The following is a 56033-nucleotide window of genomic DNA, read 5'->3' as shown; positions in this document are numbered from 1 at the left end:
GCCGACCCCGCCAAGAAGGAAATCGTGTTCGGCGCCACCGCCGGCCCCTACAGCGACCAGATCAAGCTGGGCATCAAGCCCATCCTGGAAAAACAGGGCTACACCGTGCGCATCGTCGAATTCAACGACTACGTGCAGCCCAATTTCGCGCTGGCCCAGGGCGCGCTGGACGCCAACGCGTTCCAGCACATCGTGTACCTGAAGAACTTCGCGTCCAAGAACAAGCTGGAACTGTCCGAGCTGGTCAAGGTGCCCACCGCGCCCATCGCCATCTACAGCCGCAAATACAAGAGCGTGGACGCGGCCCCAGAAGGCGTGAGCGTGGCCGTGCCCAACGATCCCACCAACCAGGCGCGGGCGCTGGTGGTGCTGCAGGAACTGGGCTGGATCAAGCTGCGCGAAGGCTACGACCCCTTGCAGGTGTCCGAGAAGGACGTGGCCGTGAACAGCAAGAAGATCAAGCTGATTCCACTGGAAGCCGCGCAACTGCCGCGTTCGCTGGAAGACACCGACTATTCCTTCGTGAACGGCAATTTCGCGCTGGCCTCGGGCCTGAAGCTGACCGAAGCGCTGGCGCTGGAAAAGACCACGCCCACCTACCAGAACCTGGTGGCCGTGCGCACGGCCGACCTGGACAAGCCGTATGTCAAAGACATCGCCGCGGCCTATGCCTCGCCCGAGTTCCTGGCCGTGACCGAAAAGTCGTTCGCCGGCTTCGTCAAGACCGACTACCAACAGAAGCTCGCCGCGACCCGCTAGGGCGCAGCGCACGCCACGGGAGGCTGCGGCCATGTTCATCAACCCCAACGAGTTCGAGCTGCTGCAGCACCTGGACGTGCCGGGGCGGATCGAGCCGGATGCCGTGCTGGACGACGAACCCGCCACCCGTCCCGCGCTGCGCGTGACCCTGCGCAAGCTGGCCAAGCGCTATGGCGAACGCGTGGTGCTCAACGGCCTGGACCTGGAATTCGCGCCCGGCGAATTCGTGGCAGTGGTGGGGCAAAGCGGCTGCGGCAAGAGCACGCTGCTGCGCCTGTTGGCGGGGCTGGAAACCGCGAGCGGCGAGCAGGGCGGCTTGCCCACCCGTTCGCCCGTGCTGTTCGACAATTTTCCGCAGTGGTCGGCCGATAGCCGGGTGCGCATGATGTTCCAGGACGCACGCCTGCTGCCCTGGAAGAGCGTGCTGCAGAACGTGGCGCTGGGCCTGCCGGGCCAGGCCCAGGCGCAGGCCGCCGCCGTGTTGCGCCAGGTGGGCCTGGGCGACCGCGGCGGCGACTGGCCGGCGCAGTTGTCGGGCGGCCAGCGCCAGCGCGTGGCGCTGGCCCGCGCACTGGTGCATCGGCCCGGCCTGTTGCTGCTGGACGAGCCGTTGGGCGCGCTGGACGCGTTGACGCGCATCGGCATGCAACAACTGATCGAAGACATCTGGCGGCGCGACGGCTTTACCGCGGTGCTGGTCACGCACGATGTCGGCGAGGCCGTGGCGCTGGCCGACCGCATCCTGGTCATCGAGGACGGCCGGGTGGCGCTGGACGAGCGCGTGGAACTCGCCCGGCCCCGCGCGCGCGGCTCGGCCGCGTTCGCGGCGCTGGAGGCGCGCGTGCTGCGCGTCGTGATGAAACAGGAGACACCGGAAGAAGGGGACAGGCCCCTCGCACCAGTCATACAGATCCGGCACCTGCGGCTGGCGGTATAGCGCCGTCCAGCCCGGGCCGCCACCGCGGTTCCACGCGCCGGCGCCGGTAAAGCGCAGGCGCCTGTCACCGGTTTTTTCCATTACTCCATTACTTAGGAGCAGGACCATGAGCATTCAATCCATCAACGCCCGCAACCAGTTCCGCGGCAAGATCAAGGAAATCATCCTGGGCCCGGTGGTCTCGGAAGTCGACGTGGACACGCCCGCCGGCATCGTCACGTCGGTCATCACCACCCGCTCGGTCAAGGAACTGGACCTGCAGGTGGGCACCGAGGTGCTGGCCTTCGTCAAGGCCACCGAAGTGTCGGTCGCCAAGCTGTAACGCCGGGCCTGTCGTGCCCGGGCGTTGATGCCTGACCCCGAAATTGGCGCTTGCCCGGCGCCGGTTTCGGGATATATTGTCTTCGCGGTATCCGGCGGTTCCACCCTGTTTGTAGCAGTTGCGTTGCGATCATGGAGAACGGGAAATGCGTCGACTGCAAGCGTGGTTCATCGGCTGCCTGTGCCTGGGTTTCGCCGTCTGCCTGCCCGCCATGGCGCAGGCCAAGCTCGACAAGGGGCAGCTTGACCAGCTGCTGGCGCCGGTGGCGCTGTATCCCGATGCCCTTTTATCGCAAGTGCTGATGGGGGCCACCTACCCCGACGACATCGCCGCGGCCGCGCAATGGTCCGCCGCGCACACCAATCTGTCGGGCGACGCAGCCGCCAAGGCCGTCGAACCCGAATCCTGGGACCCCAGCGTCAAGTCGCTGGTCGCCTTTCCCTCTGTGATGGACCTGATGGGCCGCCAGCCGGCCTGGGTGAAATCGGTGGGCGATGCCTTCCTGGCGCAGCCCGACGACGTCATGGATTCCGTGCAGCGGCTGCGCGCCCAGGCCCGCCAGGCCGGCAACCTCAAGAGCACGCCGCAGCAGAAGGTCACCTCCAGCGATACGGGCGGCAAGACCGTGGTGGTGATCGAGCCGGCCGATCCGCAAGTGGTCTACGTGCCCAGTTACAACCCGACCGTGGTCTACGGCACCTGGCCTTACCCGGCCTATCCCCCCGCCTACTACCCGCCGCCGCCAGGGTCCGTGTTCGCCACGTCGCTGGTGGCCGGCATCGGCTTCGGGCTGGGCGTGGCGGCGGTGGATTCGATGTGGGGCGGCTTCAACTGGGGCCATAACGACGTCGACATCAACGTCAACCGGTACAACAACATCAACGTGAACCAGCGCATCAACACGGCGAATGGCAACCGCGCGAATTGGCAGCACAACCCGGACCACCGCGGCAATGTGCCTTACGCGGATTCGGGCAGCCGCCAGCGGTTTGACAGCCAGCGCCAGGCCGGTTTGCAGAATCGGGCCCCGGGCAGCACGGCCCAGGGGCGTGCGGCGCCCGCACCCGGCTCGCGCGAAGCCGCCCGCGACCGCGCCGCGCAATCATTCCAGGGCCGCACCGGCCAGTCCATTGCCGGCCACGCCGAACCGCGTGGCGGTGACCGCCTGGGGCAGGGCGGCGCCGGCACCCGTACGCCGGGTGCCGCCCGCGACCCGGGAGCGGACCGCCGGACGCCTTCCGCTGATCGTCGTACGTCCTCGGTCGATCGGCAGGCCTCTTCGGCCGACCGCCAGGCGGCGGCCCAGCGTCAACGGACGGATGCCGCGGCGGCGCGTGACCGTTCCCGCGCCAACAACGGCAGCAACGCGCTGCGCGATGCCGGCAACGGCGACCGCATGCGCCAGCAGGCCCAGCGTACCGACCGCGCCCAGGCTGCGCCTCGGGGCGGCGAGGGCGTGCGTGCCGGCGGGGGCGGTCGCGCTGGCGGCGCAGGCGGCGGGCATCTCGGCGGTGGCGGTGGCGGCGGTCATTTCGGCGGCCGGAGGTAGGCACCATGAACAGCGGAGTCTCCATGATGAATGCGCTTGCCCGTCACACCCGCCGCAGCATCCGCCAGGCCGGCGCCGCCGCGCTGCTGGCCCTGGCTGCCTTGGCCACGCCCGCCGTGGCCCAGCAGGCGTATCCCACGCCGCAGGCGGCGGCCGACGCGTTTGGCGAGGCCCTGGCCACCAGCGACCGCGAGGCCATGGCCAAGGTGCTGGGGCCGGATTACCGGCAGATCGTGCCGGGAGGGGTGGCGCAGGACGATATCTACCGTTTCCTGGCCGCCTGGGCCCGCAAGCACGAGGTGATCCCCGATGGCGATCGGCGTGCCTGGGTGGGCGTGGGCGATTCGGGCTGGACCATGGCGGTGCCGATCGTGCGCGTGGCGCAGGGCTGGCGCTTCGATCCCGTGGCCGGCAAGGCCGAAATCCGGCGTCGCACCGTCGGCCGCAATGAACTGAGCACCATCGACACCCTGCAGGCGCTGCAAGCCGCCCAGGCCCGCTACCGCGATGGCGTGGGCCAGGGTCGCTATGCCGACCGGCTGGTCAGCCGGCCCGGCACCACCGACGGCCTGTATTGGCCGGAACTGCCCGGCTACCCGCCGCAGGCCTTCGGCCCGGACGCGCTGGCGATGGGTCCGGACGTGCCGGCGGCCGACGCCTATGATGGCTATCGCTACAAGGTGCTGCCGGCGCGCGGCGGCGACGGCTACTGGATCATCGCTTGGCCCGCCCGCTACGGCCAGACCGGCATCGGCAGCTTCGTCATCGGCGCCCAGGGCGGGGTGCGCGAGGCCGACCTGGGGGCCAACACCGGCAGTCGCGCGCCGCGGCTTCAGGGCAGCGATGTGTCGTTCGGAAACTGGATTGACGCCAGCCCGCAACCCGTTGGCGCCAAATGATTTTTCCGATTGTTGCAGGCTGGGCGGGGCCGCCGTTGTTGCGGGGTCGCAACACGGCTCGGCCTTTGCCCGGAGCGCGCCGGATTGCGTTTTGGCTTACGGTTTTTTGACAGGCGGCTATGCCAAAATGGCGGGCATTGGGATCGGCTCCCGATCCCCTCTTGTCGGACCTGGAAATTGAATCCCTTGCATTTTGTCCGCTGCGCCATTTTCGGCGCAGGGATGGCGCTCAGCGCCGCGGCGGTGTCTGCCCCCATCTTTGTCCTGAACTCCCTGGACGCCAACGTCAGCATCGTCGATCCCGCCACCTACACGGAAGTGCGGCGCGTGCCCACGGGCAAGGAACCGCATCACCTGTATCTCACGCCTGACAAGAAGTCGCTGATGGTGGCCAACGCCACCGGCGACTCGATCACGCTGATGGACCCGAACACCGGCGAGGTGCAGCGCACCCTGACTGGCATCGTCGACCCCTACCAGTTGCAGTTCTCGCCGGACATGAAGTGGTTCGTCACGGCCGCCAACCGCCTGGACCACATCGACATCTACGCCTGGAAGCCGCTGGAAAAAGGCTTTGACCTGAAGCTGGTCAAGCGCATCCCCGCGGGCAAGACGCCCAGCCACATCATGATCGACGCCAAGAGCACCACGGCGTACGTCACGCTGCAAGACAGCGACCAGCTCATCGCCATCGACCTGGCCACGCAGACGCCCAAATGGACCGTCTCCACCGGCAAGACGCCGGCCGACGTGTTCCTCACGCCCGACCAGAAGACGCTGCTGGTGGCCCTGACCGGCGACTCCTACGTCGAGGCCTACGACGTCAGCAACGGCCCGGCCAAGCTGATTTCCCGCATCAAGACCGCCGCCGGCGCGCACGCTTTCCGCGCGCAGGGCGACAAGCGCCACCTGTTCGTCAGCAACCGCACCGCCAACTCCATCAGCCGCATCGACCTGCAGACGCTGGCCGTGGTCGACACCTTCCCGGTGCCGGGCGGCCCGGACTGCATGGACGTGCTGGCCGACGGCAAGACGCTGCTGGTCACTTCGCGCTGGGCGCGCAAGCTCACCGTCGTCGACCTGGACCAGAAAAAGGTCGTCAAGCAGGTCAACGTGGGCAAGTCGCCGCACGGGGTCTGGACGCTGAACCATGCGCCAACCCGCTAAACGCCTCGCCGCCGCCGTCTGCCTGGCCATGACGGCCTCGGCCGCCACGGCGGCCCCGGCGGTGTGCGAAAAGCCCGTCTACCTGACCTTCGACACTGGCCACATGGGCGTGGCCCCGCTGATCGCCGACGTGCTGGCGCGCCACCACGTCAAGGTCACGTTCTTCCTGGCCAACGAGCGCACGCTGACCGACGGCAGCAGCCTGGACGACCAGTGGGCGCCCTGGTGGAAGGCGCGCGCTGCCGAAGGCCATGTGTTCGGCTCGCACACCTACGACCACGTCTACTGGCAGGGCGACCTGCCGGACGGCAAGTTCCGCGTCAAACCCAGCGCCGGCCCCGACACGGGCAAGCGCCAGACCTGGACGGCCGAGCAATACTGCGCCGAAATCACCCGGTCGGCCGCTCGTTTCAAACAGATGACGGGCAAGACCATGCTGCCGCTGTACCGCGCCCCGGGCGGCAAGACCTCGCCGGCCCTGCTGCGCGCCGCCAAGGCCTGCGGCTACGAGCACGTGGGCTGGGCCCCGGCGGGCTTCCTGGGCGACGAACTCCCCAGCGACAAGTACCCCAACGCCAAGCTGCTGGACCAGGCGCAGCGCACCATCAAGCCTGGCGACATCCTGCTGGCGCACCTGGGCATCTGGTCGCGCCAGGATCCCTGGGCCCCCGCCGTGCTCGAGCCGCTGATTGAAGGCCTGCAGCGCAAAGGCTATTGTTTTGCTACTTTGGATACGCATCCCGCTTACCGCGACTGGATCGCTACGCATCACTGATCATGGATACGCTTAGTCAATGGTTCGGGAACTGCCAGCAATGGCTGTTCGAAACCCTGGTGCAGCCGGCGCTGTTCCACCTGGGCCTGAGCAATTTCATCGAAGACGGCTACGACGCCACCATGTGGCTGCTGGTCGGCCTGGTGCAGGTGGCCGTGCTGCTGCTGATCTTCGGCCCGCTGCAACGCCTGCGCCCGGTCGAAGCGGTCACCGACCGCCAGCAGATCGGCATCGACGTGCTCTACACGCTGATCCACCGCCTGGGCGTGTTCCGCCTGGCGCTGTTCTTCACCATCGACCCGTTCTGGGACAGCATCTTCGGGCAGCTGCACATCTGGGGCTTTGCGCCGTTCCAGCTGGACCAGTATTGGCCCGGCGTCACCGATAACGCCTGGGTCAGCCTGGTCATCTACCTGCTGCTGTTCGACCTGGTCGATTACCTGTATCACCGCGCGCAACACCGCTACAGCTGGCTTTGGGCGCTGCACGCCGTGCACCACAGCCAACGCCAGATGACCATGTGGAGCGACGACCGCAACCACCTGCTCGACGACATGCTGCGCGACGTGCTGGTGGTGTTCGTGTCGCAACTGGTGGGCGTGCCGCCCGCGCAGTTCGTGGCGATCGTGGCCATCACCCAGCTGGCGCAGAGCTTCTCGCACGCCAACCTGCGCATGCACTTCGGCGCCATCGGCGAGCGCCTGCTGGTCAGCCCGCGCTTTCACCGCCACCATCATTCCATCGCCTACGACGCGTCCACGCCGGGGCCGGCGGGTGGCTACAACTTCGCCGCGCTGTTTCCCATCTGGGACGTGCTGTTCCGCTCGGCGCGCTTTGGCGTGGGCTACGGCCCCACGGGCATCCACGACCAGCAACCCGAACTTGGCGGCCGCGACTACGGCCGCGGCTTCTGGGCGCAGCAGTGGTTGGGGTTGAAACGCATGGTGGGCCGCGACCGCGAGCCGGCTGTCACTGCCCCACCGCGGCCGCCGGGGGCGACCGAGGGCGCGTAAGGCGCCGTCGGCACCAGGCGGGTCGTGGCAGATGTCATGACACGAAAAAACCGGGCAAAGGCCCGGTTTATTCATGGGGGGGCAGGTGGCTCCTGGCGCAGGCGTTACCGCAACAAGGCGGTGCAACCCGGCCCGCCGCGCGATGCGCGGGCCTGGCCTCAGCCCGTGGTCTCGCGCTTGATCTCGTCGTGGCGCCGTTCCATTTCCTGGCGCAGTTCGCGGCGCAGGCGGGCGGCCTCGAAGCGCTGCTTTTCTTCCAGGTTGCGCGGCGCCAGCGGCGGCACCGCCGTCGGCGCGCCCGCATCGTCCACCGCCACCATCGTGAAATAACAGCTGTTGGTGTGGCGCACCAGCTTCTTGCGGATGTCTTCGGTGACCACCTTGATGCCGATTTCCATCGAGGTGCGGCCGGTGTAGTTCACTGCCGCCAGAAAGGTCACCAGCTCGCCGACGTGGATCGGTTCGCGGAACACGACCTGGTCGACCGACAGCGTCACGACGTACTGGCCGGCGTAGCGGCTGGCACAGGCGTAGGCCACCTGGTCCAGGTATTTGAGAATGGTGCCGCCGTGCACATTGCCTGAGAAATTCGCCATGTCAGGCGTCATCAGGATGGTCATCGACAGTTGGTGGCTAAAGGCGTCGTCCATGGCGGGCGTTCTACTCGGCGATAAAACGCCTATGGTAGTGGCGAAAGCCTGTCATATCGCCGTCTTCACGGCATTTGCTAGGGTTTCTTCACGGCGGCGGGTGTCTTCCCGGCGGCCGGCGTCTTCCCGGAGGCGGGGGGCGCCGCAGGTGCCGCCGAGGCCGCGGGTGCCGGCGCGGCGGCGGGCGTCGCCGGAGCCGGTTCCGTTTCCACCAGGGGTTCCGGCAAGGGTTCGTCGCGTACGGCCGCAGGCGACGCCCACAGTCCGTCCAGCAGCGCCGGCCCGGGGGCATAGGCCCGCAGCAGCACGGTCACCGGCCCGGTGGCCGCCACCGGCAGCCAGTTGGCCTGCACGCCCGGCTCGGGCGCGGCGTGGCTAATGACCACATCCAGCGAGCCATCGGCGTTGTATTGCAGCGGATCGCGGTCGCTCAGCGCGTAGCGGTCCAGCGGATTGGCGACCGGCATGCCCTGACCGTCGTACGCTGCCAGTGACCACAGCGCGCCAGCGGGCGGCAACTGTCCGCTGGCGAAATGCAGGGTGTAGCGGTGCGCGCCTTCCAGCGGCCGACCCTGGCTGTCGGCAGCCAGCAGCAGCACGGCCAGGTCTTCGGGCAGGCCTGCGCCCGGCTGCGCCTGGGCCGACAGGGCACGCCGCAGATAGGCGTTGCCGTAGACGCCCGCGCTGGCGGTTTCGCGCTGCCAGCCGTTGACGCCGCCCAGCGTGACGCCCGCGGCCGCCTGCATGCGGTCGCGCGCGGCGCGCAGGCCGCGGCGCAGGCCCTGCTTGACCGGGTGGTCCTGCTTGTCGAAATCGAACGGCCGGCCGGGTATCAAGCCGACCCGGCGCAGCTTGGCCAGCACCGGCTGGTCGGTGGCGTGCGGCGGGTTCTTGCGCAGCAGCTCGGCGGCGTAAGTGAAGAAGGCATCGGTCGGCATCGACTCGACCTGCTCGCGCACCGGAATCTTCAGATCCAGGGACGGGTCCGCCTTGACGCGCTGCGACTGCGGCGGCAGGTTCCACTGGGCCAGCGGCGTCACGGTGAAGGCGTCCTGCAAGGCGTTGACGGCCGGATAGTCGGCGGGGCCATCGGTCTGGATCAGGTTCTTGGCCCACACATAGGCCGTGGGCGCATCGATGCGCGGCATGCCGGACGGCAGCGTGCCGGTCCAGCCCGGCGGCACGAGGGCGGTGTTACTGCGCGCCGTGCCGGTGCTGCGCTTGCCCAGCGTGGCAAAGGCCTCGTTCCACGTGTCCAGCAGGGTCAGGGTGTAGAGCCGGCCATGTGTGTCGGGGGCGGACAGCACCACGGGGCCGGCCGTCAGGTCCAGCCAGGCGGTGCTGCGCAGCATGTCCGGGTTGGCCCATGGCGTGGCGGCGCCCGGCCGGGGCAGGGCGCGCTGGTGCAGGAAGGCGTTGGCGGGCGCGCCCTGGGCGCCCTGCGACGGATGGGTGAACTGGCGCCGCGTCAGGTCCATGGTGACCAGCGGATAGAAGTACAGATAGCCTTCCATCGCCGCGTCGTGGGCGGCCTCGGTGGCGGCAGCGGCCGGCGACAGCGTGGGCGCGGCCAGGACGGGGGCGGCGCCCAGGCCCAGGGTCGTCAGGGAAAGGGCGGCGTGGAGCAGGGCCGTCCGGGGCAACGCCATGCGGGACAGCGCCGACAGCGACAGGGTCAGGGGGGCAAAGCGGCGCATCGGCGCTCCAACAGGCGTGCGGGAATCAGGCGGAAAAGGCGGGCCGGAACCCGCCGCCGGCAATGGTAGCAGCCCCGCGATCATCCAAAATCTGCGAAAACCCCCGGTTTGGCCGCCAAATCCACCGGGAAAGCCCGTCCCCGTGACCGATGGCGTCCGGCGCGTGCTGCGCCTATACTTGCTTGCATATCCTTGGAACTTGTAGGGCTTTTCTTCGGATCGGTCCGAGAGTTCCCCCTTTCACCCGGAGAGGAGTGTTTCATGGTCAACATGAACCGCCGCCAGTTCTTCAAGGTGACCGGTACGACGCTGGCGGGCTCGAGCCTGGCCTTGCTGGGGGTAGCCCCCGGCACGGCAATGGCTGAAGTCCGCCAGTACAAGCTTGCGCGCATGACGGAAACGCGCAACACCTGTCCCTACTGTTCGGTCGCCTGTGGTCTCTTGATGTATGGCCTTGGCGATGGCGCCAAGAATGCCCGCGCCAGCATCATGCACATCGAAGGCGACCCCGACCACCCCGTGAACCGCGGGACGCTCTGTCCCAAGGGCGCGGCCCTGATCGACTTCATCCACAGCCCCAACCGCCTGAAATTCCCGGAATACCGGGCGCCCGGTTCGGACAAGTGGGTGCGGATGTCGTGGGACGACGCCCTGACGCGCATCACCAAGCTCATGAAGGCCGACCGCGACGCGAACTTCGTCGAGAAGACCGCGGATGGCAAGACAGTCAACCGGTGGCTGACCACCGGCATGCTGGCCGCCTCGGCAAGCAGCAACGAGGTGGGCTACATCACGCACAAGACCGTGCGCAGCATGGGGATGTTGGCGTTCGACAATCAAGCCCGTGTCTGACATGGCCCGACGGTGGCAGGTCTTGCCCCGACGTTTGGCCGTGGAGCGATGACGAACCATTGGGTCGACATCAAGAACGCGGACGTAGTACTGATCATGGGCGGCAATGCCGCCGAGGCCCACCCGTGCGGGTTCAAATGGGTCACGGAAGCGAAAGCCCATAACAAGGCCAAGCTGATCGTCGTGGATCCGCGCTTCACGCGCTCGGCATCCGTGGCGGACTTCTACGCGCCCATACGCACCGGCACCGACATCATCTTCCTGGGCGGTGTCATCAAGTACCTGTTGGATCACGACAAGATCCAGCACGAGTACGTGCGCAACTACACCGACTTTTCGTACATCGTGCGCGAGGACTTCACGTTCGACGCGGGCCTGTACTCGGGCTACAACGCCGACAAGCGCAGCTACGACAAGGCCAGCTGGGACTACGAGCGCGGCGACGACGGCTTCGTCAAGACGGACCCGTCGCTGCAGCATCCGCGCACGGTCTACCAGCTCTTGAAGAAGCACTATTCGCGCTACACCGAAGAGATGGTCGAACGCGTCTGCGGCACGCCCAAGGACAAGTTCCTGAAGGTGTGCGACATGCTGGCGTCCACCGCCACCACCGACCGCGCCGCCACCATCCTGTACGCGCTGGGCTGGACGCAGCATTCGATCGGTTCGCAGATCATCCGCACCGGCGCCATGGTGCAGCTCTTGCTGGGCAACATCGGCATTGCCGGCGGCGGCATGAATGCGCTGCGCGGGCACTCGAACATCCAGGGCCTGACCGACCTGGGCCTGATGTCGAACCTGCTGCCCGGCTACATGACCCTGCCCAACGAGCCTGAACAGGACTACGGCAAGTACATCGAGTCGCGCGCGCTCAAGCCCCTGCGGCCCAACCAGCTCAGCTACTGGCAGAACTACAGCAAGTTCCACGTGAGCCTGATGAAGGCCTGGTGGGGCAAGGCTGCCACGGCCGAGAACAACTGGGCGTTCGACTACCTGCCCAAGCTGGACAAGCTCTACGACATGCTGCAAGTCTATGAGCTGATGGTGCAGGGCAAGATGAACGGCTACCTGGCGCAGGGCTTCAACCCGCTGGCGGCCGCGCCCAACAAGGCCAAGCTGAACGCGGGTTTCGCCAAGCTGAAGTTCCTGGTCATCATGGACCCGCTGGTCACCGAGACCTCGGAGTTCTGGCGCAACGCGGGCGAGGCCAACGACGTCGATCCCTCGCAGATCCAGACCGAAGTGTTCCGCCTGCCCACCACCTGTTTCGCCGAAGAAGACGGCGCGCTGGTCAATTCCGGGCGCTGGCTGCAATGGCACTGGAAGGGCGCCGAGCCTCCGGGCGAGGCCAAGAGCGACATCGAGATCATGTCGCTGATCTTCACGCGCCTGCGCAAGATGTACCAGGACGAGGGCGGCAAGTATCCCGACCCCATCGTCAACCTGTCGTGGCCGTATTCCAACCCGCAAAGTCCCACCGCGGAAGAGCTGGCCAAGGAATACTCGGGCAAGGCGCTGGTGGACCTCGCCGACCCCAAGGACGCGACCAAGATCACCCGCAAGGGCGGCGAGCAGCTGGCCGGTTTCGCCGAGCTGCGCGACGATGGATCGACGGCCAGCGGCTGTTGGATCTTTGCCGGCGCCTGGGGCCCCGGCGGCAACCTGATGGCGCGCCGCGACAACAGCGACCCCACCGGCATCGGCCAGACCCTGAACTGGGCCTGGGCGTGGCCGGCCAACCGCCGCATCCTGTACAACCGGGCCTCGTGCGACGTGTCCGGCAAGCCGTTCAACCCGCGCCGCAACCTGATTTCCTGGAATGGCAAGGCGTGGGTCGGGGCCGACATTCCCGACTTCAAGGGCGACGAGAACCCCGACGGCGGCATGGGTCCGTTCATCATGAACCCCGAGGGCGTGGCGCGCTTTTTCGCGCGGGCAGGCATGGCCGAAGGGCCGTTCCCCGAACATTACGAGCCGTTCGAGAACCCGCTGGGCTACAACCCGCTGCATCCGAAGGCCAAGGGCGTCACCAGCAATCCGGCGGCGCGCGTGTTCAAGGACGACCTGGCGGCAATGGGCACGGTGGACAAGTTCCCGTACGTGGCCACCACCTACCGCCTGACCGAGCACTTCCACTACTGGACCAAGAACGTCCGCATCAACGCGATCCTGCAGCCCGAGCAGTTCGTCGAGATCGGCGAAGTCATGGCCAAGGAACTGGGCATCGCCAACGGTTCGCGCGTCAAGGTGTCATCCAACCGCGGCTACATCAAGGCGGTGGCGCTGGTCACCAAGCGCCTGCGGCCGCTGACCATCGAAGGCAAGACCGTGCACCACGTGGGCATCCCGATCCATTGGGGCTTCGTGGGCCTGGCCAAGCCGGGCTTCCTCACCAACACCCTGACGCCATTCGTGGGCGACGGCAATTCCCAGACTCCGGAATTCAAGTCGTTCCTGGTGCAGGTCGAGAAAGCTTAGGAGACCGACATGTCCATGCAATCCCTAGACATCAAGCGGCGCTCCGCCACCACCACGCCGCCGCCGGGCATCCGCGAGCCCATCACGGGCTCGGTGGCCAAGCTGATCGACGTGTCCAAGTGCATCGGCTGCAAGGCGTGCCAAAGCGCCTGCATGGAATGGAACGACCTGCGCGACGAGATCGGCACCAACGTCGGCGTGTACGACAATCCAGCCGACCTGACCGAGCATTCCTGGACCGTCATGCGCTTCTCGGAATACGAGAATCCGCAGGGCGACCTGGAATGGCTGATCCGCAAGGACGGCTGCATGCACTGCGAGGACCCGGGCTGCCTGAAGGCCTGTCCGTCGCCGGGCGCCATCATCCAGTACAACAACGGCATCGTCGATTTCCACGAAGAGAACTGCATCGGTTGCGGCTACTGCATCACCGGCTGTCCGTTCAACGTGCCGCGCATCTCCAAGAAGGACCACAAGGCATACAAGTGCACCCTGTGTTCCGACCGCGTGGCCGTCGGTCAGGAACCGGCCTGCGTCAAGGCCTGTCCCACCGGCGCCATCGTGTTCGGCACCAAGGACGACATGAAGCAGCACGCGGCCGAGCGCATCGAAGACCTGAAGTCGCGGGGCTTCGACCAAGCCGGCCTGTACGACCCGCAAGGGGTGGGCGGCACCCACGTCATGTACGTGCTGCATCACGCCGACCAGCCCGGGCTGTACCACGGGCTGCCGAAGGACCCGCACATCAGCCCGATGGTGTCGCTGTGGAAGGGCATCACCAAACCGCTCGGCGTGGCCGTCATGGCGCTGACGGCGCTGGCGGGCTTCTTCCACTACGCCCGCGTTGGCCGCAACGAGGTCAGCGAGGAAGACGAACGCCGCGCCGAAGAGGAGGTGCGCCATGAGTGAAGACCACCGTCACCGCCGCATCAAGCGTTACTCGCCGGGCGAGCGCACCAACCACTGGATCATCGCCCTGACGTTCATCATGCTGGCGCTGTCCGGGCTGGCGCTGTTTCACCCGTCGATGTTCTGGCTGACCAATCTGTTCGGCGGCGGCCCCTGGACGCGCATCCTGCATCCGTTCATCGGTTTGGTGATGTTCGTCTGCTTCGTCGTGTTCGCCGGCCACATGTGGCGCTACAACCTCATGACGAAGGCCGACCGCCAGTGGCTGCGGCAGCTGGACGACGTGCTGGACAACCGCGAAGAAAAGCTGCCCGAGGTCGGCAAGTACAACGCCGGCCAGAAGCTGCTGTTCTACGTGCTGATCCTGTGCATGCTGGGGCTGTTCGTCAGCGGCATCGTCATCTGGCGCGAATTCTTCGCCTTCTATTTCCCGATCTGGGTCGTCCGCGCCGCCTCGGTGCTGCATGCCGTTTGTGCATTGGTGCTGATTTGCGCGATCATTGTGCATATTTATGCGGCGATCTGGGTCAAGGGTTCCCTGACGGCAATGCTGCGGGGCTATGTGACCGCGGGCTGGGCGTGGAAGCACCATCGCGCCTGGTTCCGGGAACAAGTGGGCAAGAGCAAGTAATCCGCCCGGCCGATTTCACGGGTCTGACCGCACGGCTGCCTCCCCTTTGTCGGGGCGGCAGCCGTGTTTGTTTATCTGGAGACGCGAATTGCAGCGAATTCTTCCGCGCGGCGAGATCGAAGCGCTAGACCACAACACCATTCCCCGCGTCCAGTTGCCGGCGCGCGAGTCGGTTTTCGCGACCCGTGCGGCCCGCTTGCGGCAACTGGCCGCGGACAGTCCGGTGGCCGACTATCTGCTGTTGATGGCCCGGTTGGTCGACGCCCAGCATCGTGCGCTGAAGGGCTGCGCCGCGCCGCCCGCCTCGCAAGAGCGCATCGAACTGGCCCAGACCCACGGCATGCCGCCGCTGCAAGCCGTGGGCTGGCCGCGCGACCCGCTGTGGCGGGACATCCTGCGCCAGCTGGTCGACGATGTCGCCGCCGGCCCCGACGTGCCGGCCGAGGCTGTCGAGGTCTGTGCGTCGCTGCGCCGTGCGCTGGACGAAGACACCGAATCGCTCGAAGACCTGGCCGAGGCCTTGCTGTCTGAACAGCACCACGGCGTGGACGGCGCTGCCGCCCCGTTCGTGATGGCCGCGCTGCAGGTCTACTGGACCGATCTGGCCAGCCGCTTCGACGAAAAGCAGTTGCCGGTGGCCTCGCCCTTCGGCGTCTGCCCGGTGTGCGCCAGCCTGCCGGTGGCCAGCGTGGTGCGGGTCGGCGGCCAGTTCGAGGGCTACCGTTACCTTTGCTGCAGCCTTTGCGCGACTCAATGGCACATGGTGCGCGTGAAATGCACGCACTGCGAAGACGTGGAATCCGTGGCCTACCAGGCCATCGACGGCCGTTCGCCCGCCATCAAGGCCGAAACCTGCGACCGTTGCCACGCCTATCGCAAGATCTTCTATCAAGACAAGGACCTGCACGTCGAACCGGTGGCCGACGACCTGGCCAGCCTGATGCTGGACGTGCTGGTGGGCGAGGCCGGCTATTCGCGGGCCAGCGGCAATCCGCTGCTGTGGCACGGCGCCGACGAGGAATAGCCATGGCTGATCTTGCCGCCGCCGCCGACATTCCGGCGCTGGACCGCCTGCTGAACGCGCCCGGCCTGGCCGTCGCGTTGGAAACCCACGGCCGCACGCAGGTCGTGGCGGCGTTGCGCCGCCACCTGGACGCGCTGCGCCAGCGGGCGCTGGCAGGCGCGCTGCCGCGCGCGGACCTGGCCGAGGCCACGGTTGCGTCGGCAGTGTCGGCCGCGCTGGCGGCTGCCGCCGCGCCGCGCCTGCGGGCCGTGTACAACCTGACGGGCACGGTGCTGCACACCAACCTGGGGCGGGCGCTGCTGCCCGACGCGGCCGTCGATTCGGTGCTGCGCGCGCTGCGTTCGCCGGCCAACCTGGAATTCGACCTGGACACGGGCGGGCGCGGCGACCGTGATGACCTGATCGACGAGCTGCTGTGCGAACTGACCGGGGCCGAAGCCGCCACGGTGGTCAACAACAACGCGGCCGCGGTGTTGCTGATGCTGAACGCGCTGGCCGACCGCCGCGAGGTCGTCGTGTCGCGCGGCGAACTGGTCGAGATCGGCGGCGCCTTCCGCATTCCGGACATCATGAAGCGGGCCGGCGCCAAGCTGGTCGAGGTAGGCACCACCAACCGCACTCATGCGGCGGACTACGAGACCCCCATCGGCCCGCGCACCGCGATGTTGATGAAGGTGCATTGCAGCAACTACGCGGTCACTGGTTTCACCAAGAGCGTCAGCGTGGCCGAGGTGGCGGCGCTGGCGCATGCCCGTGGGCTGCCCGCCACGGTGGACCTGGGCAGCGGCACGCTGGTGGACTTGACGCAATTCGGCCTGCCGCGCGAGGACACGGTGCACGAGACCATCGCGGCGGGGGCCGACCTGGTGACGTTCAGCGGCGACAAGCTCCTGGGCGGACCGCAGGCGGGCCTGCTGGTGGGCCGTGCGGACCTGATCCGCAAGATCAAGAAGAATCCGCTCAAGCGCGCGCTGCGCGTGGGCAAGCTGACGCTGGCCGCGCTGGAACCGGTGCTGGCCCTGTACCGCGCGCCGGAATTCCTGGCGCAGCGCCTGACCACGTTGCGGCTGTTCACGCGCCCGCAGCGCGAGATCCAGCCGCAGGCCGAGCGGCTGCGCGGCACGCTGGCCCATGCCGTGGGCGCGGGCTACGAGGTGCAGGCGGTGCCGATGTTCAGCCAGATCGGCAGCGGCGCCTTGCCGGTGGACCAGTTGCCCAGCTTCGGGCTGGCGGTGCGCCATACCGGCAGCGGACGTCCCGGGCGCCATCTGGACCGCCTGGAAGCGCTGCTGCGGGGCCTGCCGGTGCCCGTGATCGGACGTATCGCGGACGACGCGCTGTGGCTCGATCTGCGCTGCCTGGAGGCCCGCGACGAAGCCGACTTTGCCGCGCAGCTGGCGGAGCCCCTGGCATGATCGTCGGCACGGCCGGCCATATCGACCATGGCAAGACCACCTTGGTGCGGGCGCTGACGGGGGTGGACACCGACCGCCTGAAGGAAGAGAAGGCGCGCGGCATTTCCATTGAACTGGGCTACGCCTATACGCCGCTGGCCAATGGCGACGTGCTGGGCTTCATCGACGTGCCAGGCCACGAAAAGCTGGTGCACACGATGGCCGCGGGCGCCAGCGGCATCGACTTCGGCCTGCTGGTGGTGGCGGCCGACGACGGCGTCATGCCGCAGACGCGCGAGCACCTGGCGATTCTGACGCTGCTGGGCGTGGCGCGCGGGGCGGTGGCGCTGACCAAGGCGGATCGCGCCGATGCGGCCCGGCTGGCAGCGGTGCGCGCCGAGATCGCGGCCCTGGCGGCGGATACTTTTTTGCAGGGCGCGCCGGTGTTCGAGGTTTGCGCAGCACGGCCGGATGACGGCGGCACGGCCGACCTGAAGCGCCACCTGGACGAGACCGCGCAGGCGCTGGGCGCACGCGGCCACCAGGGCCTGTTCCGATTGGCGGTGGACCGGGTGTTCACGTTGGCGGGCCACGGCACGGTGGTGACGGGCACGGCGCACGGCGGCCAGGCGCGGGCGGGCGATGACGACGCCGATCTGCGGCTGATGCCGGCGGGCACGCGGGTGCGGGTGCGCAGCATCCACGCGCAGAACCAGTCCAGCGCAACGGGCTCGGCGGGGCAACGCTGCGCCTTGAACCTGGCGGGCATCGACAAGCAGGCAATCGCGCGCGGCGACTGGATCGCGGATGCACGCTGTTTCCTGCCGTCGCGCCACGTGGATGTGGCGCTGACGTTGCTGGATTCTGCCGATGCGGCGCTGCGGGCCTGGACGCCGCTGCATGTGCATATCGGCGCCGCGCGCCATGTGGCGCATGCGGTGCCGCTGTCGGCGGAATCGCTGGCGCCGGGGCAGTCCGGCTGGGTGCAGCTGGTGTTCGACGAGCCGGTGTGCGCGATGCCCGGCGACCGCTACATCGTGCGCAATGCGCAGGCGACGCGCACGGTGGGCGGGGGCCGGGTGCTGGACCCGAACGCGCCGGATCGCAAGCGCCGCGCAGCATCGCGGCTGCAATGGTTGGGCGCGGTGGCCGAGATGCTGGATGGCGGCGGACTGCACCCGTTGCTGGAACAGGCGACGCTGGGGCTGGACGAAGCGGCGTTGCAGCGCCTGACGGGCCAACCAGTCAGCGAACTGGCCGCGCCGCATGGGGCCAGCTGGATTGCGCCGCGCACGCCGCAAGGGACGCGTACGCTGATCCTGTCGTCGCACTGGGAGGCATTGCGCGATCGGGTGGAAGCGGCGCTGTCGGCCTTTCACCAGGGGGCGCCGGATGAGCCGGGGCCGGACAGTTCACGGCTGCGCCGGATGGCATTGCCGACAGCGCCTGAACCGCTGTGGCAGGGGCTGCTGGATCATCTGCAGCAGCATGGCCGCGTGGTGCGCAATGGGCCGTGGTTGCATCTGCCGAATCATGTGGCGGTGCTGGCTGAAGGCGAGGCGCAATTGGCGCAGCGGCTGCTGCCGCTGCTGGCAGCGGGGGCCTACGATCCGCCATGGGTGCGGGATATGGCGCGGCTGCTGGCCGAGCCGGAAGAGCGGGTGCGGCAGGTGCTGCGCAAGCTGCTCAGGCGCGGTGAGGTGGCGCAGGTGGTGAAGGATCTTTTCTATGACCGCGAGCAGGTGGCGCAATTGGAGGCGCTGGCGATCGAACTGGCGGGCAAGCCTGCGGGGTTGAATGCGGCGGCGTTCCGGGATGCGACGGGGTTGGGGCGCAAGCGGGCGATCCAGATTCTGGAGTTTTTTGATCGGACGGGGGTGACGCGGCGGGTGCGGGATGCGCATGTGCTGCGGGTATCATAGGCGGGTCACTGCGGAAGGCATCCGTGTCCGGTGGCACGGCCGGGCTTCAAACCCGGTTGGGGGCGTCAGACGTTCCCAGGTAGGTTCGACTCCTGCTGCCTTCCGCCAATTCTTTTTGCGGTCGTTGATTGGGGTTGTTGCTGGCGATGGGCGGTGTTCTTCTGCCGCCGTGGCGTTGCGGGGCGTGTGACAGTGGGCCTCCGATTGCGGTCCGGAGCCTTCGCTCCGGACTGCCCCGTTGTCATCCTCGTCCTCGCCTTCGGCGACTCCTTCGGATTCCCTCGGGCGCAATCTAAACGGCCCACTGTCACACGCCCCGCAACGCCACGGCTCACGTTGGATTGGGTTGTCGCGTTGCTGAACCTTGATCGAACGGTTTGCTTGTTGTGGGGGTTGGCGGAAGGGGTTTTATTTTGGCGGGGGCGGCGCTTTGCGCCGCCTTTTGTTTGGGCGGGCGGTTTGGAATGATGGGGGGTTATTTGCTAGGCGCGCAGCATCTTGGTGACGACGCTGGTGACGTTTTCTGCTTTCCAGTCCAGGGCGCCCAGGTGCCAGTAGCGGGCGGTGCCGCCGCGGTCGATCAGGTAGTTGGCGGGGAGGCCGGCGGCGTCCCATTTTTTTGAGGCGGTGCTGTTGCGGTCGTGCAGGACGGTGCCGGCGACGGGCCATTTGGCCAGGAAGGTGGTGATCTTGCCCAGGGCTTCGCCCACGTTGACGGCGACCAGGCGCAGGCCTTCTTCGCGGTGGCGGCGGGCCATGGCGGACATGAGGGGGATTTCGTCGCGGCAGGGGTCGCACCAGGTGGCCCAGAAGCTGACGATGACGACGTTGCCGCGCCAGGCGGAGAGTTTCTGTTCGCGGCCGGAGAGGTCGGGCAGGATCAATGGGGGAGTGGGGGTGGTCCAGGGGGCCCAGTCGGGGCCGGTGGCGGCCTTCAGGGCGCTGTCGCTGGCGGCGCGGGCCCAGGGGGGCAGGGCGGCTAGCGACAGGCCGGATTGCAGGAGCTGGCGGCGGCTGATCATGGCGCGCGGGGTCAGGTGGACAGGGGCTTGGCGGTGAGCTTGTAGCTGAAGCTGTCGGGGTCCAGGCTGTCCAGGCGGCCGTCGGCGGTTTCGCCGTTGGGGTACATGAGGAACGGGACGGGGCCGTGGGCGGTGCCGGGCAGCGCGACGTCGTGGCCGTGGTTGTAGGCGACCCAGTTCATTTCCCAGGCGCCGAACAGCATGACGCGCGCGGCGCGCACCTTGGCGTCGGTCAGGGGCAGGTCGCCTGGGGGCTCTTCGAGCATGACTTTGCGCACGTCGGCGGGGTCGACGGGGATCCAGCCGTAGCCGTCGGCGTAGAACTCGGCGCGGCAGTGCTGCGCCTTGGTGACGTCGCCGGCCTTGCCCAGGCTTTTGTAGCCGAGCTGCGAGTCGGCCACGCGCAGGCCGTAGGCGTCGCGGGCCGGAATGCCGGATGCGCGGGCCAGGGCGACAAAGAGCGCGTTGATGTCGGCGCATTTGCCGTTCAGGTCGTTGGCGGTGAGCATGTAGCGCACGTCGCCGACGCCGCAGCCGCGGGTTGCTGCGGTGCGGCAGGTGTTTTCGACGACCCAGTCGTAAATGGCGCGGGCGCGGGCCAGGGTGCCCTGGTGGCCGCGGGTGATCTGGTCGGCGGTCGTCTTGACGATGCCGTCGGTGGGCAAGAGCGCGGTGGGCTTGAGGAATTCGCGCAGGGTGGCGGCGCTTTCGCGCGGGGTGCCGGCCGGCGGCGGCTGGGTCAGGTCGACGCGGCGGTTGCGGGTCTGGAAGCGGCTGGTGACGGTAACTTGCCGTGGCGTCTGGGCGTCGGGCCATTGCACGGCCAGCATCTGCACGTCGTAACCGGGGGCCTGGACCAATTGCGCAGTGCCGCCGCCGCTGACCTGCCAGGTGCTTTGTGCGCCGCGCTGGTAGGCGGTGTCGGTGGCGTAGGGCACCGGAATCCAGAGGCGGGTCTGGGCGCCGGGGTCTTTCACGGTGATGCTGCTGGTCAGTTCGTAGGCGCGCCAGCCGGCGGTGACGGGGGCCTGCTGCGCGCGGGCCGTCAACGGCAGGGCGGCCTGGGTGGCGCACACGGCGCCCGAGAAACGGAGGAAGTGTCGGCGATCCATAAAGCCCTCACGCACGGTGAAGTTTGGCTGTCGGTGCGCCCGGTGGCGGGCGGGCCGTCCGTTGCTGCGTGCTGCAGCAATGATGATAGGGCCATTCCGGGGGGCGATGCTATCCTTTTCCGAGACCCCTTACGGAGAGACTGACATGACCCAGGATGCTGCATCGGCGGCGGTGCCGCGCTTGACTTCGCTGTCCCATGGCGGCGGCTGTGGCTGCAAGATCGCGCCCGGCGTGCTGTCGGAATTGCTGGCGCGTTTCGGCCCCGCGGCCAGTTATCCGGACCTGCTGGTGGGCACCGAGACGGCCGATGATGCGGCGGTGTATCGGCTCAACGACGAGCAGGCGTTGATCGCCACGACCGACTTCTTCATGCCGATCGTGGACGACCCGTTCGATTTCGGCCGCATCGCGGCGACCAATGCGCTGTCGGATGTGTACGCCATGGGCGGCACGCCGATCATGGCGCTGGCGATCGTGGGCATGCCGATCAATGTGCTGCCGCACAGCGTCATCGCAGACATCCTGCGCGGCGGCGAATCGGTCTGCGCGGATGCCGGCATTCCTGTCGCGGGCGGCCACAGCATCGATTCGGTGGAGCCCATCTACGGCCTGGCGGCAATGGGCCTGGTGCATCCGGGCCGCATCAAGCGCAATGCCGATGCGCGCGCGGGCGACGTGCTGATCCTGGGCAAGGGCCTGGGCGTGGGCATCCTGTCGGCGGCGCTGAAGAAGAACCGGCTGGATGCGGCCGGTTATCGCGTGATGATCGATACGACGACCCGGCTGAACCGGCCCGGTGCCGCGCTGGCCGCGCTGGACGGTGTGCATGCCATTACCGATGTGACCGGCTTCGGGCTGTTGGGTCATGCGTTGGAAATGGCGCGCGGCGCCAGGCTGACGGCGCAGTTGCGCCGCGATGCGTTGCCGTGGCTGCCTGGCGTGCAGGCCTTTGCGGCCGATGGCGTGGTGACGGGCGCGTCGGGGCGCAATTGGGCCTCGTATGGCGAGTCCGTGCGCCTGGGGGCTGACGTGACGGATGTCGAGCGCGCCCTGTTGACCGATCCGCAGACCTCGGGCGGCCTGCTGGTGGCCTGCACACCGCAGACAGCGCAGGCGGTGCTGGACCTGTTCCATCACCAGGGCTTCGAGGACGCCGCGGTGGTCGGTGAAATGGTGCCGGGCGACGCGCTGGTGCGGGTGGACTGAAGCGGGTGCGGCCGGCCCGAGCGGCGCGGCCGTCGCTCGGGCCTAGGGCCGGTCCCGCCGCGCCGGCGTCTGGTTCTGCACCTGGTAGTTGATCTGCCATTTCAGCAGCGGCCCGTAGGCTTGCAACCGGGCTTCTTCGGTGCGCTGGGCGGGCGAGGCGTCCTGTTCGGGCGCCAGCGCCACGCCGGCATCGCCGGCCCAGGGCATGATGCGTCCCGGGCGGTCCTTGCGGTAGGCGCCATCGCGGGTGATGAGCAGGCGCGGATTGTTGTAGCCAAAGCACCATTGCGGGTCGGGCCGGGCGGCCAGCAGGTCGCAGCCGCTGCGGAAGTACGGCGTGTCGGGCAGGCTCAGGTGGTACAGCGTGGGCAGGATGTCCTTGTGGCTGCCGGGGCGTGACGGGTCGTAGGTCGACTGCCCGCGGTAAGCCTGCGGCACGTACAGGTAGAAAGGCACGGCGCGTGCCAGCACGGCGTCGGTGTCGGCCTGGTAGTCCACGCCCAGGATGTTGTGGTCGCCGGTGACGGCAACGATGGTGTTGGCGCCGTTGGCCGAGGCCTTCAGGCCGCTGAGGAAACGGCCCAGCTGGTCGTTGGCGTAGCGCAGCGTATCGAAGGCGTCGTCCAGGCCGGTCCACGAATCGTAGTACGGCAGGTTTTCCACATCGTCCAGATTGATGCCGCCCCGCTTGCCGCCCGCGGGCACCAGGAACGGTGGATGATGGGTGGTCGACAGGGCCACGATGAACAGGGGCTGGCCGTCACGGTCGGCCTGCGCCAGCCGCTCGGCGATGTAGCGGAACATGTATTCATCGGGCACGCCCCAGGCGCCGGCCTCGGCCTCGGGATAACGCTGTTTCAGTGCCAGTTGGTCGATGAATTCGCGCGCGCCCAGATGGCTGGCGAAACTGCCCAGGTTGCGCCAGGTGGCCGCACCCGACGTCACAAACAGCACCTTGTAGCCGCGCGCCAGGAAGGGCGTGAAGGCGTTGCTGTCGAAGACGCCGTTGGCCGCCGATGACTGGCTGATGGCGGGCACGGGGCTGCGCACCATCAAGCGGCTGAGCGAATCGATGGTGCCGTTGCCTTCGGACAGGAAGCGGTCAAAGCGCCAGTCTGCGTTCCAATGCGGCCGCAGGGCGCCCAGCAGGTCGCGCCCGGGGCGGTCGTACTGGTTCATGTGGTGCCCCATGCTTTCCATGACCTGCAGCACCACGTGGGGCGGATGGGCCTGGGCCGCCGGATTGGCGCCGGTACTGGCCATGAAGGGCGCTAGCCCTTGGCCGGGTCGGCCCAGGAAGCGCTGGTACAGCTCGGCGCCATCCTGGTCCGAGACGGGCGTGAAGCGCTTGTCATTGCCGCGGTCGTCCAGCGCCCAGAAAAATGCCGAGATGCCGTTGGGCGCGATGTCGTTCAGAAGCCGCAGCGACGAAATACTGGTGTCGTCCTTGTTGAGCGGAAAGGTGCCCAGCGACCCCCGGCACGCCAGCACGGTGATGCCGATGATCAGCAGCAGGCGTAATGCGCTGGGCAAGAGGGGGCGCTGCGCCAGCCGTGCACGCAGCACGCTGGCGCCCCAGCGGCGCGCCAGCCAGAAGGTGATGCCCAGCACGGCCGCCAGCAGCGCCAGCGCCCGCAGCACCGGATAACCGTGCCACAGCGTCAGCAGGATGGCGTGGGTGTCGTCGTCCATCAGGCCGAACACGAAGATGTCGATCGACCGCGAAAAGGTGGCGAAGTAGCAGACGCTGATCACGGTGCTGGCGGCGAACAGCATGGCCATCGTCGCGCCGACATAGGGCAGGCTGCGCAGCCAGCGACCCTGCCAGGTGGGGCGTGCGGGCAGCAGCAGGGCAATCAGCAGCAGCACCGAAAACGCGATGGCCGACACCTTGATGTCGAACAGCAGGCCGATGCCGAGGGTGCGGCTGATGTCCTGCGGCAGCGCCGTATAGGCGTTGGGCGGCGCGTAGGCATACAGCAGGTAGCCGCGTCCGGCGCCCTGGGCCAGTACCGACACCAGCCATGGGGCCAGCAGGATCAGGAAAGAGCGCTGGAAATTCAGGAACCAGTTCTGCCATGCGCTGGCGGATCGGAAGAGCGTCATCTACGCCTTGAGGGAATTGCGGGGAAGCGCAGCGGGAGGCGGCGACGACAGGGCCGCGGGCCGGTTCCCGCAGGGGCGGCGGTGGGGCAGGATGCCACGGCAAGTCGGCAGGGTCGGGGGCCCGTACGCGTTGCGCAGGCCGCAATCTACAGGAGTGCAGGCGGGAATGTATGAAAGTTTGTATAGATCTTGTACGGCGCCCGTCAGGCCGCCGCGCCGGCCAGCGTCAAGGAGGCGTCAGCGTCTGGGCGGTGGCCGCGCCCTGCTGCACCAGCCAGCGGGTCACGATGTCGGCATCGGGCGTGCTGCGGCGGGCGTTGCGCACCAGCCAATAAGCATGCTCGGTGGCGTCCGCGGCGGCCCCGCCCACGGTGGCCAGGCGCTGGTCGGCCAGCATCGGCGCAATCAGCGCCAGCCGCCCCAGGGCGATGCCATGGCCGGCCAGCGCGGCGTGCACGATCTGGTCGTATTGGTTGAACCGCAGCATGCCCTTTGGCCGTACCCGGCCCAGGCCGCGCGCGTTGAGCCATTCGGACCACTGCAGCCAGGGGCGGGTGGGGTCGTCGAACTCCAGCAGCACGTGGCGCTGCAATTCGCGCGCGTCCAGGGCACGCGCTTTCAGGGACGGATGGGCCACCGGCACCACCGATTCGCCAAACAGCCAGACGGCGCCGTCCGGCACGGTGTCGCGCAGGCTGTAGCGGATGGCGATGTCCACGCTTTCGCGGTCGATGTCGATGACCCGGTTGTCGGCCGCCACGCGCACGTCGATATTCGGGTACGCGGCCTGGAAGTCGCCCAGCCTGGGCAGCAGCCACAGCGAAGCGACGCCGATGGTGGTGGTGACGGTGACCGGCGTGCGGCGTTCCGGCGCGCGCAGCTGTTCGGTCAGGTCGCCCAGCTGGCTCAACCAGGTGTCGGCCATGCGGAACAGTTGTGCGCCTTCCGACGTGAACGACACGCTACGAAAGCCCCGCAGCAGCAGCGGCACGCCCAGGTGCGCTTCCAGTGCGCGGATTTGCCGGCTGACGGCCGATTGCGTCACGTGCAGGTCTTGCGCCGCCAGCGTGATGCTCATGCGGCGGCCCACGGCAACGAAGCCCCGGACGAGGTCAAGCGGAGGCAGTTTGGCCAGCGGATATGACATTCTTGAAACTCATGCGTAGGCGGCGGAAAAGTTGCTTGTGCAATATAACGCCTGCGGCGTCCAATAGGGCTTGATCCGTACGCCAAGCGGCCGCAAGTCGCCGCTGTCGTCGGGGATCGCCAAGATTCAGTCATGTTGCACCGCGGGAATGCGATTCCTGCTGATTGGCGGTCTGGACTATGCTGTTTCCACGTCCTGCCGCCGGAGCTTTTACGATGAATGCGCCCTTGTCCGCCACCCCCCGCATCGAAATGTGGTTCGATTTCGCCAGCCCCTACAGCTATCTGGCGATCGAGCGCATCGACGCCCTGGCCAGGCAGGCGGACGTGCAGGTGGACCTGCGTCCCTTCCTGCTGGGCCCGATCTTCCAGGCCCAGGGCTGGAACGACACGCCTTTTCGCCTGTTCCCGGGCAAGGGCGCCTACATGATGCGCGACATCGCCCGCCTGGCCGAAAAGTACGGCGTGCCCTACAACCGGCCGCGGCTGTTTCCGCGCATGAGCGTGTTGCCGGCGCGCATTGCCCTGCTGGGCCAGGACGAGCCCTGGGGCCGCGATTTCTGCGTGGCCGTATTCCGCGCCAATTTCCAGCGCGACCAGGACATCCAGGCCGAGGACGTCGTGCACGACTTGCTGACCGAACTGTCGCTGGACGCCGATGCGCTGATCGCGCGCGGCAAGTCCGAAGCGGCCAAGGAAGCGCTGCGCCGCCAGGTCGACCAGGCGCGTCACCTGGGTCTGTTCGGTGCGCCGACCTTCTTCGTCGATGGCGAGATGTTCTGGGGCAACGACCGTCTGGAAGACGCCCTGGAATGGACCCGCCGGGCCCCCGTCAGCGCCTGGGCGGCCAGCGCCGGCTGATCCGCGCACCGCCCGCAAGATTTTCCCGTCAATGCTTGATCCGCAATGAAAAACGCCAGCAGTCCCCTACGCGGCGCACCGATGCCCGGTGGCCGTTCGTTCACGCAATTTCGCGCCGCGCGCATCCGCCGCGTGTCGTTTCAATGGAAGCAGGTTGCCGGCGAAGCTACCGCTGACAAGGGCGGAACGCCGCAAGGCGCGTGAGGCGTTGCGGCGGCCGGCCCTGCGGCGCATCAGCCCTTGGTGACCGCCGCCACGTTGGCCCATTCTTCATCGGAGTACAGCCGCGAGCGCAGCAGAAAGCGCTTGCCCTCGGCGCTGTCCAGTGAAAACGCGCCGCCGCGTCCGGGCACCGCGTCGATGATGAGCTGGGTGTGTTCCCAATAGGCGAACTGGTCTTCGCCCATGTAGAACGGGCAACCCTCCAGGTCGCCCAGCAGCACGTCCGAGCCGCCCACCATGAATTCGCCCTGGGCGTAGCACATGGGCGAACTGCCATCGCAACAGCCGCCGGACTGGTGGAACATCAGCGGGCCGTGCTTGGCGCGCAGGGTGTCGATGAGTTCGCGCGCCGCGTCGGTGGCGACAACGCGCGGGGTGGGGTCTGCCATGATGCGGCTCCGCGGGGTGCTGTTCGGGTGAATCGCGCCGGGCCGCGAGGCCCGGCGCCGCCTTGCGTCGTGATCAGAAGAAACCCAGCTTCTTGGGCGAATAGCTCACCAGCAGGTTCTTGGTCTGCTGGTAGTGGTTGAGCATCATCTTGTGGTTCTCGCGGCCGATGCCCGACTGCTTGTAGCCGCCAAACGCCGCATGCGCCGGGTAGGCGTGATAGCAGTTGGTCCAGACCCGGCCGGCCTTGATGGCGCGGCCCATCCGATAGCACGTGTTGGCATCGCGCGACCACACGCCCGCGCCCAGGCCGTAGAGCGTGTCGTTGGCCAGCGCCAGCGCGTCATCGGCATCCTTGAAGGTGGTCACCGCCACCACCGGCCCGAAGATTTCCTCCTGGAACACGCGCATCTTGTTGTGGCCCTTGAACACCGTGGGCTGCACGTAATAGCCGCCTTCCAGCGCGCCCTGCAACTGCGCACGGCTGCCGCCGGCCAGCACCTGGGCGCCTTCCTGCTTGCCGATGTCCAGGTACGACAGGATCTTTTCCAGCTGCTCGGTCGAGGCCTGCGCGCCCAGCATGGTGTCGGCATCGAGCGGGTTGCCCTGCTTGATCTCGCCCACGCGCTTGAGTGCGCGTTCCATGAACTTGTCGTAGAGCGATTCCTGGATCAATGCACGGCTGGGGCAGGTGCAGACTTCGCCCTGGTTCAGCGCGAACATCACGAAGCCTTCGACCGCCTTGTCCAGGAAGTCATCGTCCTGCGCGGCCACGTCGGCAAAGAAGATGTTGGGCGACTTGCCGCCCAGTTCCAGCGTCACGGGAATGATGTTCTGCGACGCGTACTGCATGATCAGGCGGCCGGTGGTGGTTTCGCCGGTGAAGGCGATCTTGGCGATGCGCTTGCTGGAGGCCAGCGGCTTGCCCGCTTCCAGCCCGAAGCCGGTCACCACGTTGACCACGCCCGGGGGCAGGATGTCGCCGATCAGTTCCATCAGCAACAGGATGCCCAGCGGCGTCTGTTCGGCGGGCTTGAGCACCACGCAGTTGCCGGCGGCCAGGGCAGGCGCCAGCTTCCAGGCGGCCATCAGGATGGGGAAGTTCCAGGGAATGATCTGGCCGACTACGCCCAGCGGTTCGTTGAAGTGATACGCCACGGTGTCGCTGTCGATTTCGGACAGGCCGCCTTCCTGGCTGCGGATGCACGAGGCGAAATAGCGGAAGTGGTCGATGGCCAGCGGAATGTCGGCGGCGCGGGCTTCGCGGATGGGCTTGCCGTTGTCCCAGGTTTCGGCGGTGGCCAGGCGTTCCAGGTTGGCCTCCATGACGTCCGCGATCTGCATCAGCATCTGCGCGCGTTGGGCGGCCGGGGTCGCACCCCATTTGGGGGCGGCGCGGTGCGCGGCGTCCAGCGCCAGTTCGATGTCGCGCTCTTTCGAGCGGGCGTTGCGGGTCAGCACCTGGCCGGTGACCGGCGTGACGTTGTCGAAGTACTCGCCGTCGGCGGGCTTTTGCCATTTGCCGTCGATGAAATTGTCGTACTGGGTCTTCAGGTCCAGGCGGGTGCCATAGGATTCGGGGGTGACGCGGGTCGCGATGTCCATGCTTGTCTCCGTATTGTCGGGATGGCGGCAGTCGGGTGCCTGTCCTGTATCAAGCAAACGGTGTGCCATCCCGGGGCTTCCCCGCTGGACAAGCGCGCCTGCCGCGTGCGAAAGTAGATTTCCACGCGCCGGCAAAGGGCGTGGGCGGCGGTCAGCCGCCTCAAGGTGTCGCGTTTCGCGACACTGTCGCGGAACAGGTGTCGCAGAACGCCGTCCAAGGAGACATGCATGGCCACTCATTCCCGTCGGCAATCGCTGACGCAAGCGCGCCAGCTGTTCAACCAGCAGGGCGCCGTTCCGGCCGGGCTGGTGGCCGAACCCATCCTGCGGTCCTGGCGCCGCTGCGCCGACCTGGGCTTCGACATGCGCGGCGCGCGCCGCACCGAACTCATGACGGCCGGCGAACTGCGCGAAGCGCGCCAGCGCAACGACGCGCTGCGCCGCCTGTCCGAGCCCGCCATGTCGCTCTTGCGCCGCGAAGGCGGCAGCGATGGCCTGGTGATCCTGTCCGATGCCCAGGGGCTGGTGCTCGACAGCGACGGTGACCTGGATTTCGCCCAGCGCGCGTCGCGTGTGGCATTGATGCCGGGCGCACCCTGGGACGAGGCCGCCGCAGGCACCAACGCCATCGGCACCGCGCTGGTCGAAGGCCGGCCTATCGTGGTGCACGGCGCCGAACATTATTTCGAACCCAACCGCATCCTGACCTGCGCCGCCGTGCCCATCACCGACAGCGAAGGCCGCATGCTGGGCGTGCTGGACCTGTCCAGCCCGGCGCACGACACGCGCCCCGACGTGCTGGCGCTGGTGCGCGCCGCGGTCGACCTGATCGAACATCAGCTCTTTGACGCGGCGCACGAACCCTGCGCCGTGCTGCGCCTGCATAGCGACCGTTCGGGCCTGGGCACGCCGGGCGAGGCCCTGCTGGCCTTCCAGGGCGACCTGCTGGTGGGCGCCAACCGCCGCGCGATGCTGGCGCTGGGCCTGGCCGCGACCGCTCTGGGCGTGTATCGCTACGCGGACCTGTTCGAGGGCGACCTGGAACACAGCCCCGATGCCGCGGGACGCGTACACGCGCGGTCGGGCGCGATCTATCACGCGCGGCTGCGCCTGCCGCGCAGCCGTGTGCCGGCAACCCCGGCGCCGTCCCTGCGCCTGCCGACGCCCGTTGTGACACCCGCGTCCGATGCGCGCGCCGGCATTGCCAGTTTCGACGCGGCCATGCTGGGCGCGCTGGCCCGCGCCGTGCATCTGTCCGATGCGGGCGTGTCGATCCTGCTGCAAGGGGAAACGGGCGTGGGCAAGGAAGTGTTCGCGCGCCAGCTGCATGCGCGCAGCCAACGCGCGGCGGGTCCGTTCGTCGCCGTCAATTGCGCGGCGCTGCCCGAAAGCCTGATCGAATCCGAACTGTTCGGCTACGAAGACGGCGCCTTCACCGGCGCGCGCCGCCAGGGCAGCAAGGGGCTGCTGCGGCAAGCCCACGGCGGCGTGCTGTTCCTGGATGAAATCGGCGATATGCCGCTGACGTTGCAGTCGCGCCTGTTGCGCGTGCTGCAGTCACGCGAAGTCTCGCCGCTGGGCGCGGCGCGGCCGGTGGCTGTGGACTTCACGCTGGTGTGCGCCACCCATCGCGCCCTGGCGCACGACGGCCCGGATGCGCCGGTGCGCCCCGACCTGTATTTCCGTATTGCTGAATACACCGTGACGCTTGCGCCGCTGCGCACGCGCGCCGACCTGCGCGAACTCTTGCGCGGGCTATGGGCCGCACAGGGCGCGGGCCCGGTGCTGCCCACCGATATCGAAGACACGCTGGCGCAGTACGCCTGGCCAGGCAATTACCGCCAGCTGGCCGCCGTGCTGCGCACCTTGCATGTGCTGGCGGGTGCGTCGGGCGTGGTGGATCGCGAGATGCTGCCGGCCGAGGTCCGCGGCGAAACCGTCGCCGCTGCGCCCACGGCGGCCGCGACCGCCAGCCTGCAGGCGATTGCCGACGATGCCATCCGCGCAGCGCTCGCCGCGCACGCAGGCAACGTCAGCGCCGCGGCGCGCGCGCTGGGCGTGCACCGCAGCACCTTGTACCGGCGGGTGGCGGCGTTGGGTCGGGCTTAGGCGACCAGGCGGGCCAGTTCGGCGCCCGGGTCCTTGGCGCGCATGAAGGCTTCGCCCACCAGGAAGGCGTCGACCTTGTGCTGGCGCATCAGCTTGACGTCTTCAGGCTTGAGAATGCCGCTTTCGGTCACGACGCGCTTGCCGGCGGGAATGCGCGGCAACAGGTCCAGCGTGTTCTGCAGGCTGGTCTCGAACGTGCGCAGATTGCGGTTGTTGATGCCCAGCAGCGGCGTCTTCAGCGTCAGTGCCACGTCCAGTTCCTGGGCGTCATGCACTTCCACCAGCACGTCCATGCCCAGTTCCATCGCCAGCGTTTCGTAGTCGCGCAGTTGCGTGGGCGTCAGTGCGGCCACGATCAGCAGCACGCAGTCCGCGCCCATCGCGCGGGCCACGATGATCTGGTAGGGATCGATCACGAAGTCCTTGCGCAGCACCGGCAGCGAGCAGGCCGCGCGGGCCTGGCGCAGGTGGTCGTGCGAGCCCTGGAAGAACTGCACGTCGGTCAACACCGACAGGCAGGCCGCGCCATGCACGGCATACGACGAGGCGATTTCAGCAGGTTGAAAGGTTTCACGCAGGATGCCCTTGGACGGCGAGGCTTTCTTGATTTCGGCGATGACGCCGGCCTTGCCCTGCGAGATCTTGTCTTCGATGGCCTGGGCAAAGCCGCGCACGTCCTGGCGGGCCTGCGCCTCGCGCAGGACTTCGGCTTCGCTGCGCATCTGGCGAGCGGCGGCGACTTCCTCGACCTTGACGGCGAGGATCTTCGCGAGAATATCGTTCATTTCTGGAATTTCCGGGTATATGCGCAGAAATCTTCCAGCTTGGCTCGTGCCGCGCCGGTGGATATCAGTTCGAATGCTAGCGCTAAGGCTGCGGGAATGGAATCGGCTTTATTGCCTGCGTAGATGGCGAGACCCGCATTGAGCGCGACGATGTCACGGGCGGTGCCCTCGACATTGTCCAGCGCCTCTATGACAAGTTCGCGCGACTGTTCGCGATTGGACACCTTGATGCTGCGATTGGACATCATGGATAGCCCGTAGTCTTCGGGATGGATTTCGTACTCGCTGACCTTGCCGTCCTTGAGCTCGCCCACCATCGTGGCGCCGCCCAGCGAGGCTTCGTCCATGCCGTCCTTGCCGTGCACCACCAGCACGTGGCGCGAGCCCAGGCGTTCCAGCACGCGCACCTGGATGCCCACCAGGTCCGGGTGGAACACGCCCATCAGCTGATTGGCGGCGCCGGCCGGGTTGGTCAGCGGGCCCAGGATGTTGAAGATGGTGCGCACGGCCAGTTCCTTGCGGACGGCCGCCACGTTCTTCATGGCGCCGTGGTGCGCCGGGGCGAACATGAAGCCGATGCCGGTGGCCTGGATGCACTCGGCCACTTGTTCGGGCGTCAGCACCAGGTTGGCGCCCAAGGCTTCGAGCACGTCGGCGCTGCCGCTGGACGATGAGGCGCTGCGGTTGCCGTGCTTGGCGATGGGCACGCCGGCCGCCGCCGCCACGAACATGGCGGTGGTGGAAATGTTGAAGGTATGGCTGCCGTCGCCGCCGGTGCCGCACATGTCCAGCAGGTCTTCGGGGTTGGGCGTGACCACGGGCGTGGCGAATTCACGCATGACCTGCGCGGCCGCCGTGATTTCACCGACGGTTTCCTTTTTCACGCGCAGGCCCATCAGCAGTGCGCTGGCGATCTGCGGCGACATTTCGCCGCGCATCAGCAAGCGCATCAGGTGCAGCATTTCGTCGTGGAAAATTTCGCGGTGTTCGATGCAGCGCGTCAGCGCTTCTGCGGGGGAGATCGTCACGGTGCGTCCTTCTTAGGCGAGGTTCAGGAAATTGCGCAGCAGGGCGTGGCCGTGTTCGCTGAGCACGGATTCGGGGTGGAACTGTACCCCGTACAGGGGCAGCGTCTTGTGGCGCACGCCCATGATGTCGCCGTCCGGCGCGGTGGCGGTCACGGCCAGGCAGTCGGGGAGCGTCGCCGGGTCGATGGTCAGCGAGTTGTAGCGAATGACAGTGTACGGCGTCGGCAGGCCGGTGAAGAGGTCGGTGCCGGTATGCGAGATCTGCACCGTCTTGCCGTGCATGATCTGCTGCGCGCGGACGATGTCGCCACCATAGGCCGCGCCGATGGCCTGGTGCCCCAGGCATACGCCCAGGATGGGCTTCTTGCCGGCAAAGGCCTGGATCACGGGCACCGAGATACCGGCTTCGGCCGGCGAGCACGGGCCTGGCGACACGCAGATGCGGTCCGGATTCAGCGCGGTGATCTCTTCCAGCGTGATCTGGTCGTTGCGCGCCACGCGCACGTCTTCGCCCAGTTCGCCGAAGTACTGCACCAGGTTGTAGGTAAACGAATCGTAGTTATCAATCATCAACAGCATTTTTTCTCTCCAGGCGGGCCGTCGCGCGGCTCGGGGCGGGTAGGGGGCGGGGCCTCAGATGGGTTCGTCCAGGCCGTGCTGCACCTGCTCGGCGGCGCGCAGCACGGCGCGGGCCTTGGCTTCGGTCTCGGCCCATTCGGCTTCGGGGTTGGAGTCGGCGACGATGCCGGCGGCGGCCTGCACGTACAGCGTGCCGTCCTTGATGACGCCGGTGCGGATGGCGATGGCCACATCCATTTCGCCGCCGTACGACAGGTAGCCGGCCGCGCCGCCGTAGATGCCGCGGCGCACGGGTTCCAGTTCGTCGATGATCTTCATGGCCTCGACCTTGGGCGCGCCGGTCAGCGTGCCGGCCGGGAACGAGGCCCGCAGCACGTCCATGCTGCTCATGCCGGGATTCAGGTTGCCGGTGACGTTGGACACCAGGTGCATCACGTGCGAATAGCGTTCGATGACCATGGTGTCGCTGACCTTCACCGAGCCCACCTCGGCCACGCGGCCGACGTCGTTGCGGGCCAGGTCGATCAGCATCACGTGCTCGGCCACTTCCTTGGGGTCGGCGCGCAGCTCGGCGGCCAGCGCGGCATCTTCCTCGGGCGTGGCGCCGCGCTTGCGGGTGCCGGCCAGCGGGCGGATGGTGATCTGCGACTTTGGCGTGCCGTCGACCACGGCGCGTTCCTGGCGCACCAGGATCTCGGGCGACGCGCCCACCACCTGGAAGTCGCCGAAGTTCCAGAAGTACATGTAGGGGGAGGGATTGAGCGACCGCAGGGCGCGGTAGAGAGACAGCGGGGAATCGCGGAAGGGCTTGGCGATGACCTGGCCGATCTGCACCTGCATCAGGTCACCGGCGGCGATGTGTTCCTTGGCGCGGTGCACGGCCGCCAGGTAGTCTTCTTTCTTGAAGTCACGCCGCTCTTCGGTCTGCATGCTGGCGTGGCTGTACGGAATTTCCACCGGACGTCGCAGGCGGGCGCGCAGGTCGTGCAGGCGCTGCTGGGCGCGGCTGTAGCTCTCGGGCTGGGCCGGGTCGGCGTAGACCATCAGGTAGATGCGGCCGGCCAGGTTGTCGACGATGACCAGTTCGTCCACGTGCATCAGCATCAGGTCGGGCGTGCCGCCTTCCATGCCGGCCGGGAAGGGCTTGACGGCCGGGCCCAGGCACGGCTCGATGTGGCGCACGGTGTCGTAGCCGAAATAGCCGGCCAGGCCGCCGCAGAAGCGCGGCATGCCGGGACGCAGGGCGACCTTGAAGCGGCTCTGGTACTGCTCGATGAAGGCCAGGGGATCGCCGTCGTGGGTTTCAGCGACCTTGCCGTCCTGCAGCACCTCGGTGCGGGTGCCGCTGGCGCGGATCACCGTGCGGGCCGGCAGGCCGATGAACGAATAGCGGCCGAAGCGCTCGCCGCCCACCACCGATTCCATCAGGCAGGTCATGCGGCCGGCCTGGGGGCCGGCGTGGGCCAGCTTCAGGTAGATGCCCAGCGGGGTGTCCAGGTCGGCATAGGTCTCGGCCACCAGGGGGATGCGGTTGTAGCCTTGCGCGGCGAGGGCTTTGAATTCGATTTCGGTCATGTCGGGTCTCGTGGGCAATGGGTGTCTGCTTGGGGACCGGGCGCGCAACAAAAAGCCCGGTCCAGGTATCTGGTTCCGGGCTTGGCTCTGTGTTCTGCACAGTATCGGCGCTAGGCGGTGGTGTACGCGTCTAGGGCCGGGAAGGGAATCATCGCCACCCGGAAGACAAACGCCACCAGCGCCACGAGGCGCTGAGCATTTGGTTCTGGATGGAAACGTTCATCAGGTCAGGTCGATATTCGGTATTCGGGGTGACTTCGAGGCACGCTTTCGAGTGCATTCCGAGTGCAGTCAGACCGCGGTTTTCGCGGCGTTCTGGTTTTGATTCCAGAGCGCCACCCACTGGGCGGCGTTGACAAGCGTGTCAACTATACCATCGACATCCAGCTCGCGCACGTCACGGCCTTCGTTGTAACCGTAAGGCACCACCAGCACCTGGGTGCCGGCGCTGCGGCCCGCCTGGGCATCGTTGATGGAATCGCCGATGGTGACGGCTTCGTCCACCGAGACGCCCAGCAGCTCGCAGGCATGCAGCACCTGGTCCGGATCCGGCTTGCGGCGCGGGCAGGTGTCGCCGCACACCACGGCGTCGAAAAAGCCCGCCAGGCCCGTGCGTTGCAGCAGCGGCAGCGTGAATTCGGTGGGCTTGTTGGTGACGACCGCCAGCTTCAGGCCCTGGTCGCGCATGTGCTTGAGGCCCTCGATGACGCCCGGGTAGACCCGCGCGCGCTCGCCGTTGACCAGGTGGTAATGGCGATAGAAGGCCTCGCGGGCGCGCTCGAAATCTTCCGGCGAGGGGTCGGCGGCGTCCAGGCTGCCCGCCAGGCTGCGGCGCACCAGGTTGTCCACGCCCTTGCCCACGAAGGTGGCCACGACGTCCTCGCGCAGCGAGATCATGCCCAGTTCCACGCGCATGGCGTTGGCCGCGAAGGCCAGGTCGGGGATGGAGTCGAGCAGGGTGCCGTCAAGATCCAGCAGCGCGGCGCGAAAGGCGGTCATGGCGTTCCTCAGATGGCGGTGGTTTCGCCGATGGCGATCTGTTCGCGCATGGCCGTGATGATGCCGGCGTAGTCGGGCTTGCCGAAAATGGCCGAGCCGGCCACGAAGGTGTCGGCACCGGCACGGCGGATTTCAGCGATGTTGTCGATTTTCACGCCGCCGTCCACTTGCAGCATGATTTCCTGGCCGCCGGCCTGCATCCAGGCGTCGATCCTGGCGCGGGCCTCGCGCAGCTTGGTCAGCGTGGCGGGAATGAAGCTCTGGCCGCCAAAGCCGGGGTTGACCGACATGATCAGCACCAGGTCGATCTTGTCCATCACGTAGTCCATATAGGACAGCGGCGTGGCCGGGTTGAACACCAGGCCGGCCTTGCAGCCGCTTTCGCGGATCAGGGACAGCGTGCGGTCGACGTGGCGGCTGGCGTCCGGGTGAAAGCTGATGTAGTTGGCGCCGGCGCTGGCGAACATGGGCACCAGGGCGTCCACCGGCTCGACCATCAGGTGCACGTCGATCGGCACCGACACATGGGGACGGATCGCCGCACAGACCATGGGGCCGATGGTCAGGTTCGGCACATAGTGGTTGTCCATCACGTCGACGTGGATCCAGTCGGCGCCGGCGGCCACGACGTTGCGGACTTCCTCGCCCAGGCGGGCGAAGTCGGCGGACAGGATGCTGGGGGTAATGCGGGTAGAGGACGTAGACATGATGTTCGGGGTTGGGGAAGGCATAATGTGCCATTATTGCAGTTTGAGCGTGCCACACAGGGAAGGGCTGTGAAACCTTACGACCTTAGCGTCTCCGTCTCTCCGCGCTTCGTGCCAGAACAGTCCGATCCTGGCGAGCAGCAGTTCGTGTTCGCCTATACCGTTCGCATCACCAATACCGGTGAGCATCCGGCCCAGGTGATCAGCCGCCACTGGATTATCACCGATGGCAACCAGCGTGTGCAGGAAGTGCGCGGGCTGGGCGTCGTGGGCCAGCAGCCGTTGCTGGCGCCCGGCGAGACTTTCGAATACACCAGCGGCTGTCCCCTGCCCACCCCGGTCGGCACGATGCGCGGCACCTACCATTGCGTCGGCGAGAACGGCATTCCGTTCGAAGTGCCGATCTCCGAATTCGTCCTGGCCATGCCGCGTACCCTGCATTGACCGGGGCGCGGCCACACGTTGTACGGTTTTCCATCTGCTCATGAAGCGCATTCTTAGCCTGTCCGTGCTGTCAGTCCTGCTGGCGGCATGCAGCACGACCTCAGAGGTCCCCCCCGATTCCGGCCAGCCGGCCACGTCCGGTTCGCGTACCCCGTCCGTCGACGGTCCCCTGGTGGTGCCGGCGCTGTCGGCCCTGCCCGATACGCCGCCGCGCGCCTTGGCGGGCAAGTTCAAGGCGGCCTCGTGGGCCGAGATGCCGGGCTGGTCCAACGACGACCTGGCGCAGTTCTGGCCATTGTTCCTGCGCAACTGCAAGGGGCTGATGCGCCCGACCAGCGGCAACCTGGCCGCGCCGGCCCGCGCCGCGCCGCGCGCCTGGCAGCCGGTCTGCGCTGCCGCGGCCGATCCGGCCCGCGCGCCCGCCGCTACCGACATCGAGGGCGTGCGCCGCTTCTTGCAGACCTACCTGCAACCCTGGCGCCTGAACGCCCCTGACGGCAAGCCGGCGGCCAACACCGTCACCGGCTACTACGAACCCCTGGTGCGCGGCTCGCGCCGCCAGGGCGGCAACTATCAATGGCCGCTGTACGCGGTGCCGGCCGACCTGCTGACCATCGACCTGGGTTCGGTCTACCCGGACCTGGCCGGCAAGCGCGTGCGCGGCAAGCTCGAAGGCAAGCGCGTGGTGCCCTACGACACCCGCGCCGCGATCGAATCGTCGGGCCGCCGCCCGCCGGTGGTGGTCTGGGTCGACGATCCCGTCGACAACTTCTTCCTGCAGGTGCAGGGCTCGGGCCGGGTGCAGCTGACCGACGGCCCCGATACCGGCAAGACCATCCGCGTGGCCTATGCCGACCACAACGGCCAACCCTATGTGTCCATCGGCCGCTGGCTGGCGGACCGCGGCGAGCTGTCGGCCGATCAGGCGTCCATGCAGAACATCCGCGCCTGGGCGCAGCGCAATCCCAAGCGCGTGCCTGAGATGCTCAACGCCAATCCGGCCGTGGTGTTCTTCCGCGAAGAACCGGTGATCGACCCCGAACTCGGCCCCAAGGGCGCTTATGGCGTCAATCTGGCCCCGCGCCGCGCCATCGCGGTGGACGCCGGTTTCGTGCCGCTGGGCACGCCCGTGTTCCTGGTCACCACCTACCCGGCCTCTGACCGGCCGTTGCAGCGCCTGGTGTTCGCGCAAGATACCGGCACCGCCATCCGCGGCGCAGCCCGCGCCGACTTCTACTGGGGCTACGGCGAAGAGGCCGGGCAACAGGCAGGCCGCATGAAGCAGCGCGGCCAGATGTGGCTGCTGTGGCCCAAGCAAGCCGGGGAGCCCAGCGCAAGATGACCCACCAGATCGTCGTTTGCGGGGCCGGCATCGTCGGCCTGTCGTCCGCCCTGGCCCTGGCCCGCCGCGGCCAGCGCGTGGCGCTGCTGGCGCCGCGCACCACCGTGCCGCCGGCCGACCCCAACCACTACCATGCGCGCGTCTATGCCATTTCGCCCGCCAGCCAGCGTTTCCTGGCCGAGCTGGGCGTCTGGGACGCCATGCCGTCCGCCCGCCTGATGCCGGTGCAGGCCATGGAAATCCATGGCGATGCCGACGGACTGGTGCACTTGAACGCCTGGCAGGCCGCCTTGCCGCAACTGGCCTGGATCGTCGAGTCCGGCGAAATCGAACGGGTGCTGATCCAGGCCGTGCGCATGTTCGGCATTCCCTGGATCGAAGACCGCTGCACCGGCTACCAGGCCGGCACGGTCGACACCGAAAGCGGCGCCCGCCTGCAGGCGGAACTGTTCGTGGGCGCAGACGGCGCTGCCTCGCCGCTGCGCACTGCCGCCGGCCTGAAGCACGACGCGGTGTCGTACAACGACACCGGCCTGGTCGTGAACCTGGACGCCGAGCACGCCCACCAGGGCACGGCCTTCCAATGGTTCCGCGACGACGGTGTGCTGGCGCTCTTGCCGCTGCCCGATACCGCCGACGGCCCGCAGGTGTCCATGGTCTGGTCGATGCGCAGCGAGCGCGCCGCCGAACTGCTGGCCTTGCCGGCCGACGAGCAGGCCGCCCGGCTGGAATCCCTGCTGGAACACGCCGCGCAAGGCCGGCTGGGCCGCCTGAAAGTGCGCAGCAAGCTGCACGGCTTTCCGCTGACGCTGGAACGCGCCCAGATGGTCGCACCTGGCATCGCGCTGGCCGGCGACGCCGCGCATCGCCTGCATCCGCTGGCCGGCCAGGGCCTGAACCTGGGCCTGGGCGATGTCGAGGCCCTGGCCCGCACCGTGGCCGGGCGCGAGCCCTACCGCCAGGCGGGCGACCTGCGGGTGCTGCACCGCTACCAGCGTGCCCGCGCCGAGCCGGTGCTGGCCTTGCGACTGGCCACCGATGGCCTGCACAAGCTGTTCGGGTCGCATGCCACGCCGCTGGTCTGGCTGCGCAACGCGGGCATGCACTGGGTCGAGCGGGCCCCGCTGATCAAGCGGCGGCTGATCGCGGGCGCCTCTACGAATTGAAGGGGGGCCCAGGCCCCGTTTTTCGTATCGCCTGCGGGCGGCCGCCGGAATCGGCGCGTTGAGGAACCCGTACGGGTCCCGACCGGTCTGATTCCCATGGTCCTGGCGCCAGGCCCCGGCATTGCCCGGCGCCGCGTCACACCGGATCGGTTACGCTTTCCGCCTACGTATGCGATACGTCACGATAAATACAGGAGTCCCCATGAATTTCCGTTTTCCCACCGCGCTGGCCGCCTGCTTCATGGCCGCGGGCCTGGGTTTGTCCGCAGGCGCGCAGGCCCAGGGCGACAAGTCCGTTTCCACCAGCACGGTGGGGCAGCCGGCCAAAGGCGACAAGAGCTACTCCACCACCCAGGTGGCGCCGGCGGATCCCGTGGCGGACGCCGTCAAGGATCGCTTCAAGCAGCGCTTCACCGGCATGGACGTGACCGCGGTGCGCCGTACGCCCTATGGCCTGTTCGAAGTGCAGCTGGGCATGGACCTGATCTACACGGACGAAAAAGTCACCTGGGTCATGGAAGGTCCGTTGATCGACGCCATGACCCGCCGCGACGTGACGCGCGAAGCGCAGGAAAAGCTGGGCACCATTCCGTTCGACCAGTTGCCGCTGGACCTGGCCATCAAGCAGGTCAAGGGCGACGGCTCGCGCAAGGTCGCGATTTTCGAAGACCCCAACTGCGGCTATTGCAAGCAGCTGCGCAAGACCATGGAAGATGTGGACAACATCACCGTCTACACCTTCCTGTATCCCATCCTGTCGCCCGACTCCAATGTGAAGGTGCGCGACGTCTGGTGCTCGAAAGACCCGGGCAAGGCCTGGGACGACTGGATGCTGCGCGGCCAGAAGCCGGCCACCGCCAATTGCAGCGTGCCTGAAGACAAGCTGCTGGCGCTGGGCAAGCAGTTGATGGTGCGGGGCACCCCGACCCTGTTCTTCCCCGACGGCTCGCGCATCAGCGGCGCGCTGCCGCTGGACCAGCTCAAGGCACGACTGAACTGACCGGCGCGCAACGCGCTGGCCGGGCGGCTGGCGCGATGCGCGCCACGCCACCCGGAGACAAGACTTGAAAATCGCAATCCTCGACGATTACCACGATGTCGCCAAACGCTACGCCGACTGGGGTTCCCTGGGCGGCGATGCCGAGGTGCAGATCTTCAACAACTTCATTCCCGACGAACAGGTCGAGGCCACCCTCGAACCCTTCGACGTGATCATCGCCATGCGGGAACGCACGCCGTTCCCGGCCGAGCGCATCCGCGCATTGCCGCGCCTGCGCCTCTTGGTCACCACCGGCATGCGCAACAACGCCATCGACATGCCGGCCTGCACCGCGCAGGGCATCGTCGTCAGCGGCGCACCCGGCAGCGCCGACGCCAATACCGCCACCGCCGAACTGGCCTGGGCGCACATCCTGGGCCTGTTCAAGCACCTGACCGCCGAAGACGCGGCCATGCGCCGCGGCATGTGGCAGACGGGCATGCCCGAGCCGCTGGCCGGCAAGCGGCTGGGCGTGCTGGGCCTGGGCAAGCTGGGCGCGGCCGTGGCCAAGGTGGGCCTGGCCTTCGGCATGGACGTGGTGGCCTGGAGTCCCAACCTGACCGACGAGCGCGCGGCCGAGGCCGGCGTCAAGCGGGTGGACAAGCACGAGCTGTTCTCGACGTCCGACGTCGTCAGCCTGCACCTGATCCTGTCCGACCGCAGCCGCCATATCGTCGATGCGGCCGCGCTGGCCGCCATGAAGCCGTCTGCCTATCTGGTGAATACGTCGCGGGCCGGGCTGGTGGACCAGGACGCCCTGATGGACGCGCTGGTGAAGTTCCGCATCGCGGGTGCCGGGCTGGACGTGTATGACGAAGAGCCGCTGTCGCCCACCGACAATCTGCGCGACCTGGACAACGTCATCCTGACGCCGCACCTGGGCTATGTCAGCCGCGAGAATTTCGAGGCGTTCTATCGCAATGCGCTGGAAGCCGTGAAGGCCTGGCAGGCCGGGGCGCCGGTGCGGGTGTTGAACGCCTGACCGGCGTTCGATGTCGGCTCGTCTGATCGAGCCGGCAAAAGATCATGTCATTCCGACGCGTCCCGGGGCCCTTGTGGCCCCGGGACGCATTCGCGGCATTCAGCCGCGCGTGAACATCACTTTCTTTTCAACGATGCCGTCGGGCGTCTGCGCTTGCGTGGCCGCGGTGTCGCCGCAGGCTTCGTCGCTGTCGCCTTCGGTCGGGTCCACGGTGTCGAACGCCGTGTCGCCGTTGGCGTCCGGCACACCCGTCGGCTTGAGGCCGACGAAGTCGAACAGGTCGCGGTCCATCAGGTGCGACGGCACCACGCGCGACAGCGCGTTGAACACGTTCCACGAGCGGCCCGGGTGCTGCTTGTCCCATTCCTTGATCATGCGGCCGACTTCCTTGCGCTTCAGGTTTTCCTGCGAGCCGCACAGGTTGCAAGGAATGATCGGGAACTGCTTGAGTTCGGCGTAGGCGATCAGGTCGGTCTCGGGCACATAGGCCAGCGGGCGGATCACCGTGTGGCGGCCGTCGTCGGACACCAGCTTGGGCGGCATGCCCTTGGCCTTGCCGCCGTAGAACAGGTTCAGGAAGAACGTGCCCAGGATGTCGTCGCGGTGGTGGCCCAGCGCGATCTTGGTCGCGCCCAGCTCGGAGGCCACGCGGTACAGGATGCCCCGGCGCAAGCGCGAACAGAGCGAGCACATGGTCTTGCCCTCTTCGAGCACGCGCGTGACGATCGAGTAGGTGTCCTGCGTTTCGATGTGAAACGGCACGCCCAGTTCGGTCAGGTAGCGCGGCAGGATGTCGGCGGGAAAGCCGGGCTGCTTCTGGTCCAGGTTGACGGCGATCAGCTCGAACGGAAACGGGGCGCGCTTTTGCAGCTGGAGCAGGATGTCCAGCATGGCGTAGGAATCCTTGCCGCCGGACAGACAGACCATCACGCGGTCGCCCGCCTCGATCATGTTGTAGTCGGACAGCGCGCGCGTGGTTTCACGCGCCAGGCGCTTGGTCAGTTTGTTGCCTTCGTGGCGGGCTTTCTCTTCTGCTTCGGTGCGAAAGCGGATGGGGGGAGCGATATCGTTCATGGTCAACGCGAGAGCTGGATTTCCACGCCTACCGCCGCACAGTCGGAAAAGGCCATGGGTTTGCTGATGCGCAGGCGCAGCGAGCGGATTTCCTGGAAGTCGGCCAACAGGCGTGCGGCGACTTGTTCGGACAGGGTTTCGATCAGGTTCACATGCGCCTGGGTGCACTCTTCGACGATGGCTTCGCGCAGGCGGCGGTAGTCCAGCACGCTGTGGATATCGTGGTCGTCGACCGTGCGCTGGATGTCCACGTCGAATTCGGCGTCGACATGCAGGGGCTGGGTGGCACGGCGCTCGTGTTCGAGAATGCCGATGCGGGCGTCGAGCGCGAGCCCGGAAAGGATGATGCGGCGTGTGGGCATGATGAAAACCTGGGTGGAATAGGCGGAATTGTAAGGCGATGCCGGGCCGGGGTTGGCGCGCTGGCTACAATTCGGCCATGTCCGGGCGCCCGCAAGGGGCCGGCAATGGCAAACAAGGGGTGAAATGCAACAGATGCACGATTCGGTCATTGTAGGGGGCGGCCCGGCCGGCGCCTCCTGCGCCCTGTGGCTGGCCAGGCTGGGCCTGGCGCCGCTGCTGGTCGAGGCGGGCGACCGCCTGGGCGGGCTGAGCAGCGACAACCCCTTCACGGACGACTGGATCGCCGTGCTGCCCGGGGTGACCGGCCAGCAGGTGGCCGCCAATATCGACACCAGCGTGCGCGCGGCCGGCGTGCCGTTGCGATTGGGCGCCCGGGTGATGGCGGTGCGGCCGTGCAAGGGCGGCATCGAGGCCAGCTTGTCCGATGAAAATGGGGGCGTAACGCAGGTGCGCGGCCGCACCCTGGTGATCGCCTCCGGCGTGCGCGCCAAGGGCTTTCCGGAACATCCCCCCGGATCGCGCTGGCCCGGCGTGCTGATCGGCCCGGGCTCGCCCATCGTGGCGCAGGATTACTCCGGCCTGTCCGTCGCGGTGCTGGGCGGCGGCGACAACGCCTTCGAAAACTATGTCTACGTGCGCAACCGCGGCGCCGCCACGGTGCACCTGTATGCGCGCAGCGTGCGGGCCCAGCAGCAATGGGTGCAACGCGCCGGCAAGGAAGGCGTGCGCATCGGCCCGTACCAGGTCGACCCGGCCAACCGCAGCGTGGACGGCCGGCGCTACGACCTGATCCTGGTGTTCTATGGCTGGGAACCGCAGGCATCGTTTGCCGATGGCCTGCAACTGGCGCGCGACGAACGCGGCTACATCCGCACCGATGTCGCCACGGCTGAAACCAGCGTGCCCGACATCTATGCCATCGGCGAAGTGGCGCACCGCATGCACCCCTGCGTGGTCACGTCGATGGCGGACGGCGTGGTGGCCGCCAAGGCGATCCAGCGCCGCTGGGAGCGGGCGGGCGAATAAGGCCGCAGGGTCAGCGGAGCGGGGTGGCCTGATTGAGCCGGCATGGAACTTGGGTAATAATAATTATTCTCAAATAAGCCTGCTGACCGGTGCATCCGGTCCGATCCCATGCCTTTCCTGCGCGCCCGCGCCGCGGCCCCCGCTGCCGAACACCACCGCGTCGACGCGGCGCTTGACCTGGCCCATGGCTGCTCGCTGCGCGCCGGCGTGTTCCGCCGCAGCGTCACCGAGTGGCGCGAAGAATCCCTGTATCCCGGCCTGAAGGTCATTCTGCTCGACGGGCAGGTGCGCAGCCGCGTCGAAGACCGCGCGCCGCTGGCATTGCGCGGGCCGGCGCTGTGCCTGGCCTGGAACCCCGGCCAGGCACAGGGCGCCGATGCTTTCGAGGCCGGCGTGGACCAGCGCTACACCGTGGTCACGCTGCCGGCGGCGTCGCTGTGGCAGGAACTGGGCGTGGCCCCCGATTTTCTGCCCAGCGATGGCGGTCCCGTCATCTGGCACGGCACGGCGGGCCGCGAAGCGCGCCGCATTGCCGACCAGGTGCGCGTCTGCCGCTACGAGGGGCCGGCGCGCGGCCTGTACCTGGCTGCCAAGGGCCTGGAACTGGCGGCGATTGCCCTGGCCCAGGCCGGGCAGGCGCCGCTGCCGGATGAACGCGCGGCGGCGCCGTCGGCCGCCGTGCGCGACCTGGATGCCGCCCACGAGGCGCGCCGCCGCCTGGCCGCGGACCTGCGCGGCGCGCCGTCGTCTTCGGCGCTTGCCCGTGCTTTGGGCCTGCACACCCGCAAGCTGGAAGCGGCCTTCAAGCGCGCCTTCGGCGTCAGCATGGCCCGCTATCTGCAAGAGGCTCGCCTCACGCATGGCCGCGAACTGATCCTGAGCGGCGGCCTGAGCGTGTCCGAGGCCGCCTGGCACGTGGGTTACGCGCCCGCGCATTTCTCGGTGGCGTTTCGCCGTCGCTTCGGCGTGCGCCCCAGCGAGCTGCGTTAGTCGCGCAGGAAGTCCAGCACCGCTTCGCGAAATGCCTCTGGCTGTTCGATATTGGACAGGTGCACCGCCGGCAACATCAGCAGCTTTGCTCCAGGCACCGTCTGCGCGATCTGCTCGCCATGGCTGGCCGCGGTCACCGTGTCGTCGCGCCCGGCGATGACCAGCGTGGGGCGCGGAATCAACGCGATGGTGCGGCGCAGGTCCGTGTCCCGCACGGCCGCGAAGGCGCCAGCCAGGCCGTGCCTGTCGGTGGCCAGCAGCATGCCGCGGAACGTGTCGATGACCGGGCCGCTGGCCTGCAGCATCGCAGCGGGAAACCAGTTCGCCAGAAAGGTCTCGGCGGTTTCCGTCATGTCGGGCGCCCGCAGCGTGGCGGCGATGCGCTCGTCCCACTGCGGCGCGGGGCCGAGATAGGGCGAGGTATTGGCGAGGATCAGCCGGTCGATGCGGCCAGGCGCATGCACGCCCAGCCATTGGCCGATGATGCCGCCCAGCGACAGGCCCAGAAAGTGCGCGCGTGGCACGCCCAGGGCATCGAACAATTCCAGTACGTCGCGGCCCAGCCGGTCCAGCGAATAGGGGCCCGGCGGCACGCTGGAAGCGCCATGGCCGCGGGTGTCGAACCGCAGCACGCGGAAATGCCGCGCCAGCGCCGGCACGAGGTCGTCCCACATGTGCAGCGTGGTGCCGATGTAGTTGGACAGCGCCAGCACGGGCAGGGCGGCATCGCCATCCCAGCGGTAGGCGATGCGGGCGCCGTCGCCCGTGGTGATGAAGGAGTCGGTCTGCATGATGGGCCTCACGAAAGAAGAGTCGATGAGGCAGATCGTAGTTGCGGGCCGTTTTGGAAGATATTACAAAGATCGCACAGAGATTGTCGGAAAAACAGACATGAGCGAATTCACGCTGCACGACCTGCAATGCTTCGACGCGGTAGTGCGGGCAGGCGGCTTCCAGGCCGCCGCCGCGTTGCTGCACCGGTCCCATCCGGCCGTGTTCGCCGCGGTGGCCAAGCTGGAGCGCCAACTGGACCTGATCTTGCTGGATCGCGCCGGCTACCGCGTCAGGCCCACGCCAGCCGGACAGTCGTTTCACCTGCGCGCACAAGCCCTGCTGCGCGAACTGGCCGGCCTGCGGGCCCATGCCGAGCAGTTGGCGATGGGCCAGGAAACCGAATTGAACGTGGTGATCGGCGATTTCTGCCCGCGGCCCTTGCTGCTGGGCATGCTGGGCCAGTTCTTCGCGGCGTGGCCGGCCACGCGGCTGAATCTGCATTTCGAGGCGGTCACCGGCCCCTGGGAACGGCTGATGGATGGCGATGCCGACCTGATCCTGCATCGCGTCGAACCCGGCGAGGCGCAGGTCGAGTGGCTGGACCTGGGCAGCGTGCCGTTCGTGCCGGTGGCCGCGCCCGGCTACCTGGGCGAGCCCGCGCCGCGCGCCACCAAGCCCGAACAGCTGCGTGACAACACCCAGTGCGTCATGCGTGACACCGCCCGCCATACCCCTGCACGGAACTACTTCATGGTCGAGGGCGCGCGCCAGTGCACGGTTGCCGACCAGCTGATGAAGAAAGAGATCCTGCTGCAAGGCCTGGGTTGGTGCCACATGCCGCGTTTTCTGATCGAAGACGAACTGCGGGATGGCCGTCTCGTGTCGTTGGCCAACCGCCACCTGCCCGGCAGCACCGAGACCCTGGCGGCTGCGCGGCGCCGCGATCGGCCGCAGGGGCCGGTGATGACGCACTTGTGGCAGGCCTTGCGTGAACAGGCGCCCGCCATCCGCCAGGCCGTGTCGCCGGTGAAAAAGCGAAAGCCTTAATCCGGAATTCGAAAGCCTTTCCGATTGCCCGCCGCCAGCCCATTGAAGATGATTATCAATCTTATTGAAACGGGCAGGAAGCGGAGGAAATCGTGGGTATCAAGACACGTGGGGCGCGTCGGTTGGCGCGGCGCAAACATTCATCCCACGCGGGTGCGGCAGCCGCCGCGCAGTGGTTGCGGCGCGGCGCCGTGGCGGTCGGGCTGGCCGCGGGGGCGGGCAGCGCGGGGGCGCAGTCGGCCGAGCCGGGCACCGCCATCCTGGCGCCGGTCACGGTGCAGGGCGAGCAGGCCGGCGTCACCGAAGGCAGTGCCTCGTACACCGCGCCCAGCGTCACCATCGGCGGCAAGCTGCCGCTGTCGTTGCGTGAAATACCGCAGTCGGTGTCCGTCATCACGCGTCAACGCATCGAAGACCAGAACCTGGCGTCGCTGGAAGACGCCATGGCGCAGACCCCCGGCATCACCATCGACCTGGCCGCCACCGCCGCGATTCCGCAGTTCTATTCACGCGGCTTCCAGATCGAATACTTCCAGTACGACGGCGTGCCGATGCAGACCGGTGGCGCATCGTGGGCGCAGCCCGATCTGTTCATGTTTGACCACGTGGAACTGCTGCGCGGCGCGGCCGGCCTGTTCAACGGCGCAGGCCAGCCCGGCGGCGTCATCAACCTGGTGCGCAAGCGTCCCACGCGCGAACTGCAGTTTTCCGGCTCGGCCAGCGCCGGGTCGTGGGATAACTACCGCGGCGAACTGGACCTGTCCACGCCGCTGAACGCATCCGGTTCGGTGCGCGGCCGCATCGCCACGGCGCAGGAAGACCGCAAGTATTTCTATGACGTGGCCAACTCGCAGAAGCAGGCCTACTACGGCATCGTCGAGGCCGACCTGGGCGAGCGCACGCTGCTGACCCTGGGCGGCAGCTACCAGAAGCGCGATTGGCTGCCCTACATGATGCAGCTGCCGCGCTACAAGGATGGCGGCGACCTGGGTCTGACGCGCGGCACCTACCTGGGCGCCGACTGGAACCGCTGGAACTTCGAGAACACGCAGGTGTTCGCCGAGCTGGCGCACCAGTTCTCGTCCGACTGGACGGTCAAGCTCAACGTCAACCAGGCCGAGGAAACCAGCAAGCTCAAATACGCCTATGTGCGCGGCGCCGTCGACCGCCAGACCGGCCTGGGACCGCGGCTGTACGGCGGCGGCAACCAGTACCGCAACCAGCAGCTGGGCGTGGACCTGATGGTGACCGGCGCATTCGAAGCCCTGGGCCGCCGCCACGAACTGGTGTTCGGCGGCAATTGGTACGACCGCAGCGCGCGGGCCTACAACGCGTATTCCTTGCCGGGCTTTTCGGCGCGGCCAGTGGATGTCTTTCACTACGACGTCAACGACTATCCCGAGCCGGCCGATCCGCAATGGGGCAGCAAGAGCGACGTCAAGACCCGCCAGTCCGGCGTGTATGCGATGGCGCGGCTGAAGCTGGCCGATCCGTTGACGCTGGTGCTGGGATCGCGCATGAGCTGGTGGCGCACGCAGAGCAAGAATCTCATCACCGGCCGAAGCGATCCGGCGGTCAGCGAGCATGGCCGCATGACGCCGTACGCGGGCCTGGTCTTCGACATCGACAGCCACTGGACCGCGTACGCCAGCTATGCCGACATCTTCCGCGTGCAGAGCGATTTGCGCACGGCCGACGGCGGCTCGCTGCCGCCGGTGGTGGGGTCCAACTACGAAGCCGGCCTGAAAAGCGAGTGGCTCGACGGCAAGCTGAACACATCTTTCGCGCTGTTTCGCATCACCGAACGCAACCGCGCCCAACGCGACCCGGCCTATCCCGACGTAGGCGACTGCTGCTATGACGCCAGCGGCCAGGTGCGCAGCCAGGGCCTGGAAGCTGAGGTCTCGGGCCGCATCGCACCGGGCTGGGAAGTCGCGGGCGGCTATACCTTCAACACCACGCGCTACCTGAAAGACAACACCAATGGCGGCGCGGCCTTCAGGACCTTCACGCCCAAGCACATCTTCCAGCTGTGGACGACCTATCAGCTGCCCGGCCAATGGAACCGCTGGAGCGTGGGCGGCGGCGTCAACATCAAGAGCGGCATCTATACCGAAAGCGCCGTGCAGGGCCCGGTCAGCGGCAGTTCGGTGCGCGTGTCACAGGCCGGCTATGCCCTCTGGAATGCCCGCATCGGCTACCGCGTCAGCGACCACGTGTCGCTGGGCCTGAACGTGAACAACCTGTTCGACAAGGTCTATTACCAGCGGCTGGGCAACGCGGACATGGGCAACGCCTATGGCGAACCGCGCAGCGCCATGCTGAACCTGCGGGTCAAGTATTGAAGCGGGCGCGGCCCAGCCTTCCTGGACGCGCTTCCCGTACCCCCTGAACGCAACACCAAGGAGAACACCATGCAAGCCTTCCTGACGCGATCGCTGCGCGCCGCCCTGCTGGGCGCTGCGCTCTGCGCCGGCGCCGCCGCCCAGGCCGCCACACCCGCGGCGCCAGCTACCAGCGCCACGGCCGCGCCGTCATCCTTATGGGCGGCCGGCGAATACCGCTGGACGGTCGATGACCGCAACGGCGAGCCGCCCTATACCTTGCGTCTGTACGTGCAGCCGCTGCCGTCGGGCGACTATGCGCTGACCGGCAGCCTGCTGCTGGACGATGCCGAACTGGGCGCGTATGGATCGGCGCGCTTGCGCGACGGCAAGCTCGTGCTGGATCTCACGGCCAGCGGCGGCGTGCTGCAGGCGCCGATCGACGAGGGCAAGCGGCGCCTGTATCCCAAGGGCCGCGCGCCCGAACGCGTGGACTCGGCCGGCTTTGCCACGATGCGGGCGCTGCTCGACCCCGCATCGCTCGACGGCGTAGTGCAGCGCTACCAGACCAACGTCATGACGGGCCACCACGTGCAGGGCCCGATGTACGCCAACAGCGTGATCCGCCGTTTGCCGTAGCCACCCCGCCAGGCCGCGCCTGGTAAGGGAAAATACGCATGGCACGACCCCGTGCGCTTCTTCAGAATGCCTTCCAGACGCTAGATCGTCTTCCAATTTTCGCCGACTGCCAGTGTTGCCAGTCAGGCGTGGGGCAAAAAGGCCCGAGCCGGATTTTCCGGCTCGGGCCTTTTCGTTTTCCGTTTGCAAATCGTCTTCTTCCGGATGGCGCCATGACGCGCCGTGGGCGCAGCTTTGCCTGAAGAAACGCATGCAGGACGGATGGATGGTTGTCGTCGTGATGTGGCTGCCTGGGGCGGCCGCCCAATCCCGGGCGGCCTGGCTACAGGCTTGCCTTCGGAAACGCACAGGAGCGTATCGATGAGCGCATACAACCGCCGCCGCTTTCTGCAGCACAGTGGCTCCATGGTCCTGTTGGGTGCCGCGTCGGGGGTGGCCGCCTTGCCCCGCCGCGCGTTCGCGCAGGAAACCGTGAAGCTGGGCTTGCTGCATTCCCTGTCTGGCACCATCGCCATCGCCGAGGCGTCGCTGGTGGACGCCGAGAAACTGGCCATCGAAGAGATCAACGCCGCGGGCGGCGTGATGGGCCGCATGATCGATCCGATCGTCGAGGACGGTGCCAGCGAGAACGCCGTGTTTGCCGAAAAGGCCCGAAAACTGCTGGATCGCGACAAGGTCGCGGCCATCATCGGCTGCTACACCTCGGCCTCGCGAAAAGCGCTGCTGCCCGTGCTGGCGCGCAGCAAGGGCCTGCTGTACTACCCCACCTATTACGAAGGACAGGAGCAGGATGCGCGCGTGTTCTATCCGTCGCAGGAAGCGACGCAGTCGGTGATCGCAGCAGTCGAGTGGATGGCGCGTGAAAAGGGCAAGACGTTCTTCCTGGTTGGCTCGGACTACATCTATCCGCGGACCTGCAACAAGATCGCCAAGCCGGCGATTGCCCACATGGGCGCCAAGGTGGTGGGCGAGGAATACGCACCGCTCGGGCACACCGAATTCTCGTCCATCATCAACAAGATCAAGGCCGCCAAGCCGGAGTGCATCTACAGCACGGTGGTGGGCGGCTCGAACGTGGCGTTCTACAAGCAGTTGCGCGCCGCCGGGCTGGACGGCACGCGGGTGGTGCTGCTGTCGACCGTGGTGTCCGAAAACGAGATCGAGGGCATCGGCAAGGACAACGCGGCGGGCTACTACGCCTGCATGGGCTACTTCCAGAGCCTGCGCAATCCGGCCAACGAGAAGTTCGTCAAGGCATTCAAAGCCAAGTATGGGCAGGATCGCGTCATCGGCGATCCGATGGAAGTGGCCTACAACAGCGTCTATCTGTGGAAGCTGGGCGCCGAGAAGGCCGGCTCGTTCGACCCCGACAAGGTCATCGCGGCCTCGGCCGGCCTGACGCTGGAGGCGCCGGAAGGCACGGTGCGGGTGCACGAGAAGAACCATCACGTGTGGAAAAAAGTGCGCGTGGGCCGTGCTCGGCCCGACGGCCAGTTCGACGTGGTCTGGGAATCGGCCGACCTGATCGAACCCAATCCCTTCCCCAAGCTGTAAACGGGCCTGCCAACCGCCGAGGGCGCCGTCGTCGGCGCATGGAACGCGATCATGAACATCGATATCGCCGCGATGCAGTTTTTCAACGGGATCAGCCTGTTCAGCATTCTGCTGCTGATGGCGATCGGCCTGGCCGTGGTGTTCGGCCTGATGGGCGTCATCAACATGGCCCATGGCGAGTTGATGGCCATGGGCGCCTACACCACCTATCTGGTGTCGGTGGCATTCCAGCGCTGGGCGCCCGGGTGGATGGACGTCTATCTGTTCGTGGCGATCCCCCTGGCGTTCCTGGCGACGTCGGCGTTTGGCTACTTGCTTGAGCGCGGCTTCATCCGCTGGTTCTACAACCGGCCGCTGGACACGCTGCTGGCGACCTGGGGTCTGAGCCTGATCCTGCAGCAGACCTATCGCTCGATCTTCGGCGCACAGGAAGTCAGCGTGCCGCTGGCCTCATGGTTGAGCGGCGCCTGGGAGCCGACGCCCGATCTGCAATTTCCGCTGAACCGCATCTTCATCCTGGGGCTGACGCTGCTGGTGGCGCTGGGCGTCTACCTGCTGCTGTACCGCAGCGCATGGGGGCTGCGGGTGAGGGCGGTGACCCAGAACCGCGCCATGGCGGGCGCCGTGGGCATCAACACGCGGCGAGTCGATGCCCTGACGTTCGCGCTGGGATCCGGCCTGGCAGGCATTGCTGGCTGCGTATTCACCATGATCGGCTCCACCAACCCGGGAACCGGCCAGCTGTATATCGTCGACTCGTTCATCGTGGTGGTGTTCGGCGGGGTGCAAAGCCTGCTGGGCACCGCCTTCTCGGGGCTGGCGATCGCGCAATCACAGACCACGCTGGAATACCTGATGAGCGGCTCGATGGCCAAGGTCACGATCCTGGTCCTGGTGATCGTGGTGCTGTACTTCCGCCCCAACGGGCTGTTCGCAGCCAAGACGCGAGGATGACACGATGAAGACCTTGCACCGAAGAACCGAGGAAATCGCGCTGGCGTTGGTGGCGTTGCTGATCCTGGCCGTGATGCCGTTGTCGCTGGACCCGTTCCGGCTCAACCTGCTCGGCAAATACATGGCGTTGGCCTTCGTGGCGATCGGCATCGTGCTGACCTGGGGCTACTGCGGCGTGCTGAGCCTGGGGCAGGGCATCTTCTTCGGATTGGGCGGCTACATGATGGCCATGTTCCTGAAGCTGGAGGCGTCCGCTCCCGAGCTGCCCGACTTCATGGTGTGGAGCAGCGTCGACAACCTGCCCGTGTGGTGGCTGCCGTTCCATTCATTGGGATGGACGCTGTTGCTGATCGTGGCGCTACCGGGCGCGGCGGCGTATCTGTTTTCCCTGGCGATCTTTCGCAAGCGGGTCGGCGGCGTGTACTTCGCCATCGTGACGCTGGCACTGGCGATGACGCTGACCGTCCTGATCATCGGCCAGCAAGGCGACACCGGCGGCGCCAACGGAATCACCGATTTTCGCACGCTGCTCGGCTGGGACATCGTCGGCGACGATGGCAAGCAGGTGCTGTATCTGGTCGAGGCGGCCGTGCTGACGCTGGCCATGGTGGCGGCATTGTTCATCGTGCGCAGCCGGCTCGGCAAGATCCTCATTGCCATCCGCGATCGCGAAGACCGCGTGCGCTTTTCGGGCTATGACACCGCGCATGTGAAGGCTTGCGTGTTCTGCGTCGCGGCCATCCTGTCGTCCATCGGCGGGGCGTTCTTCACCCTGCAGGTGGGGCTGATCTCACCAGGGTCGATCGGTGTCGTGGCGTCGATCGAGATGGTGATCTATGCCGCGGTCGGCGGCCGGCTGTCGATTCCCGGCGCGGTGGTGGGCGCGTTGCTGATCGGCTTTCTCAAATCGTATCTGTCCGAGACCTTTCCCGAGATCTGGCTGTATTTCCTGGGCGCGATCTTCATCGTGGTGGTGGTGGCAATGCCCAACGGCCTGGCCGGCGTGGTCAGCCAGTGGCAGGCACGCCGCACCGTCGGGAGCGCGCGATGACCACTGCACTGGACCTGTCTGAGTCACCCGTCATGGATATGCATGTTGACCGCCCCAGCGCTGGCGTCATCCTGAGCGTCGAGGACCTGACCGTGTCGTTCGACGGCTTTCGCGCGGTCGACGGGCTGAGCCTGAGCGTGGCGCAGGACGAACTGCGCGTCATCATCGGGCCCAACGGCGCGGGCAAGACCACCTTGCTGGACATCATCTGCGGCAAGACCCGACCGTCGGCGGGGCGCGTGATGTTCGAGGGCCGCGACCTGGTGCGGCTGGCGGAGTTCGACATCGTACGGGCAGGGGTCGGCCGCAAGTTCCAGACGCCATCGGTGTACGAAGACCTGACGGTGCTGGAGAACTTCGAGATATCGCTGCCGAATGTGCACGGCGTGATCCGTTCGCTGCGCTTTCGGCGCACGGCCGAGGTGCGCGAGCGCATCCAGGCGATGGCGGCGCAGGTTTTCCTGGCCGACCGGCTGGCCGAAAAGGCGGGGCGTCTCAGCCACGGCCAGAAGCAATGGCTGGAGATCGGCATGTTGCTGATGCAGGAGCCGCGCCTGTTGCTGCTGGATGAACCGGTGGCGGGCATGAGTCCGCGTGAACGGGAACAGACCGCCGAGCTGTTGGTGCGCATTGCGCGCGGCAAGTCGGTGGTGGTGATCGAGCACGACATGGATTTCGTCAAACGCATCGCCCACAAGGTCACGGTGCTGCACCAGGGGCGGCTGCTAAGCGAGGGCAGCGTGGCCGAGGTGCAAGCCGACCCGCGCGTGCTCGACGTGTACCTGGGTCATTGAAAGGGAGACATCCGTGTTTCGCATCGACGGGTTGAATGTGAGCTACGGCGAATCGCACGTCATCCGCGACGTGAGTTTCGAGGTGGGGCCGGGCGAATCGGTGGCCATCATGGGCCGCAACGGCATGGGCAAGACCACCTTGCTCAAGGCGCTGATCGGCATGCTGCGTTCGGGGTCCGGCAGCATCCGGCTGGGCGACACCGAGCTGTCCGGGCTGGCCAGCTACCAGCGGGTGCGCAACGGGCTGGCCTTCGTGCCGCAGGGGCGCATGATCTTTCCGTTCCTGACGGTCGAGCAGAACATCCTGACCGGCGCCGAGCACAGCCGGATCAAAGCGGTGCCGGACTACCTGTACCGCTTCTTTCCCGTGCTGCAAGAGATGCGTCGACGCAAGGGCGGCAATCTGTCGGGCGGACAGCAGCAGCAACTGGCGATCGCTCGCGCGCTGATTTCCAACCCGCGGGTACTGATTCTGGACGAACCGACCGAGGGCATCCAGCCATCGATCATCAAGGACATCGCGCGGGCGCTGAACGCGTTGCGCGAGGAACAGGGCTTCGCCATCGTCGTGTCCGAACAGATGCTGAGCTTTGCGCTCGATCTTGCCGACCGCTTCCTGGTGATCGATCGCGGCCGCATCGTGCACGAGGCGGGCCGGGCCGGCCTGGACCAGGACAAGATCAGGTCTTTCCTGACGGTATGACCGTCAACCTTTGAGGAGCATTGTCATGAGACATGGAGATATCTCCAGCAGCAACGATTGCGTGGGCGTGGCCGTCGTGAACTACAAGATGCCGCGCCTGCACACCAAGGCCGAGGTGATGGACAACGCCCGCAAGATCGCCGATATGGTGGTGGGCATGAAGCGCGGCCTGCCCGGCATGGACCTGGTCATCTTCCCCGAGTACTCGACCCACGGCATCATGTACGACGCCAAGGAAATGTACGACACCGCCGCGGCGATTCCGGGCGAGGAGACCGCGGTGTTCGCCGAGGCCTGCCGCAAGGCCAACGTCTGGGGCGTGTTCTCGCTGACCGGCGAGCGCCACGAAGAACATCCCAACAAGGCGCCCTACAACACGCTGATCCTGATGAACAACCAGGGCGAGATCGTGCAGAAGTACCGCAAGATCATGCCGTGGGTGCCGATCGAGGGCTGGTATCCGGGCGATTGCACCTACGTGTCGGAAGGCCCGAAGGGCTTGAAGATCAGCCTGATCATCTGCGACGATGGCAACTATCCCGAGATCTGGCGCGACTGCGCCATGCGGGGCGCCGAGCTGATCGTGCGATGCCAGGGCTATATGTACCCCGCCAAGGATCAGCAGGTGATGGTATCGAAGGCCATGGCCTGGATGAACAACGTCTATGTGGCAGTGGCCAATGCGGCGGGTTTCGACGGTGTCTATTCCTATTTCGGCCATTCCGCCATCATCGGTTTCGACGGACGTACCCTCGGCGAATGCGGCGAAGAAGAAATGGGCATCCAGTACGCCGAACTGTCGACCAGCCTGATCCGCGACGCGCGCAAGAACATGCAGTCGCAGAACCACCTGTTCAAGCTGGTGCATCGCGGCTACACCGGCAAGATCAATTCGGGCGAGGACGCCAGCGGCGTCGCGGCGTGCCCCTATAACTTCTACGCCAACTGGATCAACGATCCGGAAGGCACCCGCAAACAGGTCGAATCGTTCACGCGTTCGACCGTGGGCACGCCGGAATGCCCCATCGAAGGCATTCCCAACGAGGCGCCGCAACACCGCTAGACCCCTCCCGTTCGCCAGGTCCGGCCAGGTGCTGGCCGGACCGCTGCAAAGGATCTGCATCGTGGCCGCTCTGCTCGACGCCTACCGGATTGCGCAAGAACCGTATTACCGTCCCAGCGGCCGTGAGGTCGAGTTGTACGCGCATGCCTATGCGCACCGGCTGCCGCTCATCCTGAAAGGCCCTACCGGCTGCGGCAAGACGCGCTTCGTGGAATACATGGCGTGGAAGCTTGGCCGGCCGTTGGTGACCCTGGCCTGCAACGAAGACATGACCGC

Annotated in this window: 52 protein-coding genes and 1 tRNA gene (2 of these 53 cut by a window edge); 36 read left to right on the top strand and 17 right to left on the bottom strand. The window is 67.2% G+C overall.

The genetic code is table 11. From position 1 onward, the window contains the following. The 8 genes from U858_RS0124715 to U858_RS0124680 all read left to right on the top strand — a co-directional run. Positions 1-759, top strand: partial view of a MetQ/NlpA family ABC transporter substrate-binding protein gene (locus tag U858_RS0124715; RefSeq protein ID WP_025139809.1) — the 3' portion only. 75 nt of this gene lie to the left of the window's left edge; 759 of the gene's 834 nt are visible here — the last part of the coding sequence; the start codon falls outside the window, past its left edge; the stop codon is at positions 757-759. A 31-nt stretch (positions 760-790) separates the two neighbouring features. Beyond that, the gene (locus tag U858_RS0124710) at positions 791-1696 is read left to right on the top strand and encodes an ATP-binding cassette domain-containing protein (protein ID WP_025139808.1); all 906 of its coding nucleotides are present in this window, start codon (positions 791-793) and stop codon (positions 1694-1696) included. A gap of 106 nt (positions 1697-1802) precedes the next feature. Further along, positions 1803-2018 carry a molybdopterin-binding protein gene (locus tag U858_RS0124705; RefSeq protein ID WP_006227327.1) on the top strand — a complete coding sequence of 72 codons (216 nt, stop codon included), beginning with the start codon at positions 1803-1805 and terminating at the stop codon, positions 2016-2018. A gap of 145 nt (positions 2019-2163) precedes the next feature. Then, on the top strand, positions 2164-3567 hold the full coding sequence (locus U858_RS0124700) for a DUF3300 domain-containing protein (RefSeq protein ID WP_025139807.1): 1404 nt from the start codon (positions 2164-2166) through the stop codon (positions 3565-3567). A 23-nt stretch (positions 3568-3590) separates the two neighbouring features. Next, positions 3591-4466: a DUF2950 family protein gene (locus U858_RS0124695; RefSeq protein ID WP_051593679.1), complete on the top strand. Its 876-nt coding sequence runs from the start codon at positions 3591-3593 to the stop codon at positions 4464-4466. 222 nt (positions 4467-4688) lie between these two features. Continuing rightward, positions 4689-5633 carry a beta-propeller fold lactonase family protein gene (locus U858_RS0124690; RefSeq protein WP_051593687.1) on the top strand — a complete coding sequence of 315 codons (945 nt, stop codon included), beginning with the start codon at positions 4689-4691 and terminating at the stop codon, positions 5631-5633. Beyond that, complete coding sequence (locus tag U858_RS0124685) at positions 5617-6408, top strand: polysaccharide deacetylase family protein (protein ID WP_025139804.1); 792 nt, start codon at positions 5617-5619, stop codon at positions 6406-6408. Before U858_RS0124690 ends, U858_RS0124685 begins: the two co-directional genes overlap by 17 nt. A 2-nt stretch (positions 6409-6410) precedes the next feature. Further along, entirely contained in the window at positions 6411-7421 is a 1011-nt protein-coding gene (locus U858_RS0124680; protein WP_025139803.1) for a sterol desaturase family protein, read from the top strand. Positions 7422-7579: 158 nt separating this feature from the next. Here the strand turns inward: U858_RS0124680 and U858_RS0124675 are convergent, their stop codons facing one another. Both U858_RS0124675 and U858_RS0124670 read right to left on the bottom strand, forming a co-directional pair. After that, the gene (locus U858_RS0124675; RefSeq protein ID WP_025139802.1) at positions 7580-8071 is read right to left on the bottom strand and encodes an acyl-CoA thioesterase; all 492 of its coding nucleotides are present in this window, start codon (positions 8069-8071) and stop codon (positions 7580-7582) included. A 77-nt stretch (positions 8072-8148) separates the two neighbouring features. Continuing rightward, entirely contained in the window at positions 8149-9720 is a 1572-nt protein-coding gene (locus tag U858_RS0124670) for a DUF1254 domain-containing protein (RefSeq protein WP_025139801.1), read from the bottom strand. 309 nt (positions 9721-10029) lie between these two features. Here U858_RS0124670 and fdnG point away from each other — a divergent pair, with 309 nt between their 5' ends. The 7 genes from fdnG (at position 10030) to U858_RS0124630 (ending at position 19086) form a co-directional block, all read left to right on the top strand. Then, positions 10030-13098, top strand: coding sequence for a formate dehydrogenase-N subunit alpha (gene fdnG, locus U858_RS0124660; RefSeq protein ID WP_157838860.1), 3069 nt, complete (start codon positions 10030-10032; stop codon positions 13096-13098). A 9-nt stretch (positions 13099-13107) separates the two neighbouring features. Continuing rightward, on the top strand, positions 13108-14007 hold the full coding sequence (fdxH, locus tag U858_RS0124655; protein ID WP_025139798.1) for a formate dehydrogenase subunit beta: 900 nt from the start codon (positions 13108-13110) through the stop codon (positions 14005-14007). Beyond that, complete coding sequence (locus U858_RS0124650; RefSeq protein WP_025139797.1) at positions 14000-14638, top strand: formate dehydrogenase subunit gamma; 639 nt, start codon at positions 14000-14002, stop codon at positions 14636-14638. The genes fdxH and U858_RS0124650 overlap by 8 nt, the downstream gene beginning before the upstream one ends. 88 nt (positions 14639-14726) lie before the next feature. Beyond that, entirely contained in the window at positions 14727-15662 is a 936-nt protein-coding gene (gene fdhE, locus U858_RS0124645; protein ID WP_025139796.1) for a formate dehydrogenase accessory protein FdhE, read from the top strand. Positions 15663-15664: 2 nt separating this feature from the next. Further along, positions 15665-17077 (top strand): L-seryl-tRNA(Sec) selenium transferase, encoded by a 1413-nt coding sequence (gene selA, locus U858_RS0124640; protein WP_025139795.1) that lies wholly within the window; start codon positions 15665-15667, stop codon positions 17075-17077. Continuing rightward, positions 17074-18978, top strand: a complete 1905-nt coding sequence (gene selB / locus U858_RS0124635) for a selenocysteine-specific translation elongation factor (RefSeq protein ID WP_025139794.1) — start codon at positions 17074-17076, stop codon at positions 18976-18978. The genes selA and selB overlap by 4 nt, the downstream gene beginning before the upstream one ends. Positions 18979-18990: 12 nt before the next feature. Then, positions 18991-19086 (top strand) — tRNA-Sec (locus U858_RS0124630). 374 nt (positions 19087-19460) lie between these two features. On the opposite strand, the gene U858_RS0124625 is transcribed toward U858_RS0124630, so the two are convergent. Both U858_RS0124625 and U858_RS0124620 read right to left on the bottom strand, forming a co-directional pair. Further along, a complete protein-coding gene (locus U858_RS0124625; RefSeq protein ID WP_025139793.1) occupies positions 19461-20000 on the bottom strand; it encodes a TlpA disulfide reductase family protein in 540 nt (179 codons plus the stop codon). Positions 20001-20011: 11 nt separating this feature from the next. Further along, positions 20012-21112: a transglutaminase-like domain-containing protein gene (locus tag U858_RS0124620; RefSeq protein ID WP_025139792.1), complete on the bottom strand. Its 1101-nt coding sequence runs from the start codon at positions 21110-21112 to the stop codon at positions 20012-20014. Positions 21113-21257: 145 nt separating this feature from the next. Between U858_RS0124620 and selD the strand changes: the two genes are divergently transcribed. Further along, positions 21258-22319 (top strand): selenide, water dikinase SelD, encoded by a 1062-nt coding sequence (selD, locus tag U858_RS0124615; protein WP_025139791.1) that lies wholly within the window; start codon positions 21258-21260, stop codon positions 22317-22319. A 42-nt stretch (positions 22320-22361) separates the two neighbouring features. On the opposite strand, the gene U858_RS0124610 is transcribed toward selD, so the two are convergent. Beyond that, positions 22362-24425, bottom strand: a complete 2064-nt coding sequence (locus tag U858_RS0124610; RefSeq protein WP_025139790.1) for an LTA synthase family protein — start codon at positions 24423-24425, stop codon at positions 22362-22364. A 226-nt stretch (positions 24426-24651) separates the two neighbouring features. Beyond that, positions 24652-25572: a LysR substrate-binding domain-containing protein gene (locus tag U858_RS0124605; protein ID WP_025139789.1), complete on the bottom strand. Its 921-nt coding sequence runs from the start codon at positions 25570-25572 to the stop codon at positions 24652-24654. A gap of 215 nt (positions 25573-25787) precedes the next feature. Here U858_RS0124605 and U858_RS0124600 point away from each other — a divergent pair, with 215 nt between their 5' ends. Further along, positions 25788-26432, top strand: coding sequence for a 2-hydroxychromene-2-carboxylate isomerase (locus U858_RS0124600; protein ID WP_025139788.1), 645 nt, complete (start codon positions 25788-25790; stop codon positions 26430-26432). Positions 26433-26477: 45 nt separating this feature from the next. Then, on the top strand, positions 26478-26636 hold the full coding sequence (locus tag U858_RS36015; protein ID WP_175219947.1) for a hypothetical protein: 159 nt from the start codon (positions 26478-26480) through the stop codon (positions 26634-26636). Between the two features lie 29 nt (positions 26637-26665). Here the strand turns inward: U858_RS36015 and U858_RS0124590 are convergent, their stop codons facing one another. Further along, positions 26666-27043, bottom strand: coding sequence for a DUF779 domain-containing protein (locus U858_RS0124590; protein WP_025139787.1), 378 nt, complete (start codon positions 27041-27043; stop codon positions 26666-26668). Positions 27044-27116: 73 nt separating this feature from the next. Continuing rightward, positions 27117-28646: an aldehyde dehydrogenase gene (gene adh / locus U858_RS0124585; RefSeq protein ID WP_025139786.1), complete on the bottom strand. Its 1530-nt coding sequence runs from the start codon at positions 28644-28646 to the stop codon at positions 27117-27119. Positions 28647-28874: 228 nt separating this feature from the next. Here adh and U858_RS0124580 point away from each other — a divergent pair, with 228 nt between their 5' ends. Next, positions 28875-30755 (top strand): sigma-54-dependent Fis family transcriptional regulator, encoded by a 1881-nt coding sequence (locus U858_RS0124580; RefSeq protein WP_025139785.1) that lies wholly within the window; start codon positions 28875-28877, stop codon positions 30753-30755. Here the strand turns inward: U858_RS0124580 and trpC are convergent. From trpC to rpe, 6 genes are all read right to left on the bottom strand, one after another. Beyond that, positions 30752-31540 carry an indole-3-glycerol phosphate synthase TrpC gene (gene trpC, locus U858_RS0124575; protein WP_025139784.1) on the bottom strand — a complete coding sequence of 263 codons (789 nt, stop codon included), beginning with the start codon at positions 31538-31540 and terminating at the stop codon, positions 30752-30754. The genes U858_RS0124580 and trpC overlap by 4 nt on opposite strands. Continuing rightward, on the bottom strand, positions 31537-32568 hold the full coding sequence (gene trpD, locus U858_RS0124570) for an anthranilate phosphoribosyltransferase (RefSeq protein WP_025139783.1): 1032 nt from the start codon (positions 32566-32568) through the stop codon (positions 31537-31539). Before trpD ends, trpC begins: the two co-directional genes overlap by 4 nt. A gap of 12 nt (positions 32569-32580) precedes the next feature. Further along, positions 32581-33147: an aminodeoxychorismate/anthranilate synthase component II gene (locus tag U858_RS0124565; protein ID WP_025139782.1), complete on the bottom strand. Its 567-nt coding sequence runs from the start codon at positions 33145-33147 to the stop codon at positions 32581-32583. 54 nt (positions 33148-33201) lie between these two features. Beyond that, complete coding sequence (gene trpE, locus U858_RS0124560) at positions 33202-34722, bottom strand: anthranilate synthase component I (RefSeq protein ID WP_025139781.1); 1521 nt, start codon at positions 34720-34722, stop codon at positions 33202-33204. A gap of 291 nt (positions 34723-35013) precedes the next feature. Beyond that, positions 35014-35721, bottom strand: coding sequence for a phosphoglycolate phosphatase (locus U858_RS0124555; RefSeq protein ID WP_025139780.1), 708 nt, complete (start codon positions 35719-35721; stop codon positions 35014-35016). Between the two features lie 8 nt (positions 35722-35729). Beyond that, entirely contained in the window at positions 35730-36452 is a 723-nt protein-coding gene (gene rpe / locus U858_RS0124550; protein ID WP_025139779.1) for a ribulose-phosphate 3-epimerase, read from the bottom strand. A gap of 45 nt (positions 36453-36497) precedes the next feature. Between rpe and apaG the strand changes: the two genes are divergently transcribed. The 5 genes from apaG (at position 36498) to U858_RS0124525 (ending at position 41401) form a co-directional block, all read left to right on the top strand. Continuing rightward, the gene (gene apaG, locus U858_RS0124545) at positions 36498-36872 is read left to right on the top strand and encodes a Co2+/Mg2+ efflux protein ApaG (RefSeq protein ID WP_006392509.1); all 375 of its coding nucleotides are present in this window, start codon (positions 36498-36500) and stop codon (positions 36870-36872) included. Positions 36873-36912: 40 nt separating this feature from the next. Beyond that, positions 36913-38214: a murein transglycosylase A gene (locus tag U858_RS0124540; RefSeq protein WP_025139778.1), complete on the top strand. Its 1302-nt coding sequence runs from the start codon at positions 36913-36915 to the stop codon at positions 38212-38214. Further along, positions 38211-39380 (top strand): UbiH/UbiF family hydroxylase, encoded by a 1170-nt coding sequence (locus U858_RS0124535; protein WP_025139777.1) that lies wholly within the window; start codon positions 38211-38213, stop codon positions 39378-39380. Before U858_RS0124540 ends, U858_RS0124535 begins: the two co-directional genes overlap by 4 nt. A 202-nt stretch (positions 39381-39582) precedes the next feature. Further along, positions 39583-40380: a DsbC family protein gene (locus U858_RS0124530; protein WP_025139776.1), complete on the top strand. Its 798-nt coding sequence runs from the start codon at positions 39583-39585 to the stop codon at positions 40378-40380. A gap of 64 nt (positions 40381-40444) precedes the next feature. After that, the gene (locus U858_RS0124525; protein WP_025139775.1) at positions 40445-41401 is read left to right on the top strand and encodes a D-2-hydroxyacid dehydrogenase family protein; all 957 of its coding nucleotides are present in this window, start codon (positions 40445-40447) and stop codon (positions 41399-41401) included. A 99-nt stretch (positions 41402-41500) separates the two neighbouring features. Here U858_RS0124525 and ttcA read toward each other — a convergent pair whose 3' ends face one another. Next, entirely contained in the window at positions 41501-42475 is a 975-nt protein-coding gene (gene ttcA, locus U858_RS0124520) for a tRNA 2-thiocytidine(32) synthetase TtcA (RefSeq protein WP_025139774.1), read from the bottom strand. A 2-nt stretch (positions 42476-42477) separates the two neighbouring features. After that, on the bottom strand, positions 42478-42837 hold the full coding sequence (folB, locus tag U858_RS0124515) for a dihydroneopterin aldolase (protein WP_025139773.1): 360 nt from the start codon (positions 42835-42837) through the stop codon (positions 42478-42480). Between the two features lie 124 nt (positions 42838-42961). Here folB and U858_RS0124510 point away from each other — a divergent pair, with 124 nt between their 5' ends. Next, entirely contained in the window at positions 42962-43864 is a 903-nt protein-coding gene (locus U858_RS0124510) for an NAD(P)/FAD-dependent oxidoreductase (RefSeq protein WP_025139772.1), read from the top strand. A 108-nt stretch (positions 43865-43972) separates the two neighbouring features. After that, complete coding sequence (locus U858_RS0124505; protein ID WP_025139771.1) at positions 43973-44854, top strand: AraC family transcriptional regulator; 882 nt, start codon at positions 43973-43975, stop codon at positions 44852-44854. Here U858_RS0124505 and U858_RS0124500 read toward each other — a convergent pair. Beyond that, complete coding sequence (locus U858_RS0124500) at positions 44851-45645, bottom strand: alpha/beta fold hydrolase (protein WP_025139770.1); 795 nt, start codon at positions 45643-45645, stop codon at positions 44851-44853. The genes U858_RS0124505 and U858_RS0124500 overlap by 4 nt on opposite strands. 100 nt (positions 45646-45745) lie before the next feature. Between U858_RS0124500 and U858_RS0124495 the strand changes: the two genes are divergently transcribed. From U858_RS0124495 to U858_RS0124450, 10 genes are all read left to right on the top strand, one after another. Next, positions 45746-46675, top strand: coding sequence for a LysR family transcriptional regulator (locus U858_RS0124495; protein WP_025139769.1), 930 nt, complete (start codon positions 45746-45748; stop codon positions 46673-46675). 92 nt (positions 46676-46767) lie between these two features. Further along, positions 46768-49020 carry a TonB-dependent siderophore receptor gene (locus U858_RS0124490; RefSeq protein ID WP_029954275.1) on the top strand — a complete coding sequence of 751 codons (2253 nt, stop codon included), beginning with the start codon at positions 46768-46770 and terminating at the stop codon, positions 49018-49020. Between the two features lie 69 nt (positions 49021-49089). Beyond that, positions 49090-49638, top strand: a complete 549-nt coding sequence (locus U858_RS0124485; protein ID WP_025139767.1) for a hypothetical protein — start codon at positions 49090-49092, stop codon at positions 49636-49638. Positions 49639-49998: 360 nt separating this feature from the next. Then, entirely contained in the window at positions 49999-51192 is a 1194-nt protein-coding gene (gene urtA / locus U858_RS0124480) for an urea ABC transporter substrate-binding protein (RefSeq protein WP_025139766.1), read from the top strand. A 51-nt stretch (positions 51193-51243) separates the two neighbouring features. Next, complete coding sequence (urtB, locus tag U858_RS0124475) at positions 51244-52146, top strand: urea ABC transporter permease subunit UrtB (protein WP_025139765.1); 903 nt, start codon at positions 51244-51246, stop codon at positions 52144-52146. Positions 52147-52150: 4 nt separating this feature from the next. Next, positions 52151-53197, top strand: coding sequence for an urea ABC transporter permease subunit UrtC (gene urtC / locus U858_RS0124470; protein ID WP_025139764.1), 1047 nt, complete (start codon positions 52151-52153; stop codon positions 53195-53197). Positions 53198-53229: 32 nt separating this feature from the next. Next, positions 53230-53991: an urea ABC transporter ATP-binding protein UrtD gene (gene urtD / locus U858_RS0124465; RefSeq protein ID WP_025139763.1), complete on the top strand. Its 762-nt coding sequence runs from the start codon at positions 53230-53232 to the stop codon at positions 53989-53991. A 13-nt stretch (positions 53992-54004) separates the two neighbouring features. Beyond that, positions 54005-54694, top strand: coding sequence for an urea ABC transporter ATP-binding subunit UrtE (gene urtE, locus U858_RS0124460; protein ID WP_025139762.1), 690 nt, complete (start codon positions 54005-54007; stop codon positions 54692-54694). Positions 54695-54719: 25 nt separating this feature from the next. Then, positions 54720-55757, top strand: a complete 1038-nt coding sequence (locus tag U858_RS0124455) for an aliphatic amidase (RefSeq protein ID WP_025139761.1) — start codon at positions 54720-54722, stop codon at positions 55755-55757. A gap of 61 nt (positions 55758-55818) precedes the next feature. After that, positions 55819-56033 carry the start of a CbbQ/NirQ/NorQ/GpvN family protein gene (locus U858_RS0124450; RefSeq protein WP_025139760.1) on the top strand. 592 nt of this gene lie beyond the right edge of the window, so 215 of the gene's 807 nt are visible here — the first part of the coding sequence; its start codon is at positions 55819-55821; its stop codon lies off the right edge, out of view.

It is taken from the genome of Achromobacter sp. DH1f, from assembly GCF_000633435.1.
GTDB lineage: Bacteria > Pseudomonadota > Gammaproteobacteria > Burkholderiales > Burkholderiaceae_B > Achromobacter > Achromobacter deleyi.
This window is presented reverse-complemented; position numbering and strand designations above follow the sequence as displayed.

Coding starts and splice junctions, on each gene's coding strand:
- trpE (WP_025139781.1), bottom strand. CDS start 34,722: ATGACCGAAATCGAATTCAAAGCCCTCGCCGCGCAAGGCTACAACCGC.
- U858_RS0124680 (WP_025139803.1), top strand. CDS start 6,411: ATGGATACGCTTAGTCAATGGTTCGGGAACTGCCAGCAATGGCTGTTC.
- adh (WP_025139786.1), bottom strand. CDS start 28,646: ATGGACATCGCGACCCGCGTCACCCCCGAATCCTATGGCACCCGCCTG.
- U858_RS0124485 (WP_025139767.1), top strand. CDS start 49,090: ATGCAAGCCTTCCTGACGCGATCGCTGCGCGCCGCCCTGCTGGGCGCT.
- urtA (WP_025139766.1), top strand. CDS start 49,999: ATGAGCGCATACAACCGCCGCCGCTTTCTGCAGCACAGTGGCTCCATG.
- U858_RS0124590 (WP_025139787.1), bottom strand. CDS start 27,043: ATGGCAGACCCCACCCCGCGCGTTGTCGCCACCGACGCGGCGCGCGAA.
- U858_RS0124620 (WP_025139792.1), bottom strand. CDS start 21,112: ATGGATCGCCGACACTTCCTCCGTTTCTCGGGCGCCGTGTGCGCCACC.
- U858_RS0124540 (WP_025139778.1), top strand. CDS start 36,913: ATGAAGCGCATTCTTAGCCTGTCCGTGCTGTCAGTCCTGCTGGCGGCA.
- U858_RS0124555 (WP_025139780.1), bottom strand. CDS start 35,721: ATGACCGCCTTTCGCGCCGCGCTGCTGGATCTTGACGGCACCCTGCTC.
- U858_RS0124700 (WP_025139807.1), top strand. CDS start 2,164: ATGCGTCGACTGCAAGCGTGGTTCATCGGCTGCCTGTGCCTGGGTTTC.
- U858_RS0124690 (WP_051593687.1), top strand. CDS start 4,689: ATGGCGCTCAGCGCCGCGGCGGTGTCTGCCCCCATCTTTGTCCTGAAC.
- U858_RS0124600 (WP_025139788.1), top strand. CDS start 25,788: ATGAATGCGCCCTTGTCCGCCACCCCCCGCATCGAAATGTGGTTCGAT.
- U858_RS0124670 (WP_025139801.1), bottom strand. CDS start 9,720: ATGGCGTTGCCCCGGACGGCCCTGCTCCACGCCGCCCTTTCCCTGACG.
- U858_RS0124455 (WP_025139761.1), top strand. CDS start 54,720: ATGAGACATGGAGATATCTCCAGCAGCAACGATTGCGTGGGCGTGGCC.
- U858_RS0124610 (WP_025139790.1), bottom strand. CDS start 24,425: ATGACGCTCTTCCGATCCGCCAGCGCATGGCAGAACTGGTTCCTGAAT.
- U858_RS0124565 (WP_025139782.1), bottom strand. CDS start 33,147: ATGCTGTTGATGATTGATAACTACGATTCGTTTACCTACAACCTGGTG.
- selA (WP_025139795.1), top strand. CDS start 15,665: ATGGCTGATCTTGCCGCCGCCGCCGACATTCCGGCGCTGGACCGCCTG.
- U858_RS36015 (WP_175219947.1), top strand. CDS start 26,478: ATGAAAAACGCCAGCAGTCCCCTACGCGGCGCACCGATGCCCGGTGGC.
- U858_RS0124500 (WP_025139770.1), bottom strand. CDS start 45,645: ATGCAGACCGACTCCTTCATCACCACGGGCGACGGCGCCCGCATCGCC.
- U858_RS0124530 (WP_025139776.1), top strand. CDS start 39,583: ATGAATTTCCGTTTTCCCACCGCGCTGGCCGCCTGCTTCATGGCCGCG.
- ttcA (WP_025139774.1), bottom strand. CDS start 42,475: ATGAACGATATCGCTCCCCCCATCCGCTTTCGCACCGAAGCAGAAGAG.
- urtD (WP_025139763.1), top strand. CDS start 53,230: ATGGATATGCATGTTGACCGCCCCAGCGCTGGCGTCATCCTGAGCGTC.
- selB (WP_025139794.1), top strand. CDS start 17,074: ATGATCGTCGGCACGGCCGGCCATATCGACCATGGCAAGACCACCTTG.
- U858_RS0124535 (WP_025139777.1), top strand. CDS start 38,211: ATGACCCACCAGATCGTCGTTTGCGGGGCCGGCATCGTCGGCCTGTCG.
- urtB (WP_025139765.1), top strand. CDS start 51,244: ATGAACATCGATATCGCCGCGATGCAGTTTTTCAACGGGATCAGCCTG.
- U858_RS0124625 (WP_025139793.1), bottom strand. CDS start 20,000: ATGATCAGCCGCCGCCAGCTCCTGCAATCCGGCCTGTCGCTAGCCGCC.
- U858_RS0124710 (WP_025139808.1), top strand. CDS start 791: ATGTTCATCAACCCCAACGAGTTCGAGCTGCTGCAGCACCTGGACGTG.
- U858_RS0124650 (WP_025139797.1), top strand. CDS start 14,000: ATGAGTGAAGACCACCGTCACCGCCGCATCAAGCGTTACTCGCCGGGC.
- U858_RS0124605 (WP_025139789.1), bottom strand. CDS start 25,572: ATGTCATATCCGCTGGCCAAACTGCCTCCGCTTGACCTCGTCCGGGGC.
- fdxH (WP_025139798.1), top strand. CDS start 13,108: ATGTCCATGCAATCCCTAGACATCAAGCGGCGCTCCGCCACCACCACG.
- U858_RS0124580 (WP_025139785.1), top strand. CDS start 28,875: ATGGCCACTCATTCCCGTCGGCAATCGCTGACGCAAGCGCGCCAGCTG.
- urtC (WP_025139764.1), top strand. CDS start 52,151: ATGAAGACCTTGCACCGAAGAACCGAGGAAATCGCGCTGGCGTTGGTG.
- U858_RS0124495 (WP_025139769.1), top strand. CDS start 45,746: ATGAGCGAATTCACGCTGCACGACCTGCAATGCTTCGACGCGGTAGTG.
- U858_RS0124695 (WP_051593679.1), top strand. CDS start 3,591: ATGATGAATGCGCTTGCCCGTCACACCCGCCGCAGCATCCGCCAGGCC.
- trpC (WP_025139784.1), bottom strand. CDS start 31,540: ATGAACGATATTCTCGCGAAGATCCTCGCCGTCAAGGTCGAGGAAGTC.
- U858_RS0124705 (WP_006227327.1), top strand. CDS start 1,803: ATGAGCATTCAATCCATCAACGCCCGCAACCAGTTCCGCGGCAAGATC.
- selD (WP_025139791.1), top strand. CDS start 21,258: ATGACCCAGGATGCTGCATCGGCGGCGGTGCCGCGCTTGACTTCGCTG.
- folB (WP_025139773.1), bottom strand. CDS start 42,837: ATGCCCACACGCCGCATCATCCTTTCCGGGCTCGCGCTCGACGCCCGC.
- U858_RS0124505 (WP_025139771.1), top strand. CDS start 43,973: ATGCCTTTCCTGCGCGCCCGCGCCGCGGCCCCCGCTGCCGAACACCAC.
- rpe (WP_025139779.1), bottom strand. CDS start 36,452: ATGCCTTCCCCAACCCCGAACATCATGTCTACGTCCTCTACCCGCATT.
- U858_RS0124685 (WP_025139804.1), top strand. CDS start 5,617: ATGCGCCAACCCGCTAAACGCCTCGCCGCCGCCGTCTGCCTGGCCATG.
- U858_RS0124675 (WP_025139802.1), bottom strand. CDS start 8,071: ATGGACGACGCCTTTAGCCACCAACTGTCGATGACCATCCTGATGACG.
- U858_RS0124510 (WP_025139772.1), top strand. CDS start 42,962: ATGCAACAGATGCACGATTCGGTCATTGTAGGGGGCGGCCCGGCCGGC.